Here is a 57,671-nt window from a genome sequence, read left to right as displayed (position 1 = left end):
TCGTCGGTCGGGGTTTGTCGGGGGGCGGTCAGGGCGCGGTGGGGCTGGGGGTGTGCGTGGAGGCGCAGGTCGACCAGGAGGGCGCGGTGGTCGGTCTTCGGCAGGTCCAGGAAGCGGGCGTCGCGGGTCGACCACGCGTCGCTGACCAGCACGTGGTCGATCTGCGCACCGAACAGCGGCGTCGTCAGGGTGGGCCAGGACGGTGTGCGCGAGACCCCCGCGAGCCGGGCGCTGTCGCGTAGACCGGTGTCGAGGAGGTGGCGGAACGCCGCGTGGTCCTGGGAGGCGTTGAAGTCCCCGGCGATCAGGGTGGGCAGCTCGCCACGTCGTTCGGCGTACGCGCGCAGGCGCCCCAGCTCGGTGCGCCACAGGTCGAGGCCGCCGGGCTCGGGCGGCATCGGGTGTGCCACCTGGACGCGTATCCACCGCCCGGCGATCAGGGCCCGCGCGCCCGGCATCGCGAGCGAACCCGGTACGCCCGCCTCGTCGCGCAGCGGGTACACGCTCAGGATCGCGGAGCCCTGGGCCGGTCGGCCGGGCACGATGTTTCGGTACGGGTAGGCCGCGCGTAGCGCGGGCGACTCCAGCGCGCTCACGCACCGTTGGTCGCACTCCTGGACCGCGACCAGGTCGGGCCGCTCGCGACGCAGCGCGGCCACCAGACCGTCGGTGGCCTGGCCGTACTCCAGGTTGGCGGAGAGTACCCGGGGCCGGGCGACCACCGGCCCGCTCGGGCCGCCTGCCCCGGCGCCCTCGTACGGCTGGAGGTACCAACCCGTCGCGAGGAGGGCGACCAGCGCCCAGGCACACCCAAGCGGCCAGCGGGCCAGCGCCGCGAGCAGCAGGGCGAGCGCGCCGGGCAGCAACAGCCAGGGCAGGAAGGCCAACAGTTGGGGCACCGGTGTCAGGCCGTCCACGTCGGCGGCCCGATGCCCGAGCACGACGCTGACCAGGACGAGCAGCACCACCGCGCACCCGGCGAGCACCCACCGCCCCCACCCGCGCGGCAACCGCCCCAGCCCCCGAGCCCCCCGCCACCACCACGAGCCCGTCACATCTCCGCCGCCTGGCGCGCCCGCCCCGTCCGGCACCGCTCCGGCGCCCTCCCCGCCCATCCCACCTGAACCTCCACCCGGCACATCCCCGGCGCCCCGCACACCCACCCCAACGAGGTCGCCACCCAACACACCCCCGGCATGCGGCGCACTCGTCCCACCGAGCCCACCCTCACCACCCGGCGCACCCACCCCAGCCCGGCCGTCACCCGACGCACCCCCACCGCCCGGCACACCCGTCCCAACCAAGCCACCGCTCGACGGGCCCCCGGCGCGTCGCGCACCCACCTCACCCGAGCCACCGTCCGGCGCACCCCCGCCACTCAGCACACCCGGGCCGCCACCCAATGCCCCCACCTCAACCGGGCCGCCGCCCGGCACACCCTTGGCACCCGGCGCCCACGCACCGCTCGCCACACCCCCGCCCTTTGGCGGACACGCGTCACCGGGCGCTCCCGTGTCGAGCGACAGGCTTCCGCCGTCCGGCGAACGTTCGCCGCCCGACGCGTCCACGGCTGACGGGTCCTCGTCCGACGCGGCGCTGGTCGCGTCGCCGGCCGCCTGTGCGTCAGGGCTCGACGCACCGGTGGCCACCGCGGCCTCGGCCGCCTCCTCCCCCACACGCCCGGCCGAGGACAGGCCCGCACCCCGCACACCCGCCACACCCTCAGCCGAGGCCCGCCCCACACCCGCCACACCCTCGACCGGGGGCAGGCCCGTGCCCCGCGCATCCACCGCCTCCGTGTCGCCCACGCCCCGCGCGCCCACCGCCGGGTCGGTCCCGGCCCGCGTCCCGTCCCCCGTGTCCCGCGTCGCGGGCCGCGGGTTGGCGACCGCGTCTCGGCTTTCCACGCTGTGGCCCTTCCGTCGGTGCTCGGCGGACCCGCCGCACCGTACGCGCCGCCGCTCTCGTACCCGATCCTCCTACACCGGCCGTTGGGCGACGCGTGGCGTACGGCCGGGAGAGGTGGCGGGGCCACCACCCGCGCGCGCCCGCGCGTGCGGGGTGCCGGCCCCACCAACCCAGCTAGGAGCACCTTCGGTTCACGCGCGCCCGCGCGCAGGGTGCCGGCGGGTGCGTACCGGGACTGGTCGGTGGGGGCACGGGGGCCGGAGAACGGGGTGGTGTCCCGCCGTGTGCGGGCGGCGGCAGGGGGGCGAAGGGGGAGGCCGGTGGGCGGCGATGCGCACCGGGGGCCGGGTGAGCGGATGCGGACGGCGACGCGCGTGACGCGGGCGGTGGTCGCGGTGCTGGCGGTGGTCGCGGTGGTCGCGGTGGCGCCGATAGTCGTCGCGGTCGCGTGGGAGACGCCGTGGTGGCTGGTGGCGCTCGCGGCCGGCGGCCGGTGGCGCGGGGGGGGGCGGGGTGGGGCTGCTCGCGACGACGAGGAAGCTGCCCCCGGCCCACACCACGGAGCGCACCGCCACGGTCGTCGGCCGCGTCGTGACCGGCCCCGCCGACACCCACGACGGACTGGTCGCCGTCGCGGTCGCGAGCGGGCCCGACGCCCCGCCGTTCACCTACCTCATCGCCGACCGCGTCCACGAGGACCACCCGTCACGGTTCGCGGTGGGCGCCCGGTGGCGGGTTCACGAGTTCCTCGGCGACCGGCAACGTGACGTCCTGACGTGGGCTCATGACGACGTCCTACGCACCGGGTACGACCTCAGCGGCCTCCGGATCGGCAGGGAGTCGGGCGGCACCACCGGCTACGGTTCGGAGCTGCTCGCACGCGGCTTCCGTCCCATGACTCGCCCCTGCCCCACACTCACCCTGCGAGACACACCCACCCTGGGAGAGAGGCCCCTCAGCCACACCCACCCCCGCGCGCCGCCCCCTCCCGTACGCCACCCCGCCGTGGGGCCACCGCACACCGGCCGGGGCCGGCACACACCGGAACCCGCACGCGCGGGAACGCCCACGCGGGGGGGGGACGCGCACGGGTAGGAGCCCGCACGCACCGAGGCCCGCACGCACCAGAGCCCGCGCACGCCGAGACGCGCACGCCTAGGCGACCCACACGCGGCCCACGCCGGGGCCGGCACACGCCGGGGCCGGCACACGCCGGGGCCGGCACACGCCGGGGCCGGCACACGCCGGGGCCGGCACACGGCCAGAGCCCGCGCGCACCGAGACCCGCACCCGCAGGGACCCACCCACGCCAGAGCCCGCACGCGCCAGGCCCCGCCCCGGCCGCACCTGCGGGCCCCCGCCCCGGCCGCACCCGCGGGCCCCCGTCCCAGCCGGCCGGGGCGGGCCTCACTCCGGCCACACGCACAGAACCCCGCCTCGACCAGGCGGGGCCAGCTCACCCGGACGCGCGGCGGAGCCGCTCCGCGAGGGCGGCGGGCAGCGGGGAGCCGCGTTCCGGCGGGAGCAGCCGTCGGGACTGGGCGGCTCGGCCCAACTGGAGGGGGCCGCGCCTCACGCGCGTCGTAGTCGGCTCTGACCTGGTACGGGGGCGGCATGCCCGGCGCCCTGCCAGCCGCCGCGCGGGCCGCGCGAACGGGTCTCCCCCGGCCCGAACGCCCCGGGGGGCGCTTGGTCGGAGAGGCTCGCGGCCCGGCGGCGTACGGCTCGGGTCAGCGGCCCGTCGCGAACACCTGTGTCCACCACGGCCCGCCGGAGCCCTGTTCGACGCCCAGGCCCATCTCGCGGAAGGAGCAGTTCAGGATGTTGGCGCGGTGTCCGGGGCTGTTGAGCCAGGCGTCCATGACCGCGTCGGCGTCCGACTGGCCACGGGCGATGTTCTCGCCGACGGTGGACCAGGTGTATCCGGAGCGCGTGACGCGGTCGCCGACCGTCGAGCCGTCCGGGCCGGTGTGCGAAAGGTCCCGCTCGTCGGCCAGGACACCCGCGTAGGTGTCGGCGACCCGGTTGAGGGTGCCGCTCGCGGCCAGCGGCCGGCAACCCGCGTCCGTACGCGCCTCGTTGACCAGGGCCAACACCTCCGCCGTGACGCCACTGGGGGCCGTCTTCGGCGTGTCGCGGGCGTCGCCGCGCGGACCGCTGTCCCGCGCGTCGCGCCCCGCGTCGGAGCCCGGCCGGGACGAGCCGGGGCGGCTCCCGCCACCGGAACCACCGGAGCCACCGGAACCGTCCCCATCGCCGGCGGCGTCACGGGCGCCACCGGAGTCGCGTCCCGCCCCGTCGCCGGGCCGGCCGTCGTCGGCCGCGCCGGTGGACCGGGCGCCGCCCTGTGGCCCGGCCGCGCGCGAACCGCGCGACTCCGCCGCCTCCTTGGTGGCGTCCGCCGTCCCGGTGGCGCCGTCGGAGGGCCGCGCGCTCTTCGACGGGCCGGGTGCGCGCGTCCCGGGCGGTCTGGTCGGCTCGGCGGCCCGGCGCGACGCGTCCGGGGTGGGGCTCGCGGCGTCGACGGAGCGCACGTGGTCGGCCCCGTCCGCGACGCTCCTGCCGTCCGAGCCGTCGTCGTCGAGCGCGACGTACGCCGTCACGCCGCCGCCCGCGACGACGGCGGCGAGCGTCAACGGCAGCCAGACCGGCCGCTTCGCCCGGCCCCGGTGGCCACCGCGCGACCGGTGCGACCGGCGCCCGCCGGCGGCGCCCTCGCCTCCTGTCGTGCCGGTGCCGGTGGCGTCGGCCGGCTGGTCGGGTCTGGAAGAGGTACGGCGACGTGGGGTCATGAGTTCGAATCCTCCATGGGGGGTCGCACAAAGATGGCATACGCGACGCCCGAGGTCACCCGTCCGAGTGGGGCGCCTGGGCCGCGCGTGGTCCGTATCAATCCGGCTGTCCGCCGAGGTCTTCTCCCAGGCGGGCACGCGAAGTGACGAGTGGGGGGACGTTGTTGCGCTCCCCCACCGCCGTCGCCGATTCCCGACAACGCGTCACCCTTCCCCCGCGTGCGCGGCCCTTCGCCCGCTCGGCCTCGCCCGCGCGGCCCCGCGCGGCGCGCGTACGGCGCGTGTGCCGACGGCGTGCGGCCGGGCCCGTGGGGCATCTCACGTGGCGGCGCGGGGGTCTTGTCGCGCGGGCGCGACGTGTGGTTACTTTCGAGTAAGAAGAGGTCCGTGCGGACGCCTGAGGCGGGCGCGGGGCGCGGGCGGGATGGGCTTCGCGCGACGTCGGTACGCGGCGACGCGGCGGGCCCACGGCGGTCGCGCCTCTCGCGGGTCGCGGCGTCCGCCGGCCCGTGGACCGCTCACCCGCTGGAGCTCACGATGGCCCTGCCCCGCCCCACCGCCCGCGCGCTGGCCGGGCTGCTCGCCGGCGCGGGCGTCGCGCACTTCGCGGCGCCCCGCCCCTTCGACGCGATCGTGCCGCGCGCCCTGCCCGGCAGCCCGCGCACCTGGACCCGGCTGAGCGGGGCGGCGGAACTCGCCCTCGCGGCCTCCGTCGCACTGCCCCGCACCCGCCGCGTCGGCGCCCTGGCCACGGCCGGCTTCTTCGCCGCCGTCTACCCGGCCAACATCAAGATGGCCCGCGACTGGCGCCACCGCCCCGCCCCGCTCAAGGCCCTGGCGTACGGCCGCCTGCCACTTCAACTCCCGCTGCTGGCCTGGGCGTTGTACGTGGCCCGACAGGCCGAAGGACAGCGGTCCGAGGGGTGGCGGTCCGAGCGGTGAGCGGTGCGTGGCGGGGCTGAACGTCGCGGAACGCGTCCGGGGGGCACGGGCCGGTGAGCGCGCCCGGAGCCGGCGCGGCGGGCGGCGTACGGAGCCGGCCGGGGCGGCGGCGTACGGAACCACGGGCCGGGGGCCGGGGCGTCACGGGCGGGCCGGGTCGAGTCTGCGGGCGATGACGGCCTGCTCCTGGAGCGCGGCCAGGGCGCGGGCGATCGCGGGCTGCTGCCGACTGCCGCTGCGTACGCAGGTCAGCACGCGGCGGCAGGGCTGCGGGTCGCCGCGTACCGGGACCCGGGTCACGCCGGGGTGCGCGGTCAGCGGAACGAGCCGGGGCACCAGGCAGACGCCCAGGCCGTGCGCGATCAGGGCCAAGACCGAGGCCCAGTCGCCCGCGTGATGGTCCATCCGGGGCGCGAAACCGGCCGCCCCGCACAGCGACTCGATCAGCCGGCGCTGGTCGTGGTGGGGCGCGATCCACGTCTCGGCCGCCACCTGCGGCAGGTCCACCACCTCCGACCCGGCCAGCGGGTGGCCGAGCGGCACCACGAGATCCTGCTGGTCGTCCAGGAGCGGCTGCTGGTCGAAGCGCGGGTCGTCCACCGGCGGGCTGTCGGGCAGCGGGGTCAGCACGGCGATGTCGATCCGCCCGGACAGGAGCTGCTGGTAGCACGCGTCGCTGTCGGTCTCGCTGATCCGCACCCGCAGCGGCGTCGTCTGCTGCAGGGCGCTGGCCGCCGGTGCGAGCAGCGCCCCGAAGCAGGTGGCGAAGCCGCCGATGTGCAGCGTGGTGTGCTGGTCGCCCGCCTCTTCGGCCAGGTCCGCGCGTACCCGCTCCCACTGCGCGAGAAGGTCGTCCGCGTGCCGCAGCAACACCTGGCCGGCCGGCGTCAGCCGGAGCCGACGGCCGTCGCGCACCAGCAACGTCGCGCCCACCGCGTGCGAGAGCTGGCGCAACTGCTGCGAGACGGCGGACGGGGAGAGGTTCAACGCCTGCGCGGTGGCCGTGACCGTGCCCCGCGCGTGCAGCACACGCAGGGCCTGAAGGAGCCGCAAGTCAACCATGCGGAGATTCAACACGGTTCCATGCTCAATCTTGCGATGGACGCGCACGAGGGTGCGGCCCGAGCCTTGACCGCATGGAGTTCCCAGGCGAGGACGAGGCGAGCGACACAGACGGCCCCCGTAAGGCGGGCTCCGAGACGGGAACAGGGGTGGGGACCGACGTGGGTACGGGTTCCGGCAAGGGCGCGGGCACGGGTTCCGGCGCGGGTTCGGTGCCGGGTGCGCGGTCCGGCGCGGATTCCGCGTACGGCGCGAGCGCGAGGGCGGGCTCCGGGCGGTGCGGTGACTGCGGCTGGCCGCTGGCGGAACCGGTGCGGATCGTGTCCCGGCACCGTACGACGGAGGGGGTGGTGGTGTACGCGCGGTGCGTCTGCGGCCGGCTGCGGGTGTGGGTCGAGCCGCCGGACGGCGCGGCGCGACGGCTGGTCATCGACGGTACGGACACGCCTCTGCCCTGCGGCGGCGAGTAGCCGCGCCGGCCCGACCAGCCGGACCGGGCCCGGTGGGGCCGGCGCGGGGCGGGGGTGGCGCGAGCGAGGGCGGGCGTGAGCCGGGGGCGGGCCGGAGCCGGGGCCGAGTCCGGTGGGCCGGCGCGGGCGCGAGCGGGGGCGGGCCCGGGGGTGGCGCGAGCGGGGGGTCGCGCCCGGCCGCGCGGAGCCCGGCGCGACGGGGGCCCGCTCGTACCGTCACGCCTCCGACCTGGGCCGCCTCATGATCCACAGGGCATTGTCAGACCCCCGTACTACAGTCGTCGACACCAGAACACCAGAGCGGATATCACCCACAACCGCCAGGTCACCCTGGTAGTTCGACGGGGTTCGCGGGTGTCGGTGCGCACCGACACCACCGTGCCTCGCTGTCCCAGACCGCCACGTCGACGGTTCGCCGGGTACCGGCCGACCACGTCCCTTTCCGCACCACGGCGCCGCGTGCCACGGCGGCACGTCGCGTCCCCACCGCCGAGCCGCCGACGCCCGCGAGCCCCACGCCGCGCGTTTCCGTAGCCCCGCGCCACGCCCACCGGGCCGCCCCGGGTCGCTTCGGCGATCCCGCGACCGCCCCCGACCACCCCGCACGGCACCCCGCACTCCGCACCACGCCTCCGCGACCCTCCGCACCCCACGGGACACCCGCACCCGTCCCACCGTGCTCGACGAACCGCCCGCACGAAAGGAAACGTCATGAGCGAACCCGGGGCCGATCTGGCCATCGAGACCTTCGGCCTGGTCAAAGTGTTCGGCGAGACCCGCGCCGTGGACGGGATCGACCTGGCCGTGCCCGCCGGCACGGTCTACGGGGTGCTCGGGCCCAACGGGGCGGGCAAGACCACCGCCGTGAAGATGCTGGCGACGCTGCTGCGCCCGGACGGCGGCGAGGCCCGCGTGTTCGGGCACGACGTGGCGCGCGAGCCCGACGCCGTGCGCGCCCGGGTCAGTCTCACCGGCCAGTACGCGTCGGTGGACGAGGACCTGACCGGCACGGAGAACCTGGTCCTGCTCGCCCGACTGCTGGGCCACCGCAAGCCCGCCGCCAGGGAGCGGGCCGCGCGGCTGCTCGACGCGTTCGGGCTGACCGAGGCGGCGGACCGGCAGGTCAAGAAGTACTCGGGCGGCATGCGGCGCCGGATCGACATCGCCGCGAGCATCCTCAACACCCCCGACCTGCTGTTCCTGGACGAGCCGACCACCGGCCTGGACCCGCGCAGCCGCAACCAGGTGTGGGACATCGTGCGCGCCGTCGTCAGCCAGGGCGCCACGGTGCTGCTGACCACGCAGTACCTGGACGAGGCGGACCAGCTCGCCTCCCGGATCGCCGTCATCGACCACGGCCGGGTCATCGCCGAGGGCACCAAGGGCGAGCTGAAGGCGTCGGTGGGCGCCGGGTCGGTGCACGTACGGCTGCGCGACGCCCACCAGCGCCCCGAGGCCCAGCGGTTGCTGGCCCACCACCTGTCCGCCGAGGTCCGCCTGGAGCACGACCCCGTGGCGCTCACCGCCCGCGTCGGCCTCGCGGGCAACGGCGCCGGGGCCACGGAGCAGGCCGCCCGAGCGCTGCACGAGCTGTCGGGCGCCGGCATCACCGTGGACAACTTCTCCCTCGGACAGCCCAGCCTGGACGAGGTGTTCCTCGCCCTCACCGACCACCCCGCCACCGGGCCGAACGACCCGGCGCACGCCCCGGGCCCGACCGGTGCCGGCGACCCCACCAGCAGGGAAGGGACGGCGGCATGAGCACCGCACCCGTGACAGAAGCCCGCACCACGGCCACCGAGGACCTGGCCCCGGTCTCGACGGAGAGCCTGGCGGCGGTGCTGATCGCCAAGGAGCGCCCACCCCGGCCCAGCGCCTGGTCCACCTCGCTGGCCTTCGGCTGGCGGGCGGTGCTGAAGATCAAGCACGTGCCGGAGCAGCTCTTCGACGTCACCGCCTTCCCGATCATGATGGTGCTGATGTACACGTACCTGTTCGGTGGTGCGCTCGCCGGCTCGACCACGGACTACCTGCAGTTCCTGCTGCCGGGCATCCTCGTGATGAGCGTCGTCATGATCACGATGTACACCGGCGTCGCGGTCAACACCGACATCGACAAGGGCGTCTTCGACCGCTTCCGTACGCTGCCGATCTGGCGGCCGTCGGCCATGGTCGGCTATCTGCTGGGCGACGTCCTGCGGTACGCGATGGCGTCGGCCGTGATGCTGACCGTGGGCCTGATCCTGGGCTTCCGCCCGGGCGGCGGAGTGCTCGGCGTGCTGGCCGGGATCGCGCTGCTGATGGTCTTCTCGTTCTCCTTCTCCTGGATATGGACCATGTTCGGGCTGCTGCTGCGGAGCGAGAAGTCCGTGATGGGCGTGAGCATGATGGTGCTCTTTCCGCTCACCTTCCTCAGCAACATCTTCGTGGACCCCGCGACCATGCCCGGCTGGCTCCAGGCGTTCGTCAACAACAGCCCGGTGACCCACCTGTCGTCGGCCGTGCGCGGCCTCATGGACGGCGACTGGCCCGCCGGGGACATCGCCTGGTCACTGGGGTGGGCCGGCGCGCTGGTGCTGGTCTTCGGGACGATCACGATGCGGCTCTACAACCGCAAGTGACCCCGCCCCCGCCGGGCGCGACCCGCCCCGCGGGGCGGGGCGGGCCCGGTGCGCGGGGCGCCGAACGGCGCGTACCGGTGGTCGCTGCCATCCTGGGAGGAGGCGGACGCGGGGCGCCCCGGGGCCCGCGCCCCCGCACGCCCCCGAGGCGCGGCCGTGACGCGCGACGCGCAACCCACACGACCCGGAGGTCCAAGGCCATGCTCACGACTCACTACGCGCCGGGCGCCCCCGTCTGGCTCGACCTCGGGGCGCCCGACGTCGAGGCGGCCACCGCGTTCTACGGCGGGGTCTTCGGCTGGGAGTTCCGGTCGGCGGGGCCCGACGCGGGCGGGTACGGGATGTTCCAGCTCGACGGGAAGGACGTCGCCGCCGTGGGCCCGCTGACGGCGGAGGGCGCCAGCCCGGCGTGGACGCTGTACTTCCAGACGGCCGACGCGGAGGCCACCACCCGCGCGGTCCTGGAGGCGGGCGGCGCGGTCCGGGTGGAGCCGATGGACGTGTTCACCGCCGGCCGACTGGCCCAGTTCACCGACCCGACCGGCGCCGAGTTCGCCGTCTGGCAGCCCGGCGACACCCGGGGGCTGGACGTGGTCAACGTGCCCAACACGCTGTGCTGGTCCGAACTGCACACCACGGACGCGCGGGCGGCGACCGACTTCTACCGGCGGGTGTTCGCGTGGGAGGCCGAGCGGACCCCGATGGTCGACGTGGACTACACGGTCGTCGCCCCGCCGGGCGGCGGGCGCGACGCCTCGCACGGCGGCATCATGCAGTTCCCGCCGCAGGTCGAGGTGGGGGAGCTGCGATCGCGGTGGTACCCCTACTTCGAGGTGGAGGACTGCGACGCGGCCGTCGACGCCACCGTCCACCACGGCGGCACGGCCCTGACGGCCACCGACGACGCCCCCGGCATCGGCCGCATGTCCATGGTGCTCGACTCCTTCGGCGCCCAGTTCGCCCTGATCACCAGCGAGGCGGCGTAGGCGAGGTGGGCCGGCGTGGGCGGGGTGGGCGGCGGAACGCGGGCCCGCCCCCCGCGCCCGCCCCCGCGCCCGCCCCCGCGCCCGGCGCGGCGGACGGGGTCAGTGGTCGGCGCCCATCAGGACGCCGACCGTGGTCAGCGCGACGAACGCGCCGCCCCAGACCATGCCGCCGCGCACATAGCGGTACTTCATGACCACCAGTTGGGACAGCACGGCGAGTTGGTTCAGGTCACGCCGGTGCGGGTCGGTGTGGCGGACGACGTGGGCGAGTTGGCCCGGCGTGCCCAGGGCACTCACGTCGCCGAAGTAGTGCGCCCGGTGGGCCAGCGGGGTGCCCGTGCGGGGCAGGACGGCCAGCGCGAGCAGCCCCAGCGACGGGAAGGCCGCGGCGCAGCCGAGCCAGAACAGGACCTGTGCCGCGATGCCGTACCGCAGGGGCGTCACGCCGCCCGCGCTGACCGCGCCGACCAGCGCCGCCAGGGTCACCCCGAGGCCGGAGAGCATGGTGTTCGCCTTCTGGTCGGCCTTCAGCATCTCCTCGCGCGTCTCGGTCAGGAGTGTCCGCGCGAGCCGGCCGCCACGCCTGTCACGGGTCGTTCGTCGTGCCGCGTCCATGGTGCGTCCCTTCGTCCACGGTGACCGCTGCCGCCCACGCCCCACGCTCCGAACCCGCCCGGGGCGACCCCGCCCCCGGCACACCACCCGCCCCGCCCCGGTACGCCGCCGGGCCCACCCCGCCGCCGCGCCCGGCCGGCGACTCGCCCGGCCGCGCCTCACACCGGTGTCGAGCGGCGGATCTCGTCCTCCAGACCGTTCACCGCCTGTCTGACCCGGATGTTCATCGCGGCCGTGTGCTCGCGCCGCTCGGCCTCCAGTTCCGCCTGGTGACGCCGTACGCGCTGGGCGGCGCGCTCGCGGGCGATCTCACAGTCGGCCAGCCGTTCCCGTTCAGCCACGCGTACCTCTTCCTCGTAGACCGTGACCGCGCTGTGCACACGCGCGCTCAACAACCGGTCGTAACCGCTCTGCCCGCTGAAGAACTTGACCACGGCGGGCAGCACGTCGATCAGCACGAAGAGCAGCCGCAGCATCCACACGCCCACGAACAGCGTGGTGTTGTCCCGCGTCAGCTCCTCCAGGGCACGCATCCGTTCCAGGACGCCGATGGCGCGCTGCTTGTCGCGCTCCGCGCCGACCCGGCGCTCCACCGCGCGGTCCCGGTCGCGGACGAACGTGGCGCGCGAGGCCGCCAGCTCCCGCCCACCGCTGCCGACGCGCTCGGTCAGCTCGGCCAGCTCCCGCTCCCGGGCGGCGGTGCGGTGGGTGGACCGGTAGTCGGCCGCCCGCTGGCGCAGGCGTACGCACTCCGAGGTGCGGCTCAGCAGGCCGGTCCCGGCGTCGCGGATCAGCCGCCGGCACTCGGTGCGTACCTCGTCGTCGAGGGTGGCCAGCCGCCGGTTGTCCTCGTCCACCCGCCGCTGGAGCGTGCCGGCCCGCTCGCGCAGGTCGGCCAGTTCGTCGGCGGCCACCCCGGGGCTGGCGCCGAAGGACAGCACGTACGTGTCGCAGCCCGCGCCCGGCGCCTCGGCCCCGGTGGCCCGCGCGGGGTCGGGGTTGCAGCGCAGCAGCCGGGTGCGCAGCGTGTCCAGTTCGGTGTGCCGCTCGTCGCGTACGCGCTCCTCGACGGCGGTCTGGAACACCCGCAACACCAGCGGCTCCGCGACCACCACGCCCAACAGCACGGCCACCAGCACGCGCATGACCAGCGGCCCGGCCCGCCGGCCCGTCGTGGCCTGCGGGGCGACCAGCCACAGGTCGAGGTTGAGGACGAACACCAGCCAGACCAGCGCGGGCGCCAGCGCCAGCCAGGGCGACCCGCCCATCGCCTGGCTGGCGAAGTTCCACATCGAGAACGCCGCGATCACCGCCGTCCCGAGCACCACGCCGCCCAGCGCCGTGTACCTGGCGCGCTCGGGCCACACGCGCGCCAGCAACCGCTCGTCCACTCCGGTCAGCCCGCGCAACCGGCGCGCCAACCCGCCGGAAGGCTGGTCGGGCTCGGGCGCGCGGGGCGGGTCAGGGGCGTCAGTCAACGAGGTCGTCCTCGTCGGTGAGGAAGTCCCCACGGCCCTCCCGGTCGTGCCCGCGCGCCCCGCCACCGGGACCGCCCGGGGCACCGGGGTAGGCGCCGGGGTAGCCGTCGGGGTGGGCGCCGGGCTCGCGGGCTGGCAGCACGCCGGGCACGGCCTCCGCGGCGGGGGCGCCGGCGTCCAGAGCGCCGGCGGGCGGCTGCGGCCGGCCGCTGTCCAGGACCTGTTGGAGCACGTGCTCGACGTCGTAGATGCTGCCCGCGTCGCGCATCTGCTCCAACACGGTGACCAGCAGCTTGTTCCGCAGCGCGCGCTCCTGCTCGGCCTGGTCGTGCGCCCGCTGCCCCTCCCGGGTGGTCAGCTCGCGGTCCCAGGCCCGGTCCTCGTCCGCGAGTTGGTGCGCGCGGCCCGCGAGCGAGGCCACGTCGAGGTCCTCGCGCACCACGGCGAGGGCGTCCACGTACGAGGTGCCCTGGGCCAGCAGCTCGGCCACCCGGCGCACGTCGTCGTTCTCGAAGTCCCGCTTGCCGCGCTCCAGTTCCCGCGAGCGCCGCTCGTCGCGTATCCGCTGCTCCCAGGTGCGCAGGTCGTCGGGGGTGAACACGTCGCAGCTCACGTACTCGGCGCGCACGCCGAGGATGGTGGGCACCACGATGGCGGTGTACGCGGTCATCCGCTGGCTCACCAGCTGGCGCACCGTGTTGACCTCCTCGATGCGGTGGCCGGCGCCCGAGTGGGACAGCACCGGGTCGCCGGCGAGGTAGGCGCGCAACGGCAGCGCCACGTCCACGGTGCCCTGCTGGGCGACCAGGGCCGGATCGGTGACCTGGCAGGTGAAGGAGGCGCGCACGGTGAAGGCGTCCGCCTCGCTCACCGACGGCAGCACCCGCTCCACCTCGACCAGCCGGGCCCGGGTGTCGACCAGGCTCACCGACGCGGCCTCCATGACGTCGGGGTGCCCCGGGTCGAACGCCACGCCGCTCGGGTACTCGCGGTACGTCCCGCGCACCCGGAAGACGTAGACGGCCCCCGGCGGCAAGGCCGGCACGTCCTCTCGGCCACGGCGCCTGGCCCACCAACCGCGCCGCTCCGTGCTCAGCGCGCGCTCCGCCACTACCGGGTAGTTCACGTTCGTCAGCCTCCTTGGGCCTGGGGAGAGGGGGTGTTCGTACGGGGGGTGGGGGCGATGTCGTGGGCACCGGTGGCGCCCGGGGTGGGGGGCGGGCGGGTCGTGCCGGTCGGCCAGTGTGTGCGGGCCGGCGGGGGCGGGGGCGGCCGGCGGTGCCCGTGCAGGGCGCCGAGCAGGACCTGGGCCAGGCGCCAGGTGCCGGGCAGGGCGTAGTCGGGGGCGCGCAGGGCGGCCGAGACGTCCCGGCGCAGCCCGGCCCACTGCGCCGGGGTGGTGTGCGCGCGCATGGCGTGGCCGAGGGCGCGCACCGCGCCACTGGCCGTCGGGTCGTCGGCCAGGGCGGTCAGGGTGCGGCAGAGCTGGGCGATGGCGGTGCCCCGGCGCAGGCTGAACAGCAGGCTGGTCCACAGCCGGCCCAGGTGGGGGGCGGCCTCGGGCGCGGTACGCAGCAGTCGCGCGGTCAGCGGCGCCGCCGGCGCCCCGGTCGCGGGCGCCGGGTCCGGCGCGGTGAGGACCTGGGTCACCACCTCCAGGGCGTGCGCCCGCTCGCGGAGTTCGGTCGCCCGCTCCACGCGGGTGCGCAGATAGCGCAGGACGACGACGGTCCGCGCCGGGTCCCGTTCGGCGGACAGGGTCAGCACCAGCGAGCGGCGGGCGGCCACCGCGATCCGTTCGCCCCGCCCGGTCAGCAGCCACAGCAGGTTCAGGGCGTCCATCCGGAAGAGGCCGCCGAGGTCACCGGCGAGGGCCATGGCCGCGGTCACGGCACGCTGCTGGCCGCGCCGCTCGGTCCAGGACAGCGCCGTGTTCAGGGCGGGCGTGGCCAACCCGTCGTCCGCGCACATGAACTGGAGCACCAGCGCCGCGGTCACCCGCTGCGCGGACGGCCCGTCCGCCCACGCCTCCAGCAACTCCTCCTCGACCTCGGTGAGCGCGTGCCGCGCCAGCAGCGCCACCCCGCGCGCGACCTCGATACGGACCGGCAGCCCCTGCTCCGTGGAGAGCTGGTGCAGCCACCGGCGCAGCGGGTACCACAGCTCGATGCCGTACAGCGTGTGCGCCTCGCGGATGACCAGGTCGCGCACGCGCGGCGAGGTGAAGACCAACCGTCGCTCGGCGCGCGGGTGCGCGGGGCCGGCGCCGGCCGTACGCCGCACCTCCACCAGGCCGGCCGCGCGCGAGCGCCACCGCGCCCGGCTCTGCCGGACGGCGTACCGCGCCGTCTCGGCCCCGGCCTCCGCCCCGGGCCGCTCCCCGACCGTGACGGCCCCGCCCGTCGCCCCGGCCGGGCCGGCCGCCCCCGGCTCCTCGCCGGGGATCGTCTCGCCGCCGCGTACGGAGTTCTCCAGCGCGCCCGCGAGCTCCTCGAAGGTGCGCTCCGGCAGTCCCTCGGCGAAGGCGAGCGCGACGATCGGCACCAGGTCGTCGGCGGCGGGCGTGCGCTCGAACCACTGCTGTACGCGCAGGGTCTCGCTGTCCCGCAGCGCGTCCTGGGCGGCGGCCACTCCCCGGCCACACAGTGTCCGGGCGACACCGACGACGTCCGCTGGGCGACGTAATTCGGCCACCTGCGCGCGGAGTTCGGCGGGCACCTCCGGAACGCCCGGGAAGCGTGGGGCCTCGGGCTCCACCGGGGTTTTCGGGGCGGTTGGGTTCGACGGGCCGGACGGGGCGCCGGGTATCCAGGGGTGCTCGCGGGGCCCGGTGGGCGGGCACGGCGCGGCCCGCCCGACCGGTTCGACGCGTTCGGCGGCCCCGGTCAGCGCGGGTGGCGCGGTCGGCGCGGGTGGCGCGGCGTGCTCGGGGAGTCCGGGACCGTCGGTGGGGCCGGGTCCGTCGGTGGGGCCCGAGAGTTCGGGGCCGTCGGTGGGCTCAGGGGGCCGGGCCGCCCGGGTCAGGCAGTGGTCGAACAGGCGCAGCGGGTCGGGCGGCTCCCAGGCGACGCACAGGTCCTTGAGCGCCAGGCGGCGCAGTACGGCGCTGGACGCGGTGATCACCAGATAGGAGCCGCGGTCGCGGAGTCTGGCGCGCAGCCGGTCGATCTCGTACCCCTGGACGGCGTCGAGCCGCATCTCCATGAGGTAGTCGAGGATGACGTACCCGCGCCCCGGCTTGAGGCCCTCGGCCGTGGCGAGGTGGGCGAGCGAGTCGGCGGGCGAGAGGCTGTGCACGCCGCTGCCGGGGCCGCACAACTCGCGGAGCAGCGCGAACGCCCCCGCCCTGCGCCCGCTGCCCGCCTCGCCGACCAACACCAGGACGTGCTGGTCGCGCAGCCGGGCCAGCGCGTCGGCGAACACCGCCGCGTCCGGCCGCAGATAGCCGCGTACCACCTGGTCCACGTCGGCCGGGTCCACCCGGCCGGGCGCCAGGCCCGGCGCGGGGCCGGCGCTACCGGCCCCGAACAGCGCGCCCGAGGCGTCGACGCGGGCGTAGAAGTTGTTGTGCACGTGCTGCCCGAGGGCCCTGCCCAGCTCCTGGTACCCCTGGTCGTCGGGCGCCTCGTCCGCCGGCGGCGCGTCGGCCCCCACGCCCGGACCCGGCTGCCCCCGCTCCTCGGCCCGTGGCGCGGCCTGTTCCCGGCCCTGGGGCTGGCCGTGGTGCGCGGCCGGCTCCCCCCACCCGGCCCGGCCCTGGTCCGCCGGCGGCTGTGGCGCGTGGTCCGGCTCCTGGTGCGGGGGCGGGCCGGCCGGCGGCCAGGGCCCGTCGGGCTCACTCATGCGGGGTGCCGAAGCCGATGACCCCGCCCCGCAGGTCCACCTCCCCGTGGAAGTTGGCGACGCTCACCTGCCCGCCCTCCACCCACGTGTGGTGCGTGCCACCGCGTTCCCGGCCGGCGTCCGCACGCCCCCCGGCGCCGACACCGGGCTCCGCGTCCGGGTCCGCGCCGGGCTCCGGGTCCGCGTCGCGGTCCGCGTCGGCGGTCCGTGGCATGCCCGCGCCGACGCGTTGGCCGGGGATGCGCCCCGGGGCCGGCTGGGGCCCGGCGGCCCGCCCGGGTGGGGGCGGGTCCGCCGGGTGCTCCGCTTCCGGGCCCCCCGACGCCGGTACCGGAGCCGCGACCGCCCCCAGATCGAGGCGGTGTACGTCGTGTCCGGGCAGCCACACCCAGGCCAGTGCCCGGTACTCCTTCTCGTCCACCGTCACCTGCCGGAACGCCTCCGCGCGCAGCGTGGTGTGACCGCCGGCGACCGTGGTCTGGAAGACGCTGTTGGACAGGCCGAGAACGAGATCGGCGGCGGGCGCGGCGGCCAGGGCCCGCCGCAGCGGTGTGGCGTCGCGCAGCCGGCAGGTGGTGACGACGGCCTGGCCGGCGAAGCCGTTGTCGGCGATCTCGACCGGCCCGTGGTGCACGGCCGCGCGCAGCCGCATCCGCGCCTCGGGCACCCGCGTGCGGTTGTGCTCGGCCAGGGCCGCGGCGAGGTGCCGGAGGTAGTCGTCGACCACGCGCGGCTCGGAGCCGTCCATGGGCAACACGGCCAGGTGACCGTCCCCCTGGGCCTGCGTCTGCCACCGCGAGCGGTCCACGCCGGCGGTGAGCGCGGCGCGGGAGAGCAGGCGCGGCAGGTCGTGCTGGATGTCTGACTGTCGGCGGTCGTTGTTCGCCCCGTACGCCTGGACGTCCAGGGCGAGGCACGTGCACGGGTGGTATCCGGACCGTTCGGCCACGTGGCCTTTCCTTCCTCTGTCGCGGCGCGTCCGCGACGCGTTCACGCTGAGGCTAGGAGGGCCGTTCGGCGGGGATTCCCTCTCAGTACGGGTTCTCGGCGGCTATTTTCGAGAACACCAGCAACCGGGGAAAGTCGTTGATCGTGATCCGTCGGTAGCTGCGCTCCACGAGGCCGAGTCGTGCCAGGTCGGCCAGGGCCTTCTCGGCGGTGGTCAGGGCGAGTCCGGCCAGCGAGGCCAGTTCGGTCTGGGTGAGGGTGACGGCCAGCTCCTGGCGTTCGTCGGGGGCGCCCCGCACCGGGCGGCCGTACATCTGGGTCAGCTCCGCGAGCACGCGGGCCAGTCGGATCGAGGAGTCGTACGCGCGAAAGTCCAGGCGCCGCCGGTTGGCCCAGCGCAGCCGGGCGCAGAGCATGTGCATCAGCGAGTCGGCGGCGTCCGGGTGCCGGTGCAGCAGCTTCTCCAGGATGTGCCACTGGATGACGCGTACGGTCACCTCGCCGCAGGCCAGGACCGTGCCGGAACGGGGCCGGCTCTCCAGTGCGGCCATCTCGCCGACGAGGTCGCCGGCGACGCGCACGGCGACCAGCATCTCGTGCCCCTCGGCCGTGCCCGCCACGACCTTCACCACGCCCCGGGTGATCAGCAGCACGTGCCGGCTGTCCTCGCCCTGGTGGAGCAGCGTGCGGTCGGCGGCGTACTCGGCCGCGGTGCCGGCGGCCAGGAGTTCCTCCAGTGTCTGCGGTTCGACACGGCCGAGGAAGGTGGCCGAGGGCCAGGGGTTGGGAGTCCTACGCACCGACCGCTCCCGCGAGGGTGCGCGCGCCCCGCCGGCTCCGCGCGGGGCGCGGTACGTCGCGGGCGGCGGGTGGTGCCTCGCGCGGGGCGGGCGGTGTGTGGCGTGGGGCGGGCGGTCCACATCGCCCGTGAACCCGGTGTGGGTGACCCGTCGTTGGCATATCTGACCCCCGGACCCTGTGGCCTCTGGCGGCTGGCTGCTTCCGGCTCGCCAGTCGTGCGCCCGTCCATGGTGCCCAGCGATCGCGGCGGGGGAACCGGCAATCCGAACTTGGCCAAATCACTTCCGTACGCCGCCGCGCCCGCGCCCGCGCGGGGGGTGTGCGGCGGTCGGCGACCGTGGCCGCCGACCGGTCCGTGGGGCGCCCCCGCGCCCGTGGCGTACGCCGAGCGCTCAGCCCTCGACGGTGGCCTCGAAGAGCGCGGTGCAGCCGTGCACCGTCAGTGTGAAGTCGCTGAACCGGTCGCTGAGTTCGCGGCGCAGGTCGTGCAGGCTGTCGTGCCGGTTGTTGAAGTCCTTGCGGGCGTTGAGGTGGTTCAGCGCGGCCCGCGCGGCCTTGGTGACGGGCACGCCCTGGGAGAGCACCGTGCTGCCGAAGACCTTGCCGCCGGGGCGTACGCACGCGGCGGCGTGGTCGAGCGCGACGCCCTTGTGCGCGAAGTCGCCCGGCACGCAGTGCAGCATGAGGCTGAGCCCGGCCGATCCGAACGACCGCGCGGGCAGCGGGAACGGCTCCAGCACGTTGCCCTGGACGGTGGCGACCCGCAGGGGGGACAGCCGGCGCTCCACGTGCGTCAGACAGTGCGGGTTCATGTCGAGCAGCGTGACGCGCTGGTGCGGGCTCGGCGTGATGGTCTTGTCCAGCAGGTACCCGGAGCCGACACCGATGTCCAGGTGCTCCTCGGAGAGGTTGCGACGGTAGAGCCCGAGCAGCGCGCCGCGCGGGACCTTCCACAGCACCGGACAGGTGAATCCGAAGACGGTCAGATCGTAGAACCTCAGCGAGAGGGGGTTGTACGCCTTCTGTCCCGCCACGACATCTTCGGAGGTGGGAACAATAGCCACGGAGATACTCCTCGCATTCACGTGCCGCACTGCCCGAAAAGCCCGCCCCAAGCTGCCACGAAACAGCCGAGCGACCTTTCTTTCACGGAAAGGAAAAGGCTTCGACGGGTGTGGCTGACGCGCGGGAAATGGGCAGGCGAAAGGGAAGGTGAAAGGGAACGGAAAAGGAAGGCCCGCGCATCGTGAAGGATAACGCTTCGTGTTGTGAGGATAACGGGAAGCAGCCGCACTGTCGCCTGCGCGATGAAAGGCGGGAAATAAGATTGACCGCCCGCCGGAATGGGCACACTGGCCCGCGCACCCGACGGGCCACGCCCGCCCGGTGAGTGACCCCACCCGGTGAGCGACCCCGGCGGGTGCGTCAGCCCGCCCGGCGGGCGGCCCCGCCCGATGGGCGACCCCGGCGCGGTCGGGGAGTCGCGGGGCGCGGGGGCGTTCGTCCGGTGCGGTCCGGCGGATCAGGGATCAGGGATCAGGGTCGCGGGCGCGGCGAGCGCGGGGCGCGGGGCACGTCGGGGTTCGTACGGGAGGAGTGTGGCTCCGTCCGGGGCGGCGCCCGCGCGGCGCGGGAGGGCACGCCGCGCGAGGGCAGGGCGCTGACGTGGCGCGGGCGTCACGGACACGGCGCGGCGATCCGGCGCGGGAGGGGCGCGGCGCGGGGCCGGCGCGTACGGCACCGGGCACGGTGGTGCCGGCTCGGCCCGGCCTGTCCGGTGCGCTCGCGGATCGCGGATCGCGGTCGCGGGGAGCGCGGGGCGCGGGGCGCGGCAGCGGTGTGGGGCGGGGCGGACAGGGCAGCGGGGCCGGGGGTGAGCCCGGCCCCGCTGGGGGTGGCATGTGGTGGTCGGCGGGCGCGCCGCGAGCGTCAGGCCGCCTTGAAGCGGCGCAGGCGCAGGCTGTTGCCGACGACGAAGACCGACGAGAAGGCCATCGCGGCGCCGGCGATCATCGGGTTGAGCAGCCCGGCGGCGGCCAGCGGGAGCGCGGCCACGTTGTAGGCGAAGGCCCAGAACAGGTTGGACTGGATGATGCGCAGGGTGCGCCGGGAGAGGCGGATCGCGTCGGCGGCGGCTCGCAGGTCACCGCGTACCAGCGTCAGGTCGCCGGCCTCGATCGCGGCGTCGGTGCCGGTGCCCATGGCCAGGCCCAGGTCGGCCTGGGCCAGCGCGGCGGCGTCGTTGACACCGTCGCCGACCATGGCCACCGAGCGGCCCTCGGCCTGGAGCCGGCGGACCACGTCCACCTTGTCCTCGGGCATGACCTCGGCGATCACCTCGTCGATGCCCACCTCGCGGGCGACGGAGCGGGCGACGGCGGTGTTGTCGCCGGTCAGCAGGATCGGGGTGAGGCCGAGCGCGCGCAGCCGGGTGATGGCCTCGGCACTGGTGTCCTTGACGGCGTCGGCCACCTCCAGGACGGCGCGGGCCTGCCCGTCCCAGGCCACGACGATGGCGGTGCGGCCGGCGGCCTCCGCCGCCGCCTTGGCCTCGGCGAGGTCCGTGGGCAGTTCCATGGCCCACTCGGTCAGCAGCTTCTCGCGTCCGACCAGGACGGCGTGGCCCTTCACGACGCCCTGCACACCCAGTCCGGGCACGTTGGCGAAGTCCTCGGGGGTGGGCAGCGAACCGACGCGCGCGGCGGCGCCGGCGGCCACCGCCCGGGCGATGGGGTGCTCGGAGGCGTGCTCCAGCGCGCCGGCCAGCCGCAGCACCTCGTCCTCGTCGGTACCGGTCGTGGTGTGCGTGGCGAGCAGGGTCATGGTGCCGGTGGTGACGGTGCCGGTCTTGTCCAGGACGACGGTGTCCACGCGGCGGGTGGTCTCCAGCACCTCGGGGCCCTTGATCAGGATGCCGAGCTGGGCGCCGCGCCCGGTGCCGACCAGCAGCGCGGTCGGGGTGGCCAGGCCGAGGGCGCACGGGCAGGCGATGATCAGTACGGCCACGGCCGCGGTGAAGGCCGCCGTGAGCCCGGAGCCGTTGCCGAGCCAGAAGCCGAGGGTGCCGACGGCCAGGGCGATGACGACGGGGACGAAGACCGCGCTGATGCGGTCGGCCAGCCGCTGGGCCGCCGCCTTGCCGTTCTGCGCGTCCTCCACCAGCTTGGCCATCCGCGCCAGCTGCGTGTCGGCGCCGACCCGGGTGGCCCGCACGACCAGGCGTCCGCCCGCGTTGAGCGTGGCGCCGGTGACCGCGTCACCGGCGGCGACCTCCACCGGCACCGACTCGCCGGTCAGCATCGACGCGTCCACGGCCGAGCTGCCCTCGACGATCACGCCGTCGGTGGCGATCTTCTCGCCGGGCCGCACCACGAAGTGGTCGCCGACCGCCAGGTCCTCGACGGCGACGCGCTCCTCGCGCCCGCCGCGCACCACGGTGACCTCCTTGGCGCCCAGCGAGATCAGCGCCCGCAGCGCGGCCCCCGCCTTGCGCTTGGAGCGGCCCTCGAAGTACCGCCCGGCCAGGATGAACGCCGTGACGCCGGCCGCCGCCTCCAGGTAGATGTTGCCCGAGCCGTCGGTGCGCTCGATGGTCAGCTCGAAGCCGTGCGTCATGCCCGGGGTGCCCGCGGTGCCGAAGAACAGGGCCCACAACGACCACAGGAACGCGGCGCCGACGCCCACCGATATCAGTGTGTCCATGGTGGCCGCGCCGTGCCGGGCGTTGCGGAACGCGGCCCGGTGGAAGGGCCAGGCGGCGTACGTCACGACGGGCGCGGCCAACGTCAGCGACAGCCACTGCCAGTTCTCGAACTGCCAGGCCGGCACCATCGCCATGGCGATGACCGGCACGGCCAGGAGGACGGCGGTGATCAGCCGCTGCCGCAGCGGGGTCAGCGGGTCGGGCCCACCGCCCTCACCCTCCGTGTCGCCCGGGGCGCCGGCGTCGCTCGCGGCGCCGTCGGCCGGACGCCGTCGCTGGGGCGGGGCGGGCGGCTTCGCCGTGTACCCGGTGGCCTCCACGGTGCCGATCAGGTCGGCCAGGCTGACCCCCGCCGGGAAGCTGACCTTCGCCTTCTCGGTGGCGTAGTTGACGGTGGCCGTCACGCCGTCCATGCGGTTGAGCTTCTTCTCCACCCGGGCGGCACACGAAGCGCAGGTCATCCCGCCAATGGCGAGCTCCACCTCGGCTGGCTCGGTCACCGTGCTGGTCATCCGTCGCTCCTCGTCCCCGATGGGTGCGCGCCGCGCGCTCGCCCGACCGTCGATGTCGATCAATACCCCTGGGGGGTATCAACTCCTGCTTCAGGTATACCCCCCAGGAGTACGCGGCGCAAGGCCGCGCCGCACTTGACTGTGTACCCCCCGGGGGTATCTTCAACAGGGTGGACGCCGCACCGCGCCCCACCACCGGACACCGGACGAAGGAGCTCCGCCATGCACGTAGGACTGAAGGTGGCCACGTACGCCGCCGTGCTCGCCGCGACGTTCGGCACCGCGTACGGGGTGGGCACCGCCCTCGACCCGGTGGCCGACCCCAAGCCCGCCACCCACACCGAGCACACGCCCGCACGCGACAGCGGCCACGGAGACGGCGGCGGAAACGGCCACGACGGCCACACCCCCCAGCGGTAGGGCGACAGCCGCGCGCCGACCACGGACGACATCGGCCGAAGCGGCACCCCGGAAAACACCTAGGGGTCCCCCCTCTTCACCCCCCTGGGGCGCGCGCTCTCCTTCGCGCGCCGTATCGCGCGCGCCGTCGAAAGACATCGGATTCGCGTCGCAGACCCCTCCGGGGCGCGACACCTCGGCGGGGAAAAACGACGCCGCGTTCACGCGCGCGGGAACTCCGGTGAACCATCCGCCCGCCACGGTCCAAGCGACCCGCGCGACATCGGGGAAACGCGAACACGGCGGCGTGTGTGCCACCGACAGCGCCACGCTCCGGCGCGTGCACGACGTTCCGCGGAAAAGCGCCCGCGCCAGGGGCGGAAAACGCGGGTGGCGATACGCGGGGCGGCGCGGGCGGATATCCGGGAGGCGGGCGCGGCGAAGTGGCCCCCGAGCCCCGCGCCCCGGACGCGCGCCGGGGCGCCCTCGCGGACGGGGCGGCCTCACGGACAGGACGGACGGGACGGCCGGGCGGGGCGTGCCGGGTTCGGGGCCGGGTCGTGGGGGACGCGGCGTACGGGAGGTCGCGCGCGGGAGGGTGTACGGGGCCGGTGGGGCCGCGCGGTGCTGGTGGGGGCGGGGGTTACAGGGTCGGGTGGGTGGCCGCGTGTTGGGAGTAGTAGCGGCGGCGCTCCAGGAAGATCTCGGTGAAGGTGGAGACCTTGGCCCGCAGCGCCCACGGGTCGACCGGCTTGGCGATGTAGTCGACGGCGCCCGCGGCGTATCCGCGTGAGGAGTGCTCCGGGTCGGCGCCCATGGCGGTGAGGAAGAGCAGCGGGATGTCGCGGTTGCGGGAGCGGCGCTTGATCTGCGCGGCCGTCTCGTAACCGTCCATCTCCGGCATCTGCACGTCCAGCAGGATGACCGCGAAGTCGTCGTGGTCGAGCAGGGCCTTGAGGGCCTCGTGCCCCGAGGTGGCCGCGACGATCTCCTGTCCGAGGGTGGCCAGCACCGCCTCCATGGCCAGCAGGTTGTCGCGCTGGTCGTCCACGATGAGGATCTTCGGTCGAGGCCCCGGCTCCGTCGGCCCCCCACCGGGTGGCACCGTGCCCGGCGGCACCCGGCCGGGCGGCACCGCCCCGGGCGGCGGAGGGGCCCCGGCCGGCCGGTACGCGGCGCCGCCGGCGCCGGGTGGGGGCACCGGGCGCGCGCCCGGCGAGTCGGCGCTCGCCGCGTACGCCGGCGCGGAGCCCGCGCCGGGGCCGCCGGCCGGGGACGTGGCGTACGCCGTACCGCCGTCCTCGTCGGTCTCGCCGGTCGCCAGGCCCTGCGCCTCCACCGCGGCGAGTTGCCGTTCCAGCAGCTGGCAGCGGTCCTCGGCGAGCATGCCGCGCTGCCGCACCTCCTCCAGCTCCTCGTTCAGCTGGCGCACCTGCTGGCGTAGCTGGTCCTGCTCCCGCAGGAGTTGCTCACGGTCGTGGTCGGGGTGCGCCAGCTCCTGCTCCAGCGTCTCGACCCGAGCCCGCTCCGCCGCCCACGCCGCCTCCAACTGGCTCAGCCGCACCTCCAGATCGGCGATCCGGTGCTGGCGTTCCACCAACGCCTGGCTCAACGCGTCCTCGGTGACGGTGGCGCTGCGCGCCACGCGGTCGGCGTCGGCGAGCTGGTTCTGGAGCACCTCGACGGCGTGCCCGACCGAACCGCTGGTCTGGATGGCGGCCCGGTGCCGGGCGCGAAGCAGGTCGACGGCCTCGGGCGTGGCGGCGGTGCCACGTGCCGCCGCCAGGTCGGTCAGCAGGTCCACGACGAACTCCCAGGGCGGCACCCGGTTGCCCCGGAGGTAGCGCGAGATGGTGCCGGGGTCGCGGTAGCGGCGGGCGGCGTAGCGCCGTACCGAGATCCCCAGGCCGTCGAAGAGCTCGCGGAGCAGTATCGCGAACTCGCGGCACTCGTCGTGGAGATCCTCGTCCAGCGGGCGCAGCCCCATCGTCAACCCCTGTGGTGTCAAAGGCCCCGCCCGTACGGCGGTCGCGGCGCGCGCCGCCGGGCCCAGACACCCAGTCTGGCGCAGCGCCCGACGGCCCGAGGCCCGGGCGGCGACGGCGGCAACACCTTGGCAACAAGCCCCAGGCGGCACGACCCGCACCCGGACCAGCGGCTTCTCAACTCGCTTGGCCAGCCGGCGTGTTGACCGACAGCAAGCTCGCGCGGGTCGGGTCGGCCCACCCCGCGCCCCGTCCGCGTTCACGCACCGACGCGCGTAGATCAAGCTCGGGCGGGGCGCGTGGGAACGGACTACGCGCCGGCGCGCGCCCGTAGGGCGAACATCAGGGGGATCTTCGGGTCGTGGTCGGGCAGCCGCCACCACCCGTTGTCGGCCCGCTCCATGCCCGCGAAGCGCGGCCAGGGCAGCAGCTCCGTCTCGCGCAGCACGTCGATGGTCAGCCCGGCGCCCAGCAGGGCCGTCGCGATGTCGCCGAGGCCGTACCGCCACTCGTAACACGTGGTCGCCTCGGTCAACGCCGGCCCGTCGGTGTACGTGTGGGCCACCTCGGTACGCAGCGGGCCGCGCCCTCCCAGGTAGTCCTGCCGCAGGCGCAGGTGCCGCTCGTCCGGTGCGGGCACGGCGCCCAGGGACTGCAGCAGCGGGTGGAACTCCACCAGGTAGAGGAAGCCGCCGGGGCGCAGCAGGGCGGCGACGGTGCGGGCCCAGCGGTCGAGGTCGGGCAGGTACCACAGGGCGCCCTTGCCGGTGTAGACGACGTCGAAGCGCCGCCCGTCGAGCGCGGCGACCGCGTCGTAGACGTCGGATTCCACGTACGTCACCTCGCGGCCCGCGTCCGCCGCGATCCGGCGCGCCTCGGCGACGGCGGCGCCGGAGAAGTCGAGCCCGGTGGTACGGGCCGCGCCGCGCTCGGCGAACGCGAGGGTCTCGGTGCCCAGATGACACTGCAGGTGCAGGACGTCCCGGCCGGTGAGGTCACCCAGGTCGGCCCACTCGAAGGCGGCGAACCAGTCGCCGCTGTCGCGGGCCTCGTTCAGGCCGTAGAACTCGCTGGCCACGTGGATGGGCGTGCGGGCATCCCAGTTGTGCCGATTGATATGGATCATCTCGGCGACGCTGCTGGGGTCGTGTTCGTCGGCAGTCACGCGCCCTTTGTACTCGGCGATCGCGCGCCCCACTAGTGCGCCATGCGCCCCTATACGCGCCGTGCGCGCTGCCCCGCTCCCCGCCAACCGCCTGCCACCAGCGCATTGTCCAACCGACGGCCGGGGGCGCGCGAAGCGCGGACTGGCTGATCCGTCCGGGTCAGCCACCCCCGGACCCGGCCCACCGGCGCCCGCCGCGCGCCCCCTCGGACCGACCCGGGAGAGGTGGCGGGCCGGGCCGCGCGGTCCACGTCAGCCGTGCGCCGGGGCGCCGGCCGGGGGCCGGCCGGGGGGCCGGGTGGCTGGGGGACCGGCCGGGGCCCCGACGTCTACCGGGGCGGGGCGTCGGCCGCGTCCCGCGCCGTGGTGAGGGCGCGTCGCCAGTGGCCGGGCAGGTCGGCCGCGCGGGGCAGCGCCGCGTCATGGACGATGCCGCACCGTACGACCCCGCCGGCGCGCGTGAACGAGACGTAGCCGAGCAGCCCGTCATGGACGTCGTAGAACATGGACGCCCCGGTCAGCCTGGCTCCGAGGCAGGTCAGCTCGTCGGCCAGGGTGACCGAACTGGCGCCGACCGGCACGGCGTGCCTGACGTACCCCATGGCCCACTCGCCCGCCCCGTGCGGCGCCAGTCGCAGCGCCAGCCGGCGCGCGTCGCGGGTGCCGGTGCGGCGCACGGCGTCGGTCTGCCGGCGCACCCGGGCCACGGCGGCGTCGAGCCCGGCCGCGGCCGACGGCAGCACCAGGCGGTGGCCGACCACGTGGTTGCCGGGCGCGTACCGCTGGTCGGGGCCGCGCGTGGACATGGCCACCAGCACCGGCAGGTCCGGGCAGTCGCGCGCGGCCCCGGCCAGCCGCCAGGACCGGACCGCCCGCGCCAGACCGGCCAGGCACACGTCGTTCACGCTCGTCCCCCATCCGTCGGCGAGTTGGCGGAGTTGGCGCACCGGGATGTCCTGGCTTGTCCACGCGGTGCGGCCGGATGGATGGGCGCGCAGCTCGGGCCAGCCCCGGACGCCGGCGAGTTGGCGTACGGCGTCGGACGCGGCCAGCAGCGTGCCGCGCGGCGTCGGTGTCCGGGCCGGGTACGGGTGCGGGCCCGCCGCCACCGCGTCCCCGAACAGGGCCAACGCGGAGTGGGCCGCGCCCACTCCGTCCTGCACGGCATGGTGCGCTCGCAACACCAGCCGGAACCCCGCCCGCCGCGCGGCAGCGGCGCCCGGAGCACCCGGCGTCGGCCCGCCCGACGAACCCGCCGACTCGCCATCCTCGCCGCCGCCCACGGAGCCCGCCCCCACCGAGCCCGCCCCCCGAGCCTGCGGGTCGGCCTCGGGGTCCGGCGCCTCGGCGAGCAGCCACACGTCCCACGGCGGGTGGGCGGCGCCCGGCAGGGGGGCGCTGAGCAGCGCGTTCGTGGCGGCGGCCAACGCGTCGGGGCCGGCCAGGTCGGTCCGTCGGCGCAGATGCACGGCGGGGTCGAACGCGGCCGTGCGCCGGAGCCAGCGCCGCCCGCCGCCGGCCGGTCGCAGCAGGTTCAGCGCGGGCAGCCCGGCCGCGCGTCCGAGCACCCGCGCCGCGAGCGCCGCGCCGTCCGGTACCGGGCCGGCGAAGTCGAGGAAGAACCCCGTGGTGGGCTGGTGGTGGCGGGCCAGCGCCAGAAAGGCGCGGTCGACGGGCCCGATCGCGTCGTCGGCGGTGGCGTTCATCCCCGGCCTCTCCTTGGCGACCCACCCGCGTGGGCCGATCTCTCGTACGGACCCCCCACCTCACGGACGGCTCCCCCGCGCCGAGGACCGCCCCGAAGACCGCCCCGGTGAGCTCCCGGCCCGCCCGAGGGCCGGCCCAGATCCGAAACCCACCCCGCCCGGGAGCCCCCCCAACCCCGCCCCGGAACCGCGTGGCGGGCTCGGCTACGGGCGGGCGACCAGCGCGAAGCGGTGGCAGCGGGCGGGGAGCGGCTCGCCCGCGCTCAGGGCGGCGTGCAGGGCGCGTAGCGGCGCGTCGTAGCGCTCCACGGTGAAGTCGGGGACGTGCCAGGGGGTGATGCGCAGGAACAGCACGAGCGCGCCGACGTCGTGGAAGGCGGCCGGCAGCCGGGCCTCGTCCTGCCAGGTCACGGTGAAGCCCGCCGAGGTCAACTCGTCCGCCGCGGACCGCAGGTCCCAGTCGGCGTAGCCGTGCGGGGGCGCGCCGAGTGCCGCGTTGATCTCGGCCAGGTCGCCGCCGCCGACCTGCTGCGTGACGAAGGTGCCGCCCGGCCGCAGCACACGCCGGATCTCGGCCGGGTCGTACGACTCGTGCCGGCTGATCACCAGGTCGAACGAGGCGTCAGCGAAAGGGAGTTGGTCGTCGTCGCCGACCTCGGCCACCTCGATGCCGAGCGGTTCGAGCCGCTTGCGGGCCACCGGCACGTTGGGCGCGAACCCCTCCGTGGCCGCCGTCCGCGCCGGCAGCGGCGCCAGCGAGGCCAGCACCTCGCCACCGCCCGTCCCCAGGTCCAGCAGCGCCCCGGCTCCCGGGAGCAGGGCGCGGACGAGTTCCGGGTAGCTCCACGGCAGGTCGGCGTCGCTCTTCTCGGCGTACCGCCCCTGGAACACCCCGAAGTCCCACCCCTCGAAGGGCGTCGTCAACCCTTCGGCAATCAACTCTTCATAGCGCACGCCGCGTCCTTCCCGCTGTTCCGTCCCCGACGTCGGGACGCCCGCCGTGGGCCGCCCCCTACCCGACGGTATACGGGGGCCGGGGGCGGGTCGCGACCGAGCCCGCCGGCGTGGCCCGGCGGTGGGGTGTACCCGTGTTCGCGGTGCTCACGGCCGGCGGGCGACGAAGACGAACTCGCGTCCCGGGCGGTCCGGGGCGTCGCGGACGTCCTCCAGGACGAAGCCCTGGGCGGCCAGGTCGCGTTCGATCTCCGCGCGGTCGTGGAAGCGAAGGGTCGAGTCGGACGTGAGGGTCTCGCCGTCCACGGCGAACACGTAGGTCCAGCGGAACGTGACCAGCGGCCAGTTCATCCTCGTGACCCGGGCCCACGTCTCCACGGCGCCGACGTCCGCGATGCCGGTCACCCGGTGGGTGGCCTCGCGGGTCCACTCCTCCCAGGCCCGGCGGGCGGGATCGCGGGTCTCGAAGACCAGCCGTCCGCCGGGCCGCAGCGCGTCGTACGCGCCGCGCAGCGTGTCCCGCCAGGCACGGTCGTCGGTGATCTCCTGCGCGGCGTTCGCCGTCATCGTGACCAGGTCGACCTCCAGGGGTGGCAGGGCGGTCGCGTCCCCCGCTATCCAGCGCACGCGCTCGGCGCCGGGTTTCGCGCGCGCCACGTCGAGGGACGCCTCCGCCGGGTCGACGCCGACGACGGCCACGCCCCGCTCGGCCAGCAGGAGGGCGAACACCCCCGTGCCGCAGCCGAGGTCCAGCACCCGGGTCGCGCCGAACTCCTTGGCCATCTGGACGTACGCGTCGAGATCGCCCCGGTCCGGGTCGAGCAGGTCGTAGATCGCGGCGAGCCGGGGATGTTCGAAGCACTCATCAGCCATGCAGCCGAAAGTAGGCGTAGCGGGGCCCGCGTTCCTAGTCACTTTCGCCAGGAGCCGCAAGCGGGCTGGCCCGGGCGGCCCCCGGGGGTCACCACGCGCAGGGCGCGGTCAGGTCCCGGATGTGGTCGGCGAGTTCGAGCGGACGCGTCGGCCAGCCCGCCTCGTGCCAGTGGGGGATACGCCAGGACAGTCGGCGCGGCCACAGGGGCGTGTGGGACAGCGCGGACAGCGGCACCCAGGTCGGCGTCCCGCCGTGGGTGTCCAGCGTGTCCGGATCGCCCAACTCGCCCTCGGCGGAGGCCAGGAAGTAGTGGCCCAGGCGGTTCCGGCGCCAGATCCGGGCGACCTCGTGGGTGAGGGTCACCGACAGGCCGGTCTCCTCGCGCAGTTCGCGTACGGCCGCCGCCTCCGGGCTCTCCCCGGGCTCGACGCCACCGCCGGGGATCTCGTAGTACGGCTCGTCGGCGTCCGGGAAGCCGATGAGCAGCAGGTGCGCGTCGCGGATCACCAGCGCGGCGGCCCGCACCCGCTCCGGAGTGGTCAGACTCGGGTCGTCCCAGGGCGCGCGCTCGGCGACCGGTGCGCCGGCGGACCACTCCCGCAGGACCGTCTCGGCGGTCCCCACCGGCCGGATGGACGCGTACAGCGCCTGGGCCAGCGGCAGCGAACGGCGCGCGCCGGCGTCCACGGCCTGCCCCGAGCGCGGAAGGGAATAGACCCCCGGCGCGCCGGGCTCGCCCACCAGCAGTAGGCCGGAGTCGTCGAACTGGACGTGTGCCGCTATCGCTTCGTCGGTCATCGCGCCAGGCTAACCGGCAGGTCAGCCGCGAGCAGGCGGATTGTTCGGCAGCCGGACGGCCCCGCCGCGCGCCCCGGTCGGCGCGCGCCCGCCCGGCCGGCCGCCGGTGCCCGCCGCCCGTCGCGCGGCCCCCTCCACCGCACGTCGCAGGCGACGACCACCCGAGCCGACCCGGGCCGTGCGCCGGGGCGCCCCCTCCCGCCCACGTCACCCGGCCGCCCCCGTACGGCCGCCGCGACGCGCTGCTCCCCCGCTCCCCCACGGCCCCCCGGCCGCTCCCGCGCGTCCGCCGCACGGGCCCCCGGCCCCGGCCCCGGGCCGGCCGGGGGAGACGGCGGGGGGCGGCGAGCGGGGTGGTCGATGGGATCGCCCGGCGCGGTGGTGCCCCACGCGCCGCCCCGCCGGGCGGTCCCCGCTCCTGGCCTCGCACCCCACGGGGCCAGGAGCCGTACGCGGGCGCGGCGGTGCCGCGCCCGGAGGGGCGCTACGCGCCGATGTCGCCGCCGTCGCGCCGCCAGACGCTGACGACCGCCGGGCGCACGAGCTTGCCCGGACCGTCGGGCCACGCCGACTTCGGCTTCTCGACGGTCGCGCCGTCGATCTCGCCCGGGTGCTGGACGGCGACCATGACGCGCCGGTCCTGGACGATCGGGCCGCAGGTCTCGGCGCCGTTCGGGACGGTCAGGAACTGCTTGACCTCACCGCGCCGCTCACCCGCGGTCGCCACGCCGAACAGGCCGTCGTGGGTGCCGAGGGCGTTGCCGTCGGTGGAGATCCACAGGTTGCCGTGCGCGTCGAAGGTGATGTTGTCCGGGCAGGAGATCGGGCTGACCTGGTCCTTGGGGAACCCGGCGAAGTACGTGCTCGGGTCCTTCGGGTCGCCACAGACCAGGAACAGGCGCCAGTTGAAGCGGTCGGCGCCCGCGTCGTCCCAGTGCTCGGCGAGCTCCAGGATCTGGCCGTGCTTGTTGTTGTTGCGCGGGTTGGCCTCGTCGGCGGCGGGCTTGCCCTTGGCGCCACGGTCCTTGTTGTTGGTCAGCGCGATGTAGACGCGGCCGGTGCGCGGGCTGGGCTCGACGTCCTCGGGGCGGTCCATCTTGGTCGCGCCCACCTTGTCGGCGGCCAGCCGCGTGAAGACGTAGACCTCTTCGGCGCTCATGCCCTCGACGTGCGAGGTCGTGCCGGTGGCCAGCGGGATCCACTCGCCGCTGCCGTCGAACTCGCCGTCCTTGGGGAGCTTGCCCGAGCCGTCGATCTCGCTCGCCGGGCTGTCGCCGGTGAACTTGGCGACGTACAGCGTGCCCTCGTCCAGCAGGGTGCGGTTGTGCGCGCGGGCGTATCGGCTGTTGCCGTGCATCATCCGCTTGGCGGAGACGAACTTGTAGAAGTAGTCGAAGCGCTCGTCGTCACCCATGTACAGCACCGGACGGCCGTCGTCGGTCAGCCGGGGCTCGGCGGCCTCGTGCTTGAAGCGGCCCAGCGCGGTCAGCTTGCGCGGCGTGGAGTGCGGGTCGAACGGGTCGATCTCGATGACCCAGCCGAAGCGGTTGGGCTCGTTCGGCTCCTGGAGGGTGTCGAAGCGCTTGTCGAAACGCTCCCACTTGCGCTCGCTGGCCTCGCCGCTGAGCCCGTACCGGGCGTAGCGGGCCTTGGTGTCCGGGTCGGTGACCTTGCCGGCGTTGGCGAAGTACTGGTTGAAGTTCTCCTCGCCGGAGAGCACGGTGCCCCACGGCGTGATGCCACCACCGCAGTTGTTGAGCGTGCCCAGGATGCGCTTGCCGCGCGGGTCGGCCGACGTCCGCAGGAACGTGCTGCCGGCCGCCGGGCCGGTGACCTCGAACGGGGTCGAGCCGGTCACGCGGCGGTTGAGGTGGTGGCGGCGCAGCGCGGTCAGCTTGCCGGAGCGGCGGTCCTCGGCGGCGGCCACGACGGACAGGCCGTGCGCCGCGATGGCGATCTCCGCCTGCTCACGGGTCGGGTTGTCCGCGTCGTACCCGGCGAACATCAGGATCTCGTCCGTGTACTCGTGGTTGACCACGAGGAGCTGCCGGTGGCGCTCGTGCGGGATGTCGAGGACGGCCATGTAGTCGTTGTTGTAACCGAACTGCTTGGCCTGCGCCTGCGCGCTCTGCCGCTTCGGGTCGAAGTCGCGACCGCCGGGCAGGATCGGCTCGCCCCAGCGGATCACGATGTTCTGCTCGTAGCCGCGCGGGATGACGACGGCGTCCTTGGTGTTCGGCGCGACCGGGTCGAAGCGCAGACCGCGCGCGGCGCGGTTCTTGCCGTGCGACTTGCCACCGTGCGCGGCGACGGCGGGCGTGGCGGCGGACGCCTGCGGCGCCTGGCCCAGACCGATACCGGCGCCGGCGGCGGCCGTGACGGTGACCACGGCGCTGGCGCGCAGGACGTTACGACGCGAGAGGGCGCTGGCGATGACATCGCCGACGTAGGCGTTGTCGCTGGTGTTGGGCACCTCGTGGAAGCAGGCGTCACCACAGCGGTAGCGACAGGTCAACGCGGAACGGCCGCCCGGGTGCGAGCTGATCAGAGGCAGAAGCTTGCGCACGTCAATTCCTTCGTCTTTGGGTCCACCGGCGCAGGCCCGCGCCGACACGGTGTCGGAATCCATCCGCCGCGAAGCTATGGGGGTGGTGTCGCGAATTGGCGAAGTGAGGGTGAATCGACGGTGAACGACGACGGTCAGTCGTCACTTACGGTGAGGTTTGGCCCGGAGCAATCCGGCATCCGGACGCCATGAGGCGCCGGATATGCCCGAGTTGGCGTACGCCGCCGGCACCGCGCCCGCCTCCCGCGCCAGCCCGCCCGCGACCCACCCCGCGGGCTCGCTCGGGCCGGTGCCCCAAGGCCCGTTAGCCTTACGTGTCCGGCCCGGCCAGGCGCATTGGGCCACCCGCTGGAATACACCGGCGCTTACCGGCACCTACCGGCCATGACGGACGCGCATCGCACTCGACAGGTGAGGGGTTTCATCCATGGGCATACGGGACCTGCTGCGCAAAGTTTTTGGCCGCTCACAGACGGCGACCGACGAGAGCGAGGCCCCGCGCTCGTCGTCCGAGCCCACGGCGGAGCCGTCGGCCGCCTCCACCACCGACGCGTCGACCACGTCCGAGCCCGCGTCCCTGACCGCGTCCGAGGCCACGCCGTCACCCGACGCCGGGTCGCTGACCGACCCGGACGCGAGGTCCGCGTCCCGCTCGGCCGCCGCGTCGGACACCACCGTGGTCCCCGTCGCCGCCCGCACCTCGCCGGCCACCGACACCACGGACGAGCCCGTGGCCACGACCACGGACACCGCGCCCGACACGGGCACCGGGCCGACCACGACGGCCGGTTCGGTCACGGAGACCGGTTCGGTCACGGAGACCGGGGCGACGCGAACCGCACCGGCGGAGGCCGACCACGCCGCCGGGCCGGAACCCGAACGCGGGACCGCGCCCCTCCCCTCGCCCACACCGAGCACGGAGCCGGAGCCGGTGGACGCGGCGGACACGCGTACCGCTGACCTGCCCGACACGGCGGACCCCGCCGACGCGACCGGCTCCGCCAGCGCCGTGGACGCGGCCGGCGCCGTGGACGCGGCCGGTTCGGCGGGGTCGGGCGACTCCGCTGGCCGGGCCGGCTCGGCCGGCGTGCCGACTCCCCGGTCGTCGGCCGAGGCCGGGGACGAGGTGGAGCCCCAGATCGAGGTCGAGAGCGACGTGGAGATCGAGGTCGAGACCGACGCCGAGGCGGGCACCCCACCCGCCGAGGTCACCGGGCCCGCCACGCCACCGGCCACCGGGCCCACCACCGAGCGACCCACCGAGACCCCGACCGCCGCCCCCGCGGCCGGAACCGACACGGCCAACGCCGACGCCGACACCAGCACGCCCCCGACCGCGCCCACCACCGGGGCCGACACGGCCACCGAGCCTGACCCCGCGGTCACCACCGCGCCGGACGCCGCGCCGGACGCGACGGCCCCCACGCCGGCCGGCACCGAGGCCGAGGCCAACGCGACGGCCACCACCGACCCGGCCACCACCGACCCGGCCGCCACGGCCACGGCTCCGGCCACCCCGACACCGGCGACCACCGCCACGGGCACGGCTACCGCCACGGCCACGAGCACGAGCACCGCGAAGGCGGCACCGGAGGCGACGGCCCTCTCGGCGGAGGCCACCCCGGCGCCGGACGCCGACACACCGCCGAAAGCCCGCACCGACGCGGAAGCGGAACCCCGTACGCCGAGCGCGGCGACCGCCACCGGCACCCCGCGCACCACCACGGACAGCGCCACCACCACGAAGGCCCGACCCGAGCCCGAGCCGGTGGCCACCCCAACGGCCGGGCCCGGGGCGAGCACCGCCGAGCCCGCCCCGACGGCCGAGCCCACGGCGGGGGCCGAGCCCGAGACGGCGGCGGAGCCCGAGGCCGCCGCCGGGCGGGCCGATGCGGTGGCCGCCTCGACAGCGGCGTCCGGGACATCGGCGGCGTCCGAGCCGTCGGCCGAGTCGCCCCGTTCCGCGATCTCCCTCGCCACGGTCGAGGCGTCCGCTCCGGGGCTGGTCAGCCTGTACAAGGCCGCGTCCACCGTCGTCGCCAAGCACGGGCTCGGCGGGCAGCGGGCCGCCGTGTACCTGGTCCTGGACCGGTCGGGCTCGATGCGCCGCTACTACAAGGACGGCACCGTCCAACACCTCGCCGAACAGGCCCTGGGCCTGTCCGCGCACCTGGACGACGACGGGGTGGTGCCCGTCGTGTTCTTCTCCACCGACGTGGACGGCACGGTCGACCTGGACCTGGCCACCTACGCGGGCCGTATCGAGGAGTCGCACGCCGCGCTCGGCCACATGGGGCGTACGAACTACCACTGGGCGATCAACGCCGTCGTCGAGCACTACGAGAAGTCCGGCTCGACCGACCCCGCGTTCGTGATCTTCCAGACGGACGGCGCGCCCACCAGCAAGCCGGCCGCCGAGCGCGCGCTGTGCGAGGCGGCCCGGCTGCCGATCTTCTGGCAGTTCGTCGGCTTCGGCGACCCGGCCGGCAAGGGCTTCGACTTCCTGCGCAAGCTGGACGACCTGGCCGTACCCGAGCGACGCCCGGTCGACAACGCGGGCTTCTTCCACGCCGGCCTCGAACCCCGGCTCCTCTCGGACACCGAGCTGTACGGCCAGTTGATGGTCGAGTTCCCGGAGTGGCTGGTCGAAGCCCGCGAGGCCGGCGTCCTGCGCTGACCCCACCACCGGGCGGCCCCGGCGAACCCGCCGGCCGCCCGGCGCCCCGCCACGAGCCGACCCGCGCCCTCGCGGGCGGTGCTCGCCCCGTGACCCGTGCGCCACGAACGCCCGGCCGACGTCCCCGGCCGGGCGTTCGCGCGTGGGTGGGCGGGTCTCGCTCACGCGGGCACGCCGGCGCGTTGACGTTTCGCCAACCGTTCGTTTAGGCCACGCGCGCACCCTGTGGGAGGTAGGACACGGGGAGAACGTGGAGAACGAGGACGCAGTGGCCGATCAACGCGTGACCGTCACGGTGCATGGCACCGACCCCCGCTCCCGGGCCGGGGTCGTTCGTCACCTGCGGGGCCAGCCGGGGGTGGAGCTGTTCGACGGGCCGCGCCCGGAGGCGGTGGCACCGGGCGGGGTGTCCGTGGCGGTGCTGCTCGCGGGGCGGTTCGACGAGTTGGCCGGCGCGGAGTTGCGCCGCCTGGTGCGCGGTGGTCAACGCCGGGTCGTGGTCATCGCGGACGAGCTGCCGGAGAACGACCTGATGGCGGTCCTCGAGTACGGCGTACGCGCCGTGCTGTGGCGTCACCAGGCCACCGGCCGGCGGCTGCTGCGGGCCGTGCGGCGCACGGCCCGCGACGGGGGCGTCCTGTCGCCCGACGACATCCGGACCCTGCTGGCCCGTGGCGAGCGCGCCCGCCGCGAGTGCCCCCGCGCGGACTGCGGCCGACGCGGCACCCCGTAAGCCGGGCGCCCGCCGGCCCCCGGACCATACGCCGGCCCCCGGACCGTACGCCGATCCGCCACCCACCGAGGGGACCCGCGAAGCCGTACGACATGACGGGCCGCACGCCGGTCGGGGCAGGCCCTACGCCGACGGGGCCGCACCCCGTCGGCGCGCGCCAGCGGGGCACTCGGTTCGGCCCGTACACGCGAACCCGCACACCCAGCGGGGCACTCGGTTCGGCCCGCACACGCCGGCCCGCGCGCCAGGCGAGCCGGGCGCCGACCCGGTCGTGAGCCGCGCGCCCGCACATCGGACAGGCCGCGCGCCCGCGCACCACGGGCGCTCACGCGCGGCCAGGGCACTCGGCCGGCCCCGCCCCGTACCCCTCGTCCCGCCGCGCGGTCCCGCGAGGGACGCCGCTAGCGGGCCAGGGACTTCGCGTCGCCCATGACGATGACCGGGTGCAGATCCGGGTCGAGGGCGCGGATCAGGTCCCGCATATGGCGCTTGTCGAGGCTGACGCAGCCCTGGGTCGGGCCGTCGTGGTCCACGTGGACCCAGATGCCGCCGCCGCGCGCGGCGCCCAACGGCCGGGTCCAGTCGAGCGGGGACGTACCGGGCTTCCGGTTGTAGTTGATGGCCACGACGTAGTCGAAGGCGCCGGCCAGCGGCTCGCCCTCGAAGCCCGTGCCGACGGCGGTGAAGGCCCGCGAGCGGTCGTAGGGGAGCCCGCTCCCCGGGTCGGCGTGCAGGCCGCCCGCGTCCGTCAGGCCGAAGACGCCGATGGGCGAGCGCAGGTCGCCCTGGACGTGCCGGTCGGTCCAGCCGTGCCGCGCGTTGTGCGCCGCCCAGGTCGGGCCGGGGCGCAGACGGCCGTCGGCGGCGCGCTCGTACAGCACGGCCGTCGAGCGCGAGGAGTCGCGGCCCTCCCCCGTCACCACCAGCATCTGGCGGCTCTCCTCGGGCACCTTGGCGAGCGTTCTCGGGCCTATGCCCGGCAGTTCGCGTGGCAGCCCGGTGGGCGCGGCCCGGCCGGCCCGGCCGCCGCCTGGCTCCTGCTGGGGCTCGCGCGCGACGGAGGCGTTGGCCGGGCCGTCGGCCGCCGCGCGGTCGGCCGGGGCGCCGCACGCGGCGAGCCCGCCGAGCGCGCCCGTGACCAGGAGCGTGAGGGTCAGACCCCGCGCTAACGGGCGGCGGCGGATGGGGTGCACGGGCGACTGCGGGGGCATGATCGCTCTCTTCCGGACAGGGCGCGGCGCGGGCCGACGCGCATCGGTGACACGGTGACACACGGTACGGACGGCTCACCCGGGGTCGAAAGCCGCCCAACGTCCCAACGTGCCACACGCGTCCAGTGTGCCGGCCCCGGGCCGCGTGGTGACCACCGCGCCCCACAGCCGCCGCACCCCGGCCCCCACGGCCCGGCCCCTCGCGGGCCACCCGGCCCCCAACGGCCCGCTCACGCCCCACGCGTCGCCCCGCCCGTCGCCCCCGTACGCCACCGCCCGCGCGCGACGTACGTCACAGCACCCCACCCAGCGCTCCGCACGCTCGCTCCCCGCCCTCGCCCCGAGCCGGCCGCCCCGAGCCGGCCGCCGATTCACCCCCGGGGCGGCCGCCAGGCCGTCGGTCCCGGACGCGCCGCGCGGTCGGGAGGGGTCCCGCGCGGCGCGCGAACAATGAGGCCGGCCAGGCGCGTTCCGCGAGGGGGAGGACAGCAGGATGGACGACGTGACGGACACCGGGCCGGCCCCGGAGCCCGGGCCGACCCCGGAGCCACCGCCCCTCGCGCGGGAGGACGACCCGCTGGCCGCGGCCCTGGGCAACGCGTCGCTGCTCGGCGTCGGCTACCTCCTGCTGCGCCGGCCCGGCCTGGCCTGCGCCCATCTCCTGGTCACCGTCGGGCTGGTGGCGACACTGATGTCGCTGGCCGCGGTGTGGTGCGAGCTGGCGCTGGTCGCCTGGTGGGTGGCCGGCATCGCGCACGGCTGGTTCCTGGGCACCCGTGGGGCCGGGCGGCTCGCGGCGCGCGGGCGGCGGCTGACGGCGCTGGGAGCGACGGCCCTGGTGCTGCTGACGGTGGGCTGGCTGCGGTTCGACGCCGTGGGGATCGAGCGGGACGTCACCGAGGCCCGCGAACGCGGCGACTGCGCGGCGGTGCTGGCGGCGCGGGACACGGTGGCGTTCGGGCACCGGCTGGCCGACGCCCCCGGCACCGAGCGGGGCGAGGCCACCGCCGAGGCGTGCCGCCGCCTGGGGATCGCCCGGGGCGAGTTGGCCCGTGGCCTGCGGGGCGACAGCGCCCAGCTGGCCAGCGGCTTCGACACGCTCGCCGAGGTCCTCGCGGAGCCGGGCCACGACGCGACGGTGGGCTCGACGCTCGACGGGTTCCTGGGCCGACTGCCCCTCGCGGACGCGTGCGCCACCGCGGAGGTCACGGACTGGTTGCGGGCGCGGAACCCGCGCCAGGGCGTCCTTGGCCGCACGGCCGCCACCGTGCGCCGGGTCGCCCCCGACGCGCTCGTGACCTGCGCGGAGGACCTGGGCCAGGACAAGGACTGGCGAGCCGCCCGCGACCGCTACCAGCAGCTCGTCGACGGCTACCCGGGCGACCCGCGCACCGGCCGGGCCCGCGAGGGAATCCACCGGGCCACGCTCTCCCTCGAGTTGGCGCACGTACGCGACCTGCTGGGCGACGGCTCGTACGGCGAACAGCCCTCGTACTGCTCGGCCCCGGCCGGCTACAGCGCCGCGCCCGCCGCCCGCGCGGGAGCCACCAACCGCGCGCTGTTCTACGGCAACGAGACCTACACCGACCAGCTCCCCAGGAGCTGGCGCGCCGGTGACGTGGCGAAGGCCGCGCTGGTGGTCTGCGCGGGCGAGACGAGGGACGACGACGCCGGAACCGCCGTCCAGACCTGCCCGTACCAGACCAGGAACGCCCCGCACTACCAGGGCGACGTGACGTTCCGGAAGATCGCGGTACCCGTCCGGGTCTACGCGCTGCGCACCGGCGAGCTGGTGTCCACGCGCACGGTGCAGATCGGCGGGACGAGCTGCCCGCCGTCCTTCCGGTCCGACTCGGGCCTGCTGGGCCCGCCCTCGGACACCCTCGTCGACGCGTCCCCGGCCGACGTGCGCGCCGCCTTCGAGCCGCTGGTCCGGCGCCAGTGAGGCGCGCCCGGTGCCGGCGGCGCCGGCCGCCGCCACGGCCGGTGTCACCGCACGCGTCGGCGCCCCGGACCGCCAGGGTCCGGGGCGCCGACGTGACACTCCACAGGCGAGGCCGTACGGCGCCGCCCGCCCTCGGGCGAGCCCGCCCGCGAGCGGCACCGCCCGGGGCTACTCGCCCTTGGCCTGCTCCGCCTCGGCCCGCTGCCCCGCCTTGGGCTGCTGCGCGGAGGCGGCCTGCTTGGCCGGCGCCAGCTTGCGCAGCGACAGGTGCAGCTCGCGCAGCCGCGCCTCGTCCACCTCGCTGGGCGCGCCCATGAGCAGGTCCTGCGCGTTGCCGTTGAGCGGGAAGGCGATCGTCTCGCGGATGTTGGGCTCGTCGGCGAGCAGCATCACGATACGGTCCACGCCCGGCGCGATGCCGCCGTGCGGCGGGGCGCCGAACTTGAAGGCGCGGAGCATGCCGCCGAACTCGCGCTCCACCTCCTCCTGGGAGTAGCCCGCGATGCCGAACGCCTCGTACATGACCTCGGGCTCGTGGTTGCGGATGGCGCCCGAGGACAGCTCCGTGCCGTTGCAGACGATGTCGTACTGCCAGGCCAGGATGTCCAGCGGGTCCTTGGTCCGCAGCGCCTCCAGGCCGCCCTGCGGCATGGAGAACGGGTTGTGCGAGAACTCGATCGCGCCGGTGTCCTCGTTCTTCTCGAACATCGGGAAGTCCACGACCCAGCAGAAGCGGTAGACGTTCTCCTCGAAGTGTCCGGCGCGCTTGGCGGCCTCGACCCGCACCGCGCCCATGATCTTGGAGACCTCGTCGACGTCGCCGGCGCCGAAGAAGACCGAGGTGCCGGGCTTGCCGCCGACCTCGGCGACCAGCCTGGTCACGTCCTCCTCAGTGAGGAACTTGGCGATCGGTCCGGTCAGCTTGCCGTCCTCGCCGATCCGCACCCAGGCCAGGCCCTTGGCGCCCTGTTCGACGGCGTACTCGCCGAGCTGGTCGAAGAACTTGCGCGGCTGCTCGCCGGTGTCGGGCACCGCCAGGGCGCGCACGTGCTTGTCGGCGAACGCCTTGAAGCCGGAGCCGGCGAACACGTGCGAGACGTCGACCAGCTCCAGGCGGGCCCGCAGGTCCGGCTTGTCCGAGCCGTACTTGAGCATCGCCTCGCGGAAGGGGATGCGCGGGAAGGGCGAGGTGACCTCGCGGCCGTCACCCAGCTCGTTGAACAGGTCGGTCATCACCTTCTCGATGACCTGGAAGACGTCCTCCTGCTCGACGAAGCTCATCTCGACGTCGAGCTGGTAGAACTCGCCCGGCGAGCGGTCGGCGCGGGCGTCCTCGTCGCGGAAGCAGGGCGCGATCTGGAAGTAGCGGTCGAAGCCCGCGATCATCAGGAGCTGCTTGAACTGCTGCGGGGCCTGCGGCAGGGCGTAGAACTTGCCGGCGTGCAGCCGCGAGGGCACCAGGAAGTCGCGGGCGCCCTCGGGGGAGGTGGCCGACAGGATCGGGGTGGCCAGCTCGTTGAAGCCGAGCCCGGTCATCTTCGAGCGCAGCGCGGCGATGACCTTCGAGCGCAGGATGATGTTGCGGTGCATGCGCTCGCGGCGCAGGTCGAGGAAGCGGTACTCAAGGCGGCGCTCCTCGTTCACGTTGTCCTCGGGGAAGACGGTGAACGGCAGCGGGTCGGCGGCGCCGAGCACCTCGACGTCGCTGACCTCGACCTCGATCTCGCCGGTGGGCAGGTCCGGGTTGACGTTGTCCGCACCGCGCGCGATGACCCGGCCGTCCACGCGGACGACGGTCTCCTTGGTGAGCGAGCTGAGCGCCTCGCCTGCGACCGTGTCGGGCCGGACGACGAGCTGCACCACGCCGTGGTGGTCGCGCAGGTCGATGAAGAGGATGCCGCCCAGGTTCCGTCGATTGTGCAGCCAGCCGCTCAACCGCACCTCAGTGTCGACGTCAGCGGCACGGAGCTCGCCGCAGGTGTGGGACCGGTACCGATGCATCATTCATCCAAGTCATCTGAGCGGGGCGTGGACGGCGCGGGCGGGCGGCTTGGCAGAGCCGGGACCCGGGCGCGAGTGCCACTGCGGGCAAGGTGCCAGCCTACCGTCCTGGCCGTCGCCACCTCGCGGAGTAACGCGACCGGCGGGGTCTCCGTCCGGGTCAGTGACCGGACAATCTCGCTGGTCATCTCTCAGTAAATGAACATAAAGTAGGGCAATGCGTACCGAGGATGTGCTGGCCACGATCCGGACCGGCCTGTGGCGGTGGGGCAACGCCTCGGCGAAGGTCACCCTCGACGCCGAGGCGGCCCGGCTCCTCGGGCTGCCCGCCACCCCCGTCACCCTCCCGGAGGCCGCGGCGCGCGCCCGGTTCCACCCCGTCGACTGGTCGGAGATCAACGGCATCGTCAACCTCGCGCTCGCCGAGGGCACCCTGGCCGAGGCCCGGCTGCGGGTGGTCGACGAGCGCGGCGTGGTCCTGCGCACGGTACGCAGCCGCACCCGGCCGATCAGCCGGGGCGAGCACTTCGAACTGGTCGGCACCCTGGAGGAGGTGCCCGAGCTGACCCCCGGCACCGCCGCCGCCTCCCCCGTCACCGGCGACTGGCGGCGCAACCGCGAGGCGTTCCTGCTGGACGCGGGCCGCGCGCTGGCCGAGGCGCAGTCCAGCGCCGAGGTGCTGCGGGTGGCCGCCGGACTGTCCATGCCCGGCTTCACCCCCGTCGGCCTGGCGGTCTTCGGCGTCGAGGGCAACCGGGTCACGGTCATCGGCCACCAGGGGTACGAGGAGGGCCACGAGGAGCCCTTCCTGGACATGCCGGTGGAGACCGACTACCCGGCGGCCGAGGCGGTCCGCACCGGCCGCGCGATCTACCTGCCCACCCCCGAGGACTACCGCCACCGCTTCCCGGCCGCCTGGCCGCTGACCCAGCCGCTCGGCCACCAGTCGTGGGCCTTCCTGCCGCTGATCGTGGCCGGCCGCACCATCGGCGCCTGGCTCGCCGCCTTCGACCAGCCGGTCTCCTTCACCCCCGACGAGCGGTCGGTGCTCACCACCATCGCCCGCATGTTCGCCCAGGCGCTGTCGCGGGCCAGCCTGCACGACACCGAGCGTGAGCTGGCCGACGGCCTCCAGCGCGCCATGCTCCCCGACCGCCGCCCGGAGGTGGCCGGGCTGACGATCGCCGCGCGGTACGTGCCCACCGGCGGCGGGCTCCAGGTCGGCGGCGACTGGTACGACGTGATCCCGCTGCCGTCCGGGCGCACCGCGCTGGTCATCGGCGACGTGCAGGGCCACGACGTCCGCGCCGCCGGGCTGATGGGCCAGCTACGGATCGCGCTGCGGGCGTACGCCACCGAGGGCCACCACCCGGACGCGGTGCTCTCCCGCGCCTCCCGGTTCTTCGCGAGCCTGGCCGACACCGGCGGCCGGACCCGGCCCGGCGGCGGGGACGCGGAGGACGCCGAGGCGGCCGACCCGCGCTTCGCGACCTGCCTCTACATGGAGATCGACCCGACCACCGGCGCCCTGGACGTCGCCCGCGCCGGCCACCCCGAACCGGCCATCGCGCACGCGGACGGCACGGTGCTGCTGCACCCGACGGCGGGCGGACTGCCGCTCGGCGTCATCCCCGACGCCGACTACCCCACCACCCGGCTCACCCTCGAACCCGACGAGACGCTCCTGGTGTGCACGGACGGCCTGATCGAGACGGGCGGCCACGACCTGGAGACCGGCTGGGAGCGCATCCGCGCGGTCTTCACCGAGCACCTACGCGACCTCGACGGCCCCACCCCGACACCCCCCGCCCCGAAGCAGGTCGCGCCCCCGGCCCCGAGCCCCACACCGGGCCCGCTCGCGGCCCCGGCCCCGGGCACCCCGGCGCCCCTGGAGCCCTCGGTGGCCCCGGGGAACCCGCCGGTCCCGGCCGGGCCAGCCGCCCCCGCGACGGCGGTGGGGCGGGCCCTGAGCGCCCCGGAGGCGGTCGCGGCGCCCGGCCCGGTGCCGGCCCAGGCGCCGGAGCGCGCGGCCGACGGGGACGGGGGCCCGACGGGCGGGCCCGGGCGCCGACCGCGTACCCAGGCGGACCTCGACGCGCTCGCCGACGCGCTGCTCCAGGCCGTCCACGGACCGCCCTCGCACTACCGGACCGGCCCGCTGGCCGACCGCCGCGAGGACGACATCGCGTTCGTCCTCATATCGCGCGGCCTGCCCACCCCCGAGGCGGCGGGCCCCCGCCGGCGCCGGGCCGCCATCACCGTGGCCCAGGCCCAGCCGGAACGGATCAGCCAGGCCCGCCAGCAACTGCGCCAGATGCTGCACGACTGGTCATCGGCCGACCAGGTGGAGTCGGCCGTCCTGATGTTGTCCGAGATGGTCACCAACGTCCTGGTGCACACCGACGGCGACGCGCTGGCGATCGCCGAGATCAGCGGCGGCCCGCACGCGCGCCGCCTACGCCTCGACGTCGTCGACCCCAGCGACGAACTCCCCCACCGCCGCCACCCCGGCGAACTGGCCTCCTCCGGCCGCGGCCTGCTCCTGATGGAGATGCTGGCCGACACCTGGGGCGTGGACCCACGCGGCGAAGGCAAGTGCATCTGGTTCGAGCTGTACGAACAGTCACCGGAGGCCCCGCCCGAGCCTCTGTGACCGGGCCCCTCGCGCGGCCCGGCCGCCACGACCGACCGGGAACCCCGAGCCTGCGGGCCGGCCCGACCGGAATCACCACGCGCGGGGCTGTCGCCTCGTCGGGTGATCGGGTGAGGGGCGTCGTTCCGGCGAAGCCTCCTCGCGGCTCCCCCGCCCGGTCCCGGGACGAGGTGCCCGGTCCGTCGGGTGGCGCGGCGCGCGTCGGGGGCGGGCGGGGAAGTCCGCCCGGGGGGCTTACGGGCTCGGGCGCTCCGAGCCGCCGCCGGAGTCCGTCGGGCCCGAGCCGGCGGGCGGGGCGTCCCCCGGGGTGGGCGGGTCGGCGTCCGCCCCACCAGCCCCGGGGCTCCCCGCACCGGAGGGGCCGGCGTCCGGGTCGGCGGGCGGGGGATCGGGATCGTCGTCGGGGCCCTCGCCCCGGCCGTAGTGTTCGCGCAGGTCGGAGACGATGCCGAAGGCGGCGGCGGTCAGCGGGACGGCCAGCAGCATGCCGAGGATGCCGGCCAGGCTGGCGCCGGCCGTCAGGGTGATCATCACGACGGCGGGGTGCATCCGCACCGTGCGGCTCTGCACGACGGGCTGGAGCACGTGGCCCTCCAGGACCTGCACGGCCAGCACCACGCCCAGCGCCCACAGCGCGATCGCCAGCCCCCCGTCGGCGAAGGCGACGAGCACGGCCACCGTGCCGGACAGGAAGGCGCCCAGGTAGGGGATGTACGCGCCGACGAAGACCAGCGCGCCCAGCCCCACCGCCCCGGGCACGCCCAGCACCAGCAGTCCGACGGCGATGCACACCGCGTCGATGAGCGCGATCACGGTGGTGCCCCGCATGAAGCCCTCGACGGCCTGGAACGCGCGCCGGGCCACCGCCTCCAGCCGGGGGCCCGCACCGCGCGGCGCGTACGCGTGCAGGGTGCGTACCGCGCGGTCGGCGTCGCGCAGGAAGAAGAACGTGAGCAGCAGCGCGAGGAAGGCGGCGGCGGCCATCTGGCCGACGACGCTGAGCCCGGAGACGAGGCCGGTCGCGGCCGTGCCGCCGAACTTGTCCGCCAGCTCCCGCCCGCTGGAGGCCATGTCGTCCACGGAGTTGCCCGCGATCTCGAAGTCGCCGGACAGGTCCCGGGCGGCGGCCTTGACCGAGGAGACGATCTGATCGCCGCTGTCCACCAGCGCCTGGACGACGATGTAGCAGGCACCACCCACCACGCCGAGCAACGCCAGACACGTGAGGCCGGCCGCGAGCGAGGCGTTCAGCCGCATCCGCACCAGCCACCGGTACAGCGGGCCCAGCAGCGCGGAGCCCAGCAGCGCGAGCAGCACGGGGGTGACCGCGGCCTTGAGCACCACGGTGAGCCACACCAGCAGCCCGGCCACGCCGGCCATCAGCAGCAGGGCCCCGCACCACGCGGCGACCCGGCGTACCTCGTACGGCAACAGCGCGGGCCCCCGCGCCCGCGGGGACGCGAAACGATCACTGGGCACGTCCCCAGCCCACCACGCCCCGCCGCGCCCCACCCGTCCATGGCCGCCGGCCGGGTGAGCGCGCGTCAGGGGGGAAGATCCGGCGGCGCCGGCCGCCCCAACGGTCGGCGCCGCCGCCACGGGACCCGGTGCGTGCGACGGGGGCCGCGTCTCGCACGCACCGGGTCTGGTCGGTGCGGCCGGGTGTCCCGGCCCGGCCGAGCGGGTCAGCCGTCGGTGTGGGGCACCTTGCCGAGGCGGCCGGCCTGGAAGTCCTCGAAGGCCTGGGCCAGTTCGGCGCGGGTGTTCATGACGAACGGCCCGTACTGGTGCATGGGCTCGCGGATGGGCAGCCCGCCCAGGAGGACGACCTCGAAGTTCGGGCTGCGCGACTCCTGCGTCTCGTCCGCGCGGATGGTCAGCGTGTCGCCCGCGCCGAAGACGGCCGTCTGCCCGACCCGGAAGGGGCGGCCCTCGACGCCCGCGGTGCCGCGCCCGGCCATGCCGTACGCGAGGCCGTTGAAGTCGGGCCGCCAGGGCAGGGTGAGCTCGGCGCCCGGGTTCACCGAGGCGTGGATCATGGTGATGGGCGTGTGGGTGGCGCCGGGCCCCCGGTGCTCACCGAGGTCGCCGGCGATCAGCCGCAGCAGCGCGCCGCCGTCCTCGCTGGCCAGCAGCTTGACCTGGCCGCCACCGATGTCCTGGTACTTGGGCGCCATCATCTTGTCCTTGCGCGGCAGGTTCACCCAGAGCTGGAAGCCGTGGAAGAGACCGCCGCTGAGCACGAGCGACTCCGGCGGGGCCTCGATGTGCAGCAGCCCGGAGCCGGCCGTCATCCACTGGGTGTCGCCGTCGTTGATGACGCCACCGCCGCCGTGCGAGTCCTGGTGCACGAAGGTGCCGTCGATCAGGTACGTGACGGTCTCGAAGCCACGGTGCGGGTGCCAGGGGGTGCCCTTGGGCTCGCCCGGCGCGTACTCCACCTCGCCCATCTGGTCCATCATGATGAACGGGTCGAGGTGCAGGTAGTCGATCCCGGCGAAGGCCCGGCGCACCGGGAACCCCTCACCCTCCAGGCCGCTGGGCGCGGTGGACACGGTCAGCACCGGACGCGGGCGCGCCGGCGTCTGCCCGGTACGCGGGGCGGGCGCGGTGACGCGCGGCAGCGTCAGCGGGTTGTCAACGGTTACGGCGGGCATGACGGCCTCCTCGGTCGTTCACCATTCAACTTAGTTGAACGGTGAACGACTATCAAGACGCGGACATTCCCGCCCGCCTCGCGGGGCGCCCCGCACCCCCTGCCCGGGAGATCGTTTCGGCCACCGCACACGCGCCGTCCACGCGCGGCCCCGAACGCGACGAACCCGGGCGGGGCCGCCTCGCGGCGGTCCGGCCCGGGTCACGTCGGCCCAGGTGGGAGCGGCTGTCCCGGGCGGCACGAGCCTCGCGCCACCCGCCGCCGGCGCCCTATCCGTACATCTGGCGCATCGCGTAGTCGACCATCTGCTCCACGGCCTTCGCGTCGAAGACCATCCGGTGCTGGCCCTCCATGTCCAGGACGAAGCCGTACCCCGTCGGCAGCAGGTCGAGCACCTCGGCGCCGGTGATCACGAAGTACTTGGACTCCTTGCCGGCGTAGCGGCGCAGCTCCTTGAGCGAGCTGAACATGGGGATCACCGGCTGCTGGGTGTTGTGCAGCGCGAGGAAGCCCGGATTGTCACCGCGCGGGCAGTAGATCTTCGAGGTCGAGAAGATCTGCTGGAAGTCCTCCGGGGCCATGGTGCCCGTGGTGAACGCGCGCACCGCGTCGGCCAGCGAGGGCGGCGAGGGCTCCGGGTAGAGGGGCTGCTCGCCGTACCCCGGGGCCGGCTGGCCGGGGTGTCCGTGCTGCTGGTGGCCGTGTGGCGGCTGCTGCGGCGGTGGCGGGGCGGCGTACTGCTGCTGCCCGCCCGCGTTCTGGTCGTAGCCGTACATGCCTTAGAGCGTACTGAGTCACAGTTGGTCGATTCGGGGTTGCCTCTTATTACCGGTGGGTAGCATCATGGCGGTCATCGTTTGAAACGCATACGAGAACCGATCCCACCCCCCGGTGCGGGCGCCGTCGGCACCTCGCCGGGTCGAGCCTTACGGAGCCGTCGCCATGGGGCACTACAAGTCGAATCTCCGCGACATCGAGTTCAACCTCTTCGAGGTGCTCGGCCGCGACAAGCTGTACGGCACCGGCCCGTTCGCCGAGATGGACGTCGAGACCGCCAGGAGCGTGCTCTCCGAGATCGCCCGCCTCTCGGAGAACGAGCTGGCCGACTCGTATGCGGACGGCGACCGGACCCCGCCGGTCTTCGACCCGGACAGCAACACCGCGCCGCTGCCGGACACCTTCAAGAAGAGCTACCAGGCGTACATGGACGCCGAGTGGTGGCGCCTGGGCCTGCCCGAGGAGCTGGGCGGCACCACCGCCCCGCGCTCGCTCCTGTGGGGCTTCGCCGAGACGATCCTGGGCGCCAACCCGGCGGTGTGGATGTACGCCTCGGGCCCGGCCTTCGCCGGCGTCCTCTACGAGGAGGGCACCGACCAGCAGAAGCACGTCGCCCGGCTCGCGGTGGACAAGCAGTGGGGCTCCACGATGGTGTTGACCGAGCCGGACGCCGGCTCCGACGTCGGCGCCGGCCGCACCAAGGCCACCCGGCAGGACGACGGCTCCTGGCACATCGAGGGCGTCAAGCGCTTCATCACCTCGGGCGAGCACGACATGTCCGAGAACATCATCCACTACGTCCTGGCCCGCCCCGAGGGCCACGGCCCGGGCACCAAGGGCCTGTCGCTGTTCCTGGTGCCGAAGTACGAGTTCGACTTCGAGACCGGCGAGCTGGGCGCGCGCAACGGCGTCTACGCCACCAACGTCGAGCACAAGATGGGCCTGAAGGTCTCCAACACGTGCGAGATGACCTTCGGCGACCGCCACCCCGCCAAGGGCTGGCTGATCGGCGAGAAGCACGACGGCATCCGGCAGATGTTCCGCATCATCGAGTTCGCCCGGATGATGGTCGGCACCAAGGCCATCGCGACCCTGTCCACCGGCTACCTCAACGCCCTGGAGTACGCCAGGGAGCGCGTGCAGGGCCCGGACCTGGCCGCCTTCACCGACAAGGCCGCCCCGCGCGTGACCATCACCCACCACCCCGACGTCCGCCGCTCGCTGATGACGCAGAAGGCGTACGTCGAGGGCATGCGGGCCCTGGTGCTCTACACCGCCTCCGTGCAGGACGAGATCCTGGTCAAGGAGACGGCGGGCGAGGACGCCAAGGCGCTGCACGGCCTGAACGACCTGCTGCTGCCGATCGTGAAGGGCTACGGCTCGGAGAAGTCCTACGAGCAGCTCGCCCAGTCGCTCCAGACCTTCGGCGGCTCCGGCTACCTCCAGGAGTACCCGGTCGAGCAGTACATCCGGGACGCCAAGATCGACACCCTCTACGAGGGCACCACGGCCATCCAGGGCCAGGACTACTTCTTCCGCAAGATCGTCCGCGACCAGGGCCAGGCGCTGACCACGCTCTCCGAGGAGATCAAGACGTTCCTGGCCGAGGCCCGGGGCGGCGCGGAGCTGGCCGGCGCCCGCGACGAGCTGGCCAAGGCCGCCGTCGCCCTGGAGGCCATCGTCGCCGCGATGCTCACCGACCTGGCCGCCACCGAGCAGGACGTCACCTCCATCTACAAGGTCGGCCTGAACACCACCCGGCTGCTGCTCGCCTCCGGCGACGTGATCGTCGGCTACCTGCTGCTGCGCGGCGCGGCCGTCGCGCTGGACAAGCTGCCCTCCGCCGCCGCCAAGGACGTGCCCTTCTACCAGGGCAAGATCGCCGCGGCGACGTTCTTCGCGCACCACGTGCTGCCGGACGTCAGCACCCAGCGCACGCTGGCCGAGTCCGTCGACACCTCGCTGATGGAGCTGGACGAGGCGGCCTTCTGACGCCTCCCGGCCCGCTGTCCCGGGTGCGCCGCCCGCCGGCGCACCCGGCCCCCAGGCCACTGTCACCCCACGAGACGGGGCCCGCCTCCCACCCCACGGGGAGGCGGGCCCCGTCGCCCGCCCGGCCCGCGCGGGGGCCCTCCGGCGCCGCTCCACCCGGTCCCGTCCGGTCCCGCCCGGTCGAATTCCACGCGGCCAGACCGCTGCGACAAGCTGATGATCAGGCGACGCGCCGCGTTCTCGCCTCAGCGCCTCCCCTCGCCCTCTTTATGCTGAAGGGCATGAGTACCCCCGCCCGCTTCGATCGCGGCCACACCGATGATCTGCTGACCTTCCTCGGCGCGAGTCCATCGCCCTACCACGCGGTGGCGAGCGCCGCCGCGCGACTGGAGAAGGCCGGCTTCCGTCAGGTGGCGGAGACCGACGCCTGGGACGGCGCGAGCGGGGGCCGGTTCGTCCTGCGCGGCGGCGCGATCATCGCCTGGTACGTGCCCGAGGGCGCCGGGCCCGCCACCCCCTTCCGGATCGTCGGCGCGCACACCGACTCGCCCAACCTGCGGGTCAAGCCGCTGCCGGACACCGGCTCGTACGGCTGGCGGCAGGTCGCCGTCGAGATCTACGGCGGCACCCTGCTCAACACCTGGCTCGACCGCGACCTCGGCCTGAGCGGGCGGCTCACCCTGCGCGACGGCCAGCACCGGCTGGTGAGCGTGGACCGGCCGCTGCTGCGGGTGCCGCAGCTCGCCGTCCACCTGGACCGCACCGTCAACACCGAGGGCCTCACGCTCGACAGACAGCGCCACATGACGCCGATCTGGGGCATCGGCGGGGTGCGCGAGGGCGACCTGATCGATTTCGTGGCCGGCGAGGCGGGCGTGGCCGCCGCCGACGTCGCGGGCTGGGACCTGATGGCGCACAGCGTCGAGCCGCCCGCCTACCTCGGCCGGGACCGCGAGCTGGTGGCCGGCCCGCGCCTGGACAACCTGCTGTCCGTGCACGCCGAGGCCGCCGCGCTGGCCGCCGTCGCCACCCGGGGCGACCTGTCCCACATCCCGGTCCTCGCCGCCTTCGACCACGAGGAGAACGGCAGCCAGTCCGACACCGGCGCCGACGGCCCGCTGCTGGGCACCGTCCTGGAGCGCTCGGTCTTCGCGCGCGGCGGCGGCTACGAGGACCGCGCCCGCGCCTTCGCCGGCACGGTGTGCTTCTCCTCCGACACCGGGCACGCCGTCCACCCCAACTACGCCGAGCGACACGAGCCGGGCCACCACCCCATGCCCAACGGCGGCCCGATCCTGAAGGTCAACGTCAACCAGCGGTACGCCACCGACGGCGGCGGGCGGGCCCTGTTCGCCGCCGCCTGCGAGCGGGCCGGGGTGCCGTGGCAGTCCTTCGTCTCCAACAACGCGGTACCGTGCGGCACCACCATCGGACCGATCACCGCGGCCCGACACGGGATCACCACCGTCGACATCGGTGTCGCGATCCTCTCCATGCACTCGGCCCGCGAACTGTGCGGCGCCGACGACCCGTTCCTGCTCGCGAACGTGCTGGCCGCGTTCCTGGAGGGCTGACTTGGAATTCTCACTGCTGGGCCCGGTCGCCGTGCGCACCGCGCACGGCGACCTGCCACTCGGCCCGGCCAAGCGGCGCAGCGTCCTGGCCCTGCTGCTGCTCCAGGCCAACACCACGGTGCCGGTGGAGCGGCTCATCACCGCGCTGTGGGAGGACGAGCCACCCGAACACGCCCGCACCGTCGTCCAGGGCCACGTCTCGCGGCTGCGGGCCACGCTCGCGGACGGCGGCGCGCACACCCACGGGGTCGAGCTGACCACGCAGGGTTCGGCGTACCTGCTGCGCCTGCCGGCGGAGCGGGTGGACGCGCACCGGTTCGAGGAACTGGTGCGACGCGCCCGGGAGATGACCGGCTGGCGGGACGCGGCCGGCCGGCAGGGCGCGGACGCCGACCCGGCCGCCGGCGGCGGGTCGCGCGCGGCCGCCGACGCCGTGCCGATGCTGCGTGAGGCGCTGGGCCTGTGGCGCGGCCCCGCGCTGACCGGCACCGTGACCAGCCCGCCGTTCGCCGCCGCCGCGCACGCCCTGGAGGAGCGGCGGCTGTCGGCGGTGGAGGCGTTGGCGTACGCGCACGAGGAGTTGGGCCAGTACGACGTGGCGGCGGCCGTGCTGCACACCGAGGCCGTCGCGCACCCGTTGCGCGAGGGGCTGATCGCGACGCTGATGCGGGCCCTGTACCGGGCCGGTCGGCAGTCGGACGCGATCGGCTGGTACCACCGCACCCGGGGGCTGCTCAGCGACGAACTCGGCGTGGACCCGGGCGAGGGCCTGCGGCGCGCGTACGAGGAGATCCTGCGCGCGGAGGCACCCGCGCCCGCCCCGCGCGCGCCCCGGGCCCCCGGCGGCGCCCCCGCGCGCGGTGGGGCACCGGGCTCCGCTCCGGCCGCGACGCCCGACCCACGGGTCGCCCCCGGCCCGGGGACGCCCCCGGGCGAGGCCGCCGCGTACGGGGCGGGGCCGGGCGGCCCGGGGCACGGCGGGGCCGGACAGCCGGGCGCGGGCGGGCAGCCGCCCGTGGCGTACCCGTCCTTTGACAGCGCGCCGACCGCGCCCGCCGCGTACCCGCCCGCCGACGGCTACCCCGCCGCGCCCCACCCCACGGGCGAGGGCGCGCCGGCTTCGTACCCCACGGCCGGGACGCCCGTCGGCGCCACGGCCGACGGTGGGGCCACCGCCGGGCGGGGTGGGGCGAACGCGCCGTGGCTGCTGCCCCGGCCGCCCACCCGCTTCCGTGGGCGGGTGGCCGAACTCGGGGCGCTGACCCGGCTGGTCCACGCCTCGGCGCCGGACGAGAGTCCGATCGCGCTGGTGACCGGGCCGGCCGGGGTCGGCAAGACCGCCTTCGCCGTGCAGTGGGCGCACCAGCACGCCGCCGCCTACCCGGACGGGCTGCTCTTCGCGGACCTGCGCGGCTTCGGCGAACGCGAGGAGGCGCCGCCCGTCGAGGTGCTGCGGGACTTCCTGCTGGCCCTGGGCACGCCCGCCGACCGCATTCCCGGCTCGCCGGAGAGCGCCGCCGCGCTGTACCGCTCGCGGGTCGCCGGGCGGCGGCTGCTGGTGGTGCTGGACAACGCGCGCAGCTCCGCGCAGGTCAGGCCGCTGTTGCCGGGCGCCACCTCGCTGGGGCCCGCGCCGGGCTCCGGCGCGGGCGGCGCCCCGGGGGCGGGGCCGGCCTGTGTGACGCTGGTGACCAGCCGCAGTCGGCTGGACGGGCTGGTGGCCACCGACGCGGCGCGGCCGGTGCCGTTGCAGGCGCTGACGCCGCAGGACGGGGTGGACCTGCTGACGGCCATGCTCGGCTCCGAGCGGGTGGCCGACGACCCGGACGCCGCACGGGAGTTGGTGGACCTGTGTGACGGGCTGCCGCTCGCGCTGCGGGCCGCCTCCGCGCAGCTCACCGCGCGGCCCCGGTGGCGGCTGGCCCGCCTGGCGTCGGCGCTGCGCGACGAACAGCGCCGGCTGGCCCTGCTGTCGGCCGAGGACACCGGTATCGCCGCCGCGCTGCGGATGTCGGTGGCCCGGCTCTCGGCGGACGACGCACGGCTGTTGGCCGCGCTCGGCACCGGCTTCGACCGGCACGTCGAGGCGACGGCGGTGGCCGCGTTCGCCGGCTCCGACCCGGACGTGACACTGGACGGGCTGGACCGGCTCGCCGAGATGCACCTGGTCGACGAGGAGGCCACCGGGCGCTACACCATGAGCAACCTGGTCAAGTTGTTCGCCCGGGACGGCAAGACGGGTGGCGGCCCCGCCAGGCCGCCGGGCACGCCGCCGGCGGCCCCGCCACCGCCCGGTGACTAACGCGTCAGTGACCACGGGACGTCGAGCGAGCCGGGGCCGCCCTTCGGGGCGGCCCCGTGGCGTTCCCCGCCGTCGGCCAGCGCCACCACCCCGCCAACCAGGCTGCCCCGCATGTTGTTTACGCAGGTCAGAGGGCTAACGCGGGTCTGTTAGGCAGGAGTTAGCCACACGGCAAGGCGGGTCGGCAGGCTTGAGCCATACCAACCGACCGCCGCTCCTGGGGGGACCAGAACATGTCGCACACCACCGCCGCCACCGCCACCGCCGTCCGCGCCGCTCGCGGGGGCCGTCTGCGGGCCAACGCGGTGCGCATCGCCGCCGCCACGGTCACCGCGGCCGCCGCGCTCACCCTCACCGCCTGCGGCGCGGACGACAGTTCGGGCACCAAGACCGAGGGCAGGGCCGACTCGGCCCCCTCGATGGAGACGGCGGCCAAGGACGCGGCCGGCGAGAGCGGCTCGGACGGCACCGAGAGCGCCGGCAAGGGGGACGCGTCGGTCGGCCAGGGCGACGGCACGGGCGGATCGGAGGGCACCACCCCCCAGGACAGCGCGCGGACCGGCGGCAAGGGCCCGGGCGTCGAGGGCGCCAAGGAGCAGCCCACCGAGGCCGGCGGCACCGAGGGGGGCGGCGAGGACGCGGGCCCGACCAGCAAGCCCTGCACGGTCGGGGAGACCAAGGTGGCGCTGGAGCACACCGGCGGCACGATCCCCGCGATCACGCTGCGGCTGACCAACACCGGCTCCACCGCCTGCGACGCGTACTACCTCCCGCTCGTCGGCTACCCGGACGCCCAGGCGCCGCTCGCGGCGGGCGGGGAGAAGCCGCAGGCCGTGGCGACGGTACAGCCCGGCGCGAGCACGACCGCCACCATCGGGCTCGGCAGCGAGGACGGCTCCTCGCCGCACCGCGAGCAGCGGCTGACGGTGACCCTCGTGGACGCCGACAACAAGCCCCTGCCGGGGCAGGCGACCGTCTCCGCGCCGGCCGGCGCCGGTCTGCTGCTGGACGACAGCTCCTCGGTCACCTACTGGGGCCGCGGCCTCGACTCCCTCTGAGCCCACCCGGCCCCACCGGCCACGGACCCGCCCGGCGCGCCCCCTGACCCGAGTTCCGCGCCCGCACCACCCACCGACCACCTCGCCCGGTGACGCCCCTGACCACGGCGTCGCCCCCGGACGACGGTGCCGGCCCCGACACACCCCCTGAGTCGGGTCCCCACCGTCCACAGGCCCGCCCCACACCCCGGGGCGGGCCTGTCGTCACGCCGGCACCGCGCCGGGCGAAGGCCCCGACGCGATCCGGTGCGCGTCACATCGGGGGCATCAGCACCGAGTCGACGATGTGGACGGTGGCGTTGGAGGTCCGCACGTCACCGCAGACCACCGTGGAGCTGTCGTTGACGGTGAAGCTCTCGCCCGATCCGGCGGTGGTCAGCGAGCTCTTGGCCAGCGTCGGGTACGAGCCCTTGGCCAGCTTCTCCGGCGGCAGCGGCTGGCCCACGACGTGGTAGGTCAGCACCTTCTTCAACATGGCCTTGTCGCTCATCACCTTGTCCAGGTCGGCCTTCGGGATCTTGGCGAAGGCGGCGTTGGTCGGGGCGAAGACGGTGATGTTCTCGGCGCTGTTCAACGTCTCGACCAGACCGGCCTTCTGCACGGCCGAGACCAGCGTTGACAGCTCCGGGTTGTTGGACGCCGCGGTGGCGACCGGGTCCTTGGCCATGCCGTCGAAGCTGCCGGAGCCCTCCTTGGGCACCGAGGCACAGCCCGGACCGAACGGCTTGGCCATGGCCTGGTCCGCCGGGGCCGACTCCTCCTCCGACCCGCCGGGCGTCTCCTTCGCCGACGCGGAGGTGTCCGCGCCGCTGTCCTTGTCGTCGCCGTCGTCCGAACACGCCGTCAGCGTCAGCGGCAGGGCCGCCGCCGCCACGAGGGCGAGCGCGAGACGGCCGGTGCGCGGGCGGCGCGGCGTGCGGGAGGTGGTAGGCATGGTGGTGCTCCTTCTGGGGATGTCGGTCGCGGCTGTCGCGGGCCGGTCACCGCTGCCGGGGGCAGGGTGGTGTGGGCCCGCCGGGCCGCCCGCCGCGTACGGCCGACGCCCCGTGGCGGGCGGTGCCGGGGCGACCCGGGCCGCCCGGCTGGGCGGTCTTCGGCGAGCTCTCACGCTCACTGTTCGGAGCACCGCCCCGGGCGGATTGGCCGCTTCCCCGAAAGAGTGGGACCGATCCCGGACCACCCCCCGGTGCGCCTCCCCCCGCACGGGCGACGCCCGCGATGCCCGGGGGCGCGTGCGCGTCGGCGCGGGTGCGGCCAATCCGGGGCGGCGGCGGCTACGAACCAGGGGCGGGCCCGCGACCGCGGGCGGCTGATCACGGAAAGGGCCACATCGTGCGAGAACCCGCACGCATCGGCGGTACCGCCGGGCACGGGCCCGGTCTCACCGAACTGCTGGAGCGCGTCGCCCACGGCGACCAGGACGCCTTCGCCCACGTCTACGACGCCGTCGCGGGGCCCGTACTGGGCCTGGTGCGCCGGGTGCTGTGCGACCCCGCGCAGTCGGAGGAGGTGACCCAGGAGGTCCTCGTCGAGGTCTGGCGGACCGCGGCCCGCTTCCGGTCCGACCGGGGCTCGGCGATGACCTGGGTGATGACACTCGCCCACCGGCGCGCGGTGGACCGGGTCCGTTCCGCCCAGGCCCGGGTGGACCGCGAGGAACGGGTGGCCCGGCTGGACCACACCCCCGCCTTCGACGACGTGAGCGAACAGGTCGAGAGCCGGCTGGAGCGGGAGCAGGTACGCCGCTGCCTGACCGGGCTCACCGAGCGGCAGCGGCAGGCGGTGACCCTCGCCTACTACCGGGGCCTCACCTACCGTGAGGTGGCGGAACTGCTGAAGCTGCCGCTGGGCACCATCAAGACGAGAATGCGGGACGGGCTGATTCGTCTCCGCGACTGCCTGGGGGGCGCCGCATGACCACCGCGGACCTGCACACTCTGACCGGCGCGTACGCCCTGCACGCCCTGCCCGAGGCGGAGCGGGCGCGCTTCGAGCGACACCTGGCGGCCTGCCCGGCCTGCGCGCGGGAGGTGGCGGAGTTCGCCGGTACGGCCACTCGCCTGGGCCTGGCCGCCTCGCTCGTCCCGCCGCCCGAGATGCGGGAGCACGTGCTGCGCGGCATCGCCTCCGTCCGCCAGGTGCCGCCGGCCGGACCCCGCCCGGCGGCGGGCGGCACGAGGGGCGTGCACTGGTTCGCCCGCCGCGCGACGCCTCTCGTGCTGGCCGCCTGCGTCAGCGTCGCGGCGGCCCTGGGGGGCGTCGCGGCCTGGCAGCACCACGAGGCCGAACAGGCCCGGGACGGCGCGGAGCGGGCCGCGCGGCAGGCGCGCGCCCTGACCCGGGTGCTGTCGGCGCCGGACGCCACCATGACCAGCGGCCGGGTCGCCGACGGAGGCGTCGCCACCGTCGTCACCTCCCGCTCCCAGGACCGGGCCGCGGTCGTCGCCGACACCCGACGGCTACCCGAGGGCAGCGTCTACCAGATGTGGTTCGACGACGCGGGCACCATGCGCCCGGCCGGACTGCTGGGCCGGGGCGGCGAGAGCACCGCCGCCGTCATGAGCGGTGCCGTGAACGGCGCGCGGGGCATGGGCATCACGGTGGAGCCCGCCGGCGGTTCGCCACGGCCGACGACCACGCCGGTGGTGGCGGTGCGGCTGCCCGCGTGACGCCGGCGACCCGCGCCGGACCCCGCCCCGCCACCCGTACGCCCCCGGACCCGGGCGCCGACACCGGCCCCGGCCTCCGGGGGCCGCGCGCGTCCCGGGTGCGGCGGCGTGCGGCGCGGGCGCGGGGCGTGCCCCCTCGCGCGCGAGGCGGCGCGGACACGCGAGGCGGCGCGGACACCGCCCGCTGTCACGGGCGCGCGGCCGCCGCCCCCCACGCGCGGGGGGGGGCCCCCCCCCGCCGGGGGGCCCCGGGGGGGGGGCGGCGGCCGGGGCCCCCAGGGGGGGGCGGGGGCCG

General features: G+C 75.4%; 42 protein-coding genes (1 of these 42 running past the window's edge). 17 read left to right on the top strand and 25 right to left on the bottom strand.

What is annotated here, in order from left to right; genetic code table 11:
- Positions 1-1,115: the 5' portion of an endonuclease/exonuclease/phosphatase family protein gene (locus ACFVFR_RS26935; protein ID WP_383706241.1), read on the bottom strand. The gene continues 10 nt to the left of window position 1, outside the view; 1,115 of the gene's 1,125 nt are visible here — the first part of the coding sequence; its start codon is at positions 1,113-1,115; its stop codon lies off the left edge, out of view.
- A gap of 1,306 nt (positions 1,116-2,421) precedes the next feature.
- Between ACFVFR_RS26935 and ACFVFR_RS26930 the strand changes: the two genes are divergently transcribed.
- A complete protein-coding gene (locus ACFVFR_RS26930) occupies positions 2,422-3,003 on the top strand; it encodes a hypothetical protein (protein ID WP_383706239.1) in 582 nt (193 codons plus the stop codon).
- Between the two features lie 635 nt (positions 3,004-3,638).
- Here ACFVFR_RS26930 and ACFVFR_RS26925 read toward each other — a convergent pair.
- On the bottom strand, positions 3,639-4,700 hold the full coding sequence (locus ACFVFR_RS26925) for a CAP domain-containing protein (RefSeq protein ID WP_383706237.1): 1,062 nt from the start codon (positions 4,698-4,700) through the stop codon (positions 3,639-3,641).
- Between the two features lie 537 nt (positions 4,701-5,237).
- Between ACFVFR_RS26925 and ACFVFR_RS26920 the strand changes: the two genes are divergently transcribed.
- A complete protein-coding gene (locus ACFVFR_RS26920) occupies positions 5,238-5,642 on the top strand; it encodes a hypothetical protein (RefSeq protein WP_383706235.1) in 405 nt (134 codons plus the stop codon).
- A 141-nt stretch (positions 5,643-5,783) separates the two neighbouring features.
- Here the strand turns inward: ACFVFR_RS26920 and ACFVFR_RS26915 are convergent, their stop codons facing one another.
- Positions 5,784-6,704, bottom strand: coding sequence for a LysR family transcriptional regulator (locus ACFVFR_RS26915; protein WP_383706233.1), 921 nt, complete (start codon positions 6,702-6,704; stop codon positions 5,784-5,786).
- Between the two features lie 74 nt (positions 6,705-6,778).
- On the opposite strand from ACFVFR_RS26915, the gene ACFVFR_RS26910 reads away from it, so the two are divergent.
- From ACFVFR_RS26910 to ACFVFR_RS26895, 4 genes are all read left to right on the top strand, one after another.
- On the top strand, positions 6,779-7,174 hold the full coding sequence (locus ACFVFR_RS26910) for a hypothetical protein (RefSeq protein ID WP_383706231.1): 396 nt from the start codon (positions 6,779-6,781) through the stop codon (positions 7,172-7,174).
- Positions 7,175-7,885: 711 nt separating this feature from the next.
- The gene (locus ACFVFR_RS26905) at positions 7,886-8,935 is read left to right on the top strand and encodes an ATP-binding cassette domain-containing protein (protein ID WP_383706229.1); all 1,050 of its coding nucleotides are present in this window, start codon (positions 7,886-7,888) and stop codon (positions 8,933-8,935) included.
- A complete protein-coding gene (locus ACFVFR_RS26900; RefSeq protein WP_383706227.1) occupies positions 8,932-9,795 on the top strand; it encodes an ABC transporter permease in 864 nt (287 codons plus the stop codon). The genes ACFVFR_RS26905 and ACFVFR_RS26900 overlap by 4 nt, the downstream gene beginning before the upstream one ends.
- A 200-nt stretch (positions 9,796-9,995) precedes the next feature.
- Entirely contained in the window at positions 9,996-10,781 is a 786-nt protein-coding gene (locus tag ACFVFR_RS26895) for a VOC family protein (protein WP_383706225.1), read from the top strand.
- A 99-nt stretch (positions 10,782-10,880) separates the two neighbouring features.
- Here ACFVFR_RS26895 and ACFVFR_RS26890 read toward each other — a convergent pair whose 3' ends face one another.
- The 8 genes from ACFVFR_RS26890 to ACFVFR_RS26855 form a co-directional block, all read right to left on the bottom strand.
- On the bottom strand, positions 10,881-11,396 hold the full coding sequence (locus tag ACFVFR_RS26890) for a Pycsar system effector family protein (RefSeq protein WP_383706223.1): 516 nt from the start codon (positions 11,394-11,396) through the stop codon (positions 10,881-10,883).
- Between the two features lie 158 nt (positions 11,397-11,554).
- Positions 11,555-12,874, bottom strand: a complete 1,320-nt coding sequence (locus tag ACFVFR_RS26885; protein ID WP_383706222.1) for a DUF4407 domain-containing protein — start codon at positions 12,872-12,874, stop codon at positions 11,555-11,557.
- A complete protein-coding gene (locus tag ACFVFR_RS26880; RefSeq protein WP_383706220.1) occupies positions 12,867-14,000 on the bottom strand; it encodes a hypothetical protein in 1,134 nt (377 codons plus the stop codon). The genes ACFVFR_RS26885 and ACFVFR_RS26880 overlap by 8 nt, the downstream gene beginning before the upstream one ends.
- Positions 14,001-14,005: 5 nt before the next feature.
- Entirely contained in the window at positions 14,006-16,717 is a 2,712-nt protein-coding gene (locus ACFVFR_RS26875; RefSeq protein WP_383706218.1) for a hypothetical protein, read from the bottom strand.
- Positions 16,710-17,666, bottom strand: coding sequence for a hypothetical protein (locus tag ACFVFR_RS26870; RefSeq protein ID WP_383706216.1), 957 nt, complete (start codon positions 17,664-17,666; stop codon positions 16,710-16,712). The genes ACFVFR_RS26875 and ACFVFR_RS26870 overlap by 8 nt, the downstream gene beginning before the upstream one ends.
- Positions 17,667-17,748: 82 nt before the next feature.
- Positions 17,749-18,465 carry a Crp/Fnr family transcriptional regulator gene (locus ACFVFR_RS26865; protein WP_383706214.1) on the bottom strand — a complete coding sequence of 239 codons (717 nt, stop codon included), beginning with the start codon at positions 18,463-18,465 and terminating at the stop codon, positions 17,749-17,751.
- A gap of 393 nt (positions 18,466-18,858) precedes the next feature.
- The gene (locus tag ACFVFR_RS26860) at positions 18,859-19,530 is read right to left on the bottom strand and encodes a class I SAM-dependent methyltransferase (RefSeq protein WP_383706212.1); all 672 of its coding nucleotides are present in this window, start codon (positions 19,528-19,530) and stop codon (positions 18,859-18,861) included.
- 865 nt (positions 19,531-20,395) lie between these two features.
- Positions 20,396-22,681: a heavy metal translocating P-type ATPase gene (locus ACFVFR_RS26855; RefSeq protein ID WP_383706210.1), complete on the bottom strand. Its 2,286-nt coding sequence runs from the start codon at positions 22,679-22,681 to the stop codon at positions 20,396-20,398.
- Positions 22,682-22,903: 222 nt separating this feature from the next.
- On the opposite strand from ACFVFR_RS26855, the gene ACFVFR_RS26850 reads away from it, so the two are divergent.
- The gene (locus tag ACFVFR_RS26850; protein ID WP_383706208.1) at positions 22,904-23,101 is read left to right on the top strand and encodes a hypothetical protein; all 198 of its coding nucleotides are present in this window, start codon (positions 22,904-22,906) and stop codon (positions 23,099-23,101) included.
- A 622-nt stretch (positions 23,102-23,723) separates the two neighbouring features.
- Here the strand turns inward: ACFVFR_RS26850 and ACFVFR_RS26845 are convergent.
- From ACFVFR_RS26845 to ACFVFR_RS26810, 8 genes are all read right to left on the bottom strand, one after another.
- Positions 23,724-25,067 carry a response regulator gene (locus ACFVFR_RS26845; protein ID WP_383706206.1) on the bottom strand — a complete coding sequence of 448 codons (1,344 nt, stop codon included), beginning with the start codon at positions 25,065-25,067 and terminating at the stop codon, positions 23,724-23,726.
- Between the two features lie 308 nt (positions 25,068-25,375).
- A complete protein-coding gene (locus ACFVFR_RS26840; RefSeq protein ID WP_383706204.1) occupies positions 25,376-26,230 on the bottom strand; it encodes a class I SAM-dependent methyltransferase in 855 nt (284 codons plus the stop codon).
- A gap of 329 nt (positions 26,231-26,559) precedes the next feature.
- Positions 26,560-27,936 carry a hypothetical protein gene (locus tag ACFVFR_RS26835; RefSeq protein ID WP_383706202.1) on the bottom strand — a complete coding sequence of 459 codons (1,377 nt, stop codon included), beginning with the start codon at positions 27,934-27,936 and terminating at the stop codon, positions 26,560-26,562.
- A 204-nt stretch (positions 27,937-28,140) separates the two neighbouring features.
- Complete coding sequence (locus ACFVFR_RS26830) at positions 28,141-28,890, bottom strand: class I SAM-dependent methyltransferase (protein ID WP_383706200.1); 750 nt, start codon at positions 28,888-28,890, stop codon at positions 28,141-28,143.
- A 147-nt stretch (positions 28,891-29,037) separates the two neighbouring features.
- A complete protein-coding gene (locus tag ACFVFR_RS26825) occupies positions 29,038-29,763 on the bottom strand; it encodes a class I SAM-dependent methyltransferase (RefSeq protein WP_383706198.1) in 726 nt (241 codons plus the stop codon).
- 88 nt (positions 29,764-29,851) lie between these two features.
- Positions 29,852-30,562 (bottom strand): NUDIX domain-containing protein, encoded by a 711-nt coding sequence (locus ACFVFR_RS26820; protein ID WP_383706196.1) that lies wholly within the window; start codon positions 30,560-30,562, stop codon positions 29,852-29,854.
- 484 nt (positions 30,563-31,046) lie between these two features.
- A complete protein-coding gene (locus ACFVFR_RS26815) occupies positions 31,047-33,128 on the bottom strand; it encodes a PhoX family protein (protein WP_383706194.1) in 2,082 nt (693 codons plus the stop codon).
- Positions 33,129-33,503: 375 nt separating this feature from the next.
- On the bottom strand, positions 33,504-33,866 hold the full coding sequence (locus ACFVFR_RS26810) for a hypothetical protein (protein WP_383706192.1): 363 nt from the start codon (positions 33,864-33,866) through the stop codon (positions 33,504-33,506).
- Here ACFVFR_RS26810 and ACFVFR_RS26805 point away from each other — a divergent pair.
- Entirely contained in the window at positions 33,859-35,805 is a 1,947-nt protein-coding gene (locus ACFVFR_RS26805) for a VWA domain-containing protein (RefSeq protein WP_383706190.1), read from the top strand. The genes ACFVFR_RS26810 and ACFVFR_RS26805 overlap by 8 nt on opposite strands.
- 268 nt (positions 35,806-36,073) lie before the next feature.
- Positions 36,074-36,538: a DNA-binding response regulator gene (locus ACFVFR_RS26800; RefSeq protein ID WP_383706188.1), complete on the top strand. Its 465-nt coding sequence runs from the start codon at positions 36,074-36,076 to the stop codon at positions 36,536-36,538.
- A 401-nt stretch (positions 36,539-36,939) separates the two neighbouring features.
- On the opposite strand, the gene ACFVFR_RS26795 is transcribed toward ACFVFR_RS26800, so the two are convergent.
- A complete protein-coding gene (locus tag ACFVFR_RS26795; RefSeq protein WP_383706186.1) occupies positions 36,940-37,749 on the bottom strand; it encodes a hypothetical protein in 810 nt (269 codons plus the stop codon).
- Positions 37,750-38,242: 493 nt separating this feature from the next.
- Between ACFVFR_RS26795 and ACFVFR_RS26790 the strand changes: the two genes are divergently transcribed.
- Positions 38,243-39,694: a hypothetical protein gene (locus ACFVFR_RS26790; RefSeq protein WP_383706185.1), complete on the top strand. Its 1,452-nt coding sequence runs from the start codon at positions 38,243-38,245 to the stop codon at positions 39,692-39,694.
- Between the two features lie 168 nt (positions 39,695-39,862).
- On the opposite strand, the gene aspS is transcribed toward ACFVFR_RS26790, so the two are convergent.
- Positions 39,863-41,695, bottom strand: coding sequence for an aspartate--tRNA ligase (gene aspS, locus ACFVFR_RS26785; RefSeq protein WP_383706183.1), 1,833 nt, complete (start codon positions 41,693-41,695; stop codon positions 39,863-39,865).
- 217 nt (positions 41,696-41,912) lie between these two features.
- On the opposite strand from aspS, the gene ACFVFR_RS26780 reads away from it, so the two are divergent.
- Entirely contained in the window at positions 41,913-44,348 is a 2,436-nt protein-coding gene (locus ACFVFR_RS26780) for a SpoIIE family protein phosphatase (RefSeq protein WP_383706181.1), read from the top strand.
- A gap of 234 nt (positions 44,349-44,582) precedes the next feature.
- On the opposite strand, the gene ACFVFR_RS26775 is transcribed toward ACFVFR_RS26780, so the two are convergent.
- From ACFVFR_RS26775 to ACFVFR_RS26765, 3 genes are all read right to left on the bottom strand, one after another.
- Positions 44,583-45,827 (bottom strand): AI-2E family transporter, encoded by a 1,245-nt coding sequence (locus ACFVFR_RS26775; protein WP_383706180.1) that lies wholly within the window; start codon positions 45,825-45,827, stop codon positions 44,583-44,585.
- A gap of 206 nt (positions 45,828-46,033) precedes the next feature.
- A complete protein-coding gene (locus ACFVFR_RS26770) occupies positions 46,034-47,005 on the bottom strand; it encodes a pirin family protein (protein ID WP_383706178.1) in 972 nt (323 codons plus the stop codon).
- 268 nt (positions 47,006-47,273) lie between these two features.
- Entirely contained in the window at positions 47,274-47,780 is a 507-nt protein-coding gene (locus tag ACFVFR_RS26765) for an SseB family protein (protein ID WP_383706176.1), read from the bottom strand.
- 166 nt (positions 47,781-47,946) lie between these two features.
- Between ACFVFR_RS26765 and ACFVFR_RS26760 the strand changes: the two genes are divergently transcribed.
- The 4 genes from ACFVFR_RS26760 (at position 47,947) to ACFVFR_RS26745 (ending at position 54,707) form a co-directional block, all read left to right on the top strand.
- Positions 47,947-49,773 carry an acyl-CoA dehydrogenase gene (locus ACFVFR_RS26760; protein ID WP_383706174.1) on the top strand — a complete coding sequence of 609 codons (1,827 nt, stop codon included), beginning with the start codon at positions 47,947-47,949 and terminating at the stop codon, positions 49,771-49,773.
- A gap of 281 nt (positions 49,774-50,054) precedes the next feature.
- Positions 50,055-51,347, top strand: a complete 1,293-nt coding sequence (locus tag ACFVFR_RS26755; protein ID WP_383706173.1) for a M18 family aminopeptidase — start codon at positions 50,055-50,057, stop codon at positions 51,345-51,347.
- A 1-nt stretch (position 51,348) separates the two neighbouring features.
- A complete protein-coding gene (locus ACFVFR_RS26750; protein ID WP_383706171.1) occupies positions 51,349-53,649 on the top strand; it encodes a BTAD domain-containing putative transcriptional regulator in 2,301 nt (766 codons plus the stop codon).
- A gap of 233 nt (positions 53,650-53,882) precedes the next feature.
- Positions 53,883-54,707: a DUF4232 domain-containing protein gene (locus ACFVFR_RS26745; protein ID WP_383706169.1), complete on the top strand. Its 825-nt coding sequence runs from the start codon at positions 53,883-53,885 to the stop codon at positions 54,705-54,707.
- Between the two features lie 253 nt (positions 54,708-54,960).
- Here the strand turns inward: ACFVFR_RS26745 and ACFVFR_RS26740 are convergent, their stop codons facing one another.
- Positions 54,961-55,641: a fasciclin domain-containing protein gene (locus tag ACFVFR_RS26740; protein ID WP_383706167.1), complete on the bottom strand. Its 681-nt coding sequence runs from the start codon at positions 55,639-55,641 to the stop codon at positions 54,961-54,963.
- 398 nt (positions 55,642-56,039) lie between these two features.
- Between ACFVFR_RS26740 and ACFVFR_RS26735 the strand changes: the two genes are divergently transcribed.
- Together ACFVFR_RS26735 and ACFVFR_RS26730 are read left to right on the top strand one after the other, a co-directional pair.
- Complete coding sequence (locus ACFVFR_RS26735) at positions 56,040-56,624, top strand: sigma-70 family RNA polymerase sigma factor (RefSeq protein ID WP_383706165.1); 585 nt, start codon at positions 56,040-56,042, stop codon at positions 56,622-56,624.
- Positions 56,621-57,376: an anti-sigma factor domain-containing protein gene (locus tag ACFVFR_RS26730; protein WP_383706163.1), complete on the top strand. Its 756-nt coding sequence runs from the start codon at positions 56,621-56,623 to the stop codon at positions 57,374-57,376. Before ACFVFR_RS26735 ends, ACFVFR_RS26730 begins: the two co-directional genes overlap by 4 nt.
- The last annotated feature ends 295 nt before the right edge of the window (positions 57,377-57,671 follow it).

Origin of the sequence: Streptomyces sp. NPDC057702, assembly GCF_042799315.1 — a bacterium.
In the GTDB taxonomy this organism is placed as follows: Bacteria; Actinomycetota; Actinomycetes; order Streptomycetales; family Streptomycetaceae; genus Streptomyces.
The sequence above is the reverse complement of the archived record's forward strand: the minus strand, read 5'-3'. Positions and strand labels throughout refer to the sequence as shown.

What these genes read in the sequence shown, in the direction of transcription:
- ACFVFR_RS26925 (WP_383706237.1), bottom strand. Translation starts at nt 4,700, where the DNA reads ATGACCCCACGTCGCCGTACCTCTTCCAGACCCGACCAGCCGGCCGAC.
- ACFVFR_RS26920 (WP_383706235.1), top strand. Translation starts at nt 5,238, where the DNA reads ATGGCCCTGCCCCGCCCCACCGCCCGCGCGCTGGCCGGGCTGCTCGCC.
- ACFVFR_RS26915 (WP_383706233.1), bottom strand. Translation starts at nt 6,704, where the DNA reads ATGGTTGACTTGCGGCTCCTTCAGGCCCTGCGTGTGCTGCACGCGCGG.
- ACFVFR_RS26910 (WP_383706231.1), top strand. Translation starts at nt 6,779, where the DNA reads ATGGAGTTCCCAGGCGAGGACGAGGCGAGCGACACAGACGGCCCCCGT.
- ACFVFR_RS26905 (WP_383706229.1), top strand. Translation starts at nt 7,886, where the DNA reads ATGAGCGAACCCGGGGCCGATCTGGCCATCGAGACCTTCGGCCTGGTC.
- ACFVFR_RS26900 (WP_383706227.1), top strand. Translation starts at nt 8,932, where the DNA reads ATGAGCACCGCACCCGTGACAGAAGCCCGCACCACGGCCACCGAGGAC.
- ACFVFR_RS26895 (WP_383706225.1), top strand. Translation starts at nt 9,996, where the DNA reads ATGCTCACGACTCACTACGCGCCGGGCGCCCCCGTCTGGCTCGACCTC.
- ACFVFR_RS26890 (WP_383706223.1), bottom strand. Translation starts at nt 11,396, where the DNA reads ATGGACGCGGCACGACGAACGACCCGTGACAGGCGTGGCGGCCGGCTC.
- ACFVFR_RS26875 (WP_383706218.1), bottom strand. Translation starts at nt 16,717, where the DNA reads ATGAGTGAGCCCGACGGGCCCTGGCCGCCGGCCGGCCCGCCCCCGCAC.
- ACFVFR_RS26855 (WP_383706210.1), bottom strand. Translation starts at nt 22,681, where the DNA reads ATGACCAGCACGGTGACCGAGCCAGCCGAGGTGGAGCTCGCCATTGGC.
- ACFVFR_RS26850 (WP_383706208.1), top strand. Translation starts at nt 22,904, where the DNA reads ATGCACGTAGGACTGAAGGTGGCCACGTACGCCGCCGTGCTCGCCGCG.
- ACFVFR_RS26845 (WP_383706206.1), bottom strand. Translation starts at nt 25,067, where the DNA reads ATGGGGCTGCGCCCGCTGGACGAGGATCTCCACGACGAGTGCCGCGAG.
- ACFVFR_RS26835 (WP_383706202.1), bottom strand. Translation starts at nt 27,936, where the DNA reads ATGAACGCCACCGCCGACGACGCGATCGGGCCCGTCGACCGCGCCTTT.
- ACFVFR_RS26825 (WP_383706198.1), bottom strand. Translation starts at nt 29,763, where the DNA reads ATGGCTGATGAGTGCTTCGAACATCCCCGGCTCGCCGCGATCTACGAC.
- ACFVFR_RS26820 (WP_383706196.1), bottom strand. Translation starts at nt 30,562, where the DNA reads ATGACCGACGAAGCGATAGCGGCACACGTCCAGTTCGACGACTCCGGC.
- ACFVFR_RS26795 (WP_383706186.1), bottom strand. Translation starts at nt 37,749, where the DNA reads ATGCCCCCGCAGTCGCCCGTGCACCCCATCCGCCGCCGCCCGTTAGCG.
- ACFVFR_RS26790 (WP_383706185.1), top strand. Translation starts at nt 38,243, where the DNA reads ATGGACGACGTGACGGACACCGGGCCGGCCCCGGAGCCCGGGCCGACC.
- aspS (WP_383706183.1), bottom strand. Translation starts at nt 41,695, where the DNA reads ATGCATCGGTACCGGTCCCACACCTGCGGCGAGCTCCGTGCCGCTGAC.
- ACFVFR_RS26780 (WP_383706181.1), top strand. Translation starts at nt 41,913, where the DNA reads ATGCGTACCGAGGATGTGCTGGCCACGATCCGGACCGGCCTGTGGCGG.
- ACFVFR_RS26770 (WP_383706178.1), bottom strand. Translation starts at nt 47,005, where the DNA reads ATGCCCGCCGTAACCGTTGACAACCCGCTGACGCTGCCGCGCGTCACC.
- ACFVFR_RS26765 (WP_383706176.1), bottom strand. Translation starts at nt 47,780, where the DNA reads ATGTACGGCTACGACCAGAACGCGGGCGGGCAGCAGCAGTACGCCGCC.
- ACFVFR_RS26760 (WP_383706174.1), top strand. Translation starts at nt 47,947, where the DNA reads ATGGGGCACTACAAGTCGAATCTCCGCGACATCGAGTTCAACCTCTTC.
- ACFVFR_RS26755 (WP_383706173.1), top strand. Translation starts at nt 50,055, where the DNA reads ATGAGTACCCCCGCCCGCTTCGATCGCGGCCACACCGATGATCTGCTG.
- ACFVFR_RS26745 (WP_383706169.1), top strand. Translation starts at nt 53,883, where the DNA reads ATGTCGCACACCACCGCCGCCACCGCCACCGCCGTCCGCGCCGCTCGC.
- ACFVFR_RS26740 (WP_383706167.1), bottom strand. Translation starts at nt 55,641, where the DNA reads ATGCCTACCACCTCCCGCACGCCGCGCCGCCCGCGCACCGGCCGTCTC.
- ACFVFR_RS26730 (WP_383706163.1), top strand. Translation starts at nt 56,621, where the DNA reads ATGACCACCGCGGACCTGCACACTCTGACCGGCGCGTACGCCCTGCAC.